Genomic DNA, 47,238 nt, shown 5'->3' with positions numbered 1-47,238 from the left:
ACTGCTGGAGCTCAACCAGCGCGTGGTGGCGCGCCTGAAAATGCTCGAATCGATGCAGGCGCACATGGAGATGATGCGCTTTACGCCCGGCCAGCGTGTCAGCTTTGCCTGCCGGGGCGGACGCTTGCTGGGCAGGGTGGTCAAATACAATCGCAAGACCGTCACCGTGGTCAGCGACAACGGCCAGAGCTGGAATGTCCCACCCCATCTCCTCTCGCCAGTGAGGGACGCTGGGCCCGTCCAGCCCCAACCGCCAGCTGCCGACAAAAAAAGACTCAGATAACCGCAATTGGGGCAATAACGGCATGGTTTGGACGATTACGCTGAGATAGGTGAAGGGCTCGACGCCATTGAGTTTGCAGGTCTCGATGAGGGTGTAGAAGGCGGCTGCCCGTTCACCACCGGCGTCATTGCCGGCAAAGAGATAATTCTTGCGCCCGATGGCCACGCCCCGCAGGGCTCTTTCCACGGCGTTGTTGTCGATACTGAGTCGTCCTTCCTGAAGATACAGGATCAACGACGGCCAACGTCGCAGTGCATAGTTGATGGCCTTAGCAATGGCACTCTTGGGGGCCACCTGCATCTGCACTTCGGTCAACCAGGTATGGAAGGACTCCAGCAAGGGGCCGGCGCGTTGTCGTCGGATCTGGGCTTTTCGTTCCGGGGGGTCATCTTTGATCTCGGCCTCAATCTCATAGAGCTTGCGGATGCGAAGTAATGCATTCTGCGCCACCGGGCTGGGAGCCCCTTCGTTGATGTCGTAAAAATGTCTCCTGACGTGTGGCCAGCATCCCGCTTCGACGATGCCGCCCTTCCGGGGACGTAAATGACCGCTTTCAGTCTAGAGCTGAAATGACTTTCCAAAGTGGAGAGTGCACGCCTGAGAGTACCTAGCCGATCTACGCTTGACATTAAAGTTGACACCAGTGTTACCCTGAACGAAATTTTAAGGTTGCTGAAGGTTCGCCGAACAGGAGTTGCATCTGAGCCATGTTTCTAGATAGCACACGGGAATCGTGATGTCGCCGCGCCAGCACAGCCCACGAGCTGGTGAGCTGAAGGGTTTGGCGAAGCTATTTTTTGGCTACCTCCTGATTTTCTTACTCCTGTCCAATGCCCTTTTCCTGGACTGGTGTCGCTGCAGCATGATGGTTGGAATGCCCATGCGCTCGATGAGCGGGATGATGCAGGCTGGATCTTCTTCCATGATAGGTATGGATGGTCACTGTCCCATGGCCGGGATGAGCACGCACTCTTGTTCGGCGCTTTGCGCCTTGGCTCATGCCCCCAAGGGTACGACCTTCGGGCATCTTGTCTATCCGGCCATCCTCACCGTAGTACTGGCTTGGTTCGCCTTGCTACTGCAGGGCTTTGTCCGACTCCCTTTTGCGAATCTATTGGTTGTTTGGACGCATCCCCCGCCACTTTCTCGAGTCCGCCTCCTGATTTGAATTGCCCTGAGAACTAGCGCCTCCCGTCCGCTGGACGAGCTTTCTCGCGTTATTTTCAGGAGCATTCCATGAAACTCAACAACCGAGCATTCGAAAATCGGCCTCCACAGCTGCGCACCCTTCTACTCGTCGCAGTCAGTGCCACGCTGAGTGTTTTGCCCTTTGCAGTTGCAGAGGGCTCCACAACCCTTACCCTGGACACTGCAGAACGCCTACTTTCCCAAAACCCGAGTTTGGCCGCCTATCAGCAAAAAATTCTGGCCCTGCGTCATCAGGCCATTGCTGCGGCACAGCTGCCAGATCCGCATTTCAGTTTAGGTGCGGTCAATCTTCCTACCAACAACTTTTCCATGAATCAGCAGAAAATGAGCATGCTGAGTGTAGGGCTGAGCCAGACATTTCCTCCTTTTGGCCAGCTCGCGCTACGCAGCCGTCAGTTTCGCATGGAAGCCCGCGCGGCTTCTGCCAGCAAAGCGGAGCGATTGGCTGAACTGCGCTGGCTCTTACAGCAAAGCTGGATTCAGGCCCAGGTGGGGCACAACGAAATACGGATCCTCGTTCGCCAAGAGCAATTGGCACGGCTGACGGAGCAGGCGGCGATGGCCGCCTATCGCGCTGGTAGAATCGAGGAAGCCGAGGTACTGCGTGCCCGTCTGGAACGCCTCGCTCTTGCAAACGAAAAAGATCGGATTCGCTCTCAGCAAACAGGCGCCGAAGCACGTATCACCGAACTTTTGGGGCTTTCCGCTCCTCCGCGATTGGAGTGGCAGTGGCCACATGCATCTCCGCCGCCCACCTTGTCGCTTTTGGTCGCGAGGATTCCTGGTCAGCCGACATTACAGGCAGCTGCGGCAAGCGAGCGTGCCGCGCAAGTGGCTGTGCGGGTGGCGAATCGCAGTCTGCTGCCTTCGATTACCGTCAGCACGTCCTATGGACAAGACTTCATGCCCGGTAGTCCGAACTGGCTTTCCGTGGGTGTCAACCTCAGCCTGCCGATTTTCCCCGCCAATCGTCAGGACCAGACCATTGCCGCCGCGCAAGAACAGCGGATGGCTGCAGCCGATGACTATGACGAACAGCGCCTGCGCATCGCGCGAGAGCTGCGAAGCGCTTATGCCCAATACCAGGCTGCGGCTGCCGAATATGAGCGCGACCAGCAGGATTTACGCCCCTTGGCGAAGCAGACCTATGCCGCCGAACTCGCGGATTTCCGAAGCGGACGAGGGCGATTGCAATCGGTATTGCGCGCCCAGAATACCGTACTCGCCACTGCGCTGAACACCCTTGCTGCCCGCCGGGATCGAGCTCTGGCGATCGCGCAGTTGGACTTTTTGGCAACGCAATATCGCGGGGTGCAACCATGAACAAGCGTCTCTGGGGATTTTCTCTCGCCTCTCTCCTGCTCGGTGCCGGGATCGGTGCCACGCTGGTACTGTGCTTGCCTGCGCAATCACCGAGCAAATCGCCTCTCCTGAAATCGCCATCCGCGCCGGTCCAGACCAAAACCGCCAAGCCACGTATCTTGTATTGGGCCAATCCCATGAACCCGAAAATCCATGCAACCCATCCTATGAAAGACAATATGGGCATGGCCTATATCCCGGTATATGCCCATGCACCTGCGGCTTCTGCAACTGGGCTCACGGTGGATTCGCGGATGGTGCAACAACTCGGTGTACGCGTGGTTGCTGTGCAACGTCGACGGATTGGCCGTGTCCTCACCACTGTGGGCACGGTGGCCGAGGACGAAAACCGCGTGTACACCGTCACCCCACGATTTTCTGGTTGGATCACCAACCTCGCGGTTCGTGCGGTGGGTGACCCGGTTGCGGCTGGGAGCGTTTTAGCTCGGGTATATTCGCCGGAAGTTTATAGTGCCGAGCAAGAATATTTACTTGTCCAAGCGAGTGGTCCAGAAAAAGATGCGACAAGCGAAGAGCTGCGTGCGGCGGCAACAGAACGCTTGCGCCTTCTGGGGTTGTCGTCGACGGAGATTGCCGCACTGCGCCGCAATGGGGTGGCACAGCGGCAAGTCACCATTTATGCCCCCATTTCTGGTGTGGTGCAGAAGTTGCCGATCCACCAGGGCGGATATCTCTCCTCGCAAAGTAATATGATGGAGATTGCAAATCTCGATCGAGTTTGGGTGCAGGTCGCACTCTATGGCTACCAACTGCCTTGGGTACATATAGGGGATCGCGTAGAACTACGCTCCGAGGAGTTCCCTGGAAAAACCTGGAAAGGCCGACTCAGCTTTCTGTATCCCACGCAAAATCCTCAAAGCCGCACGGTCACGGCGCGTTTGTCCTTCGCTAATCCCGAGAGGACGTTGCGACCAGGAATGTACGTCACGGCACAGGTGTGGACCCAGGCGCACAAAGTCCTGGCCGTGCCCGATAGCGCCATTCTTCGCACCGTGCAAGGGAATTTTGTGATGCTTTACCAAGCCGACGGACATTTTCTCCCTGCGCAAGTCCAAGTTGGAGCCACGGCCGATGGTTGGACCGCAATCCCACAAGGTCTACATACCGGTGAGCGAGTGGTGAACAATGTCCAGTTCCTGCTCTATTCCGAGTCGCAGTTCCAATCTGTAAGAGCCCGTATGTTGGGCGGGAACCTAAGCTCGAAGCACACTGCGCAGATCCCAAGGGAAACCCCCTCTCCTGCCGCAGCGACGCGCAAGACTTCCTCAGCGTCGGGATCCATGTCGGGCACGCACATGGGAGGCGACGGGCATGATTAAAGCCATCGTTCGGGCATCCCTCAATAATCGACTCCTGGTCATTCTGGTTACCCTGATTGTGACCGTGGCTGGTATTCTCGCGGTGCGCGCCATTCCCCTGGAAGCGATCCCCGATATTTCTCCTACCCAGGTCATCGTCAAGACCAGTTATCCGGGACAGGCCCCCCAAGTCGTGCAAGATCAGGTCACCTATCCCCTGGAAACTACCTTGCAGGAAGTCCCCGGCGCGCAGGCGGTACGGGGGTATTCGATGTTTGGGGATTCCTATGTCTATGTCTTGTTCAAAGATGGTACCTCCATCTTTCAGGCACGCAATCTGGTTCTCCAGTATCTTGAACAGGCGCAGGGTGAATTGCCGAGGGGTGTGATACCTGCACTGGGTCCGAACAGTTCGGGCGTCGACTGGATCTACGAATATGCCCTGACCGATCCAAAAGGGACGCTGAACCTAGCACAATTGACCACCCTGCAAAACTGGTTTTTGAAGTTTGCCCTGCAGGGGATACCAGGGGTGGCCCAGGTGGCTACCGTAGGGGGAATGGAGCAGGAGTATCAAGTTGTCGTCCATCCGCAGCGCATGATTGCCGAGGATGTCTCATTGCCCCAGGTAGAAGCAGCCATTCGCGCGGCGAATGGAGAAACCAGCGGGTCCGTCATTGATCTAGGCGAGTCTCGCTATATCGTGCGCACTTCTGGGTACATTCATTCCCTGCAGGATCTTCGCCAGGTTTCCGTGGCGGTGCGGGATGGGATACCCATTACCCTGGAGCAAATTGCCCGGGTGCAGTTGGGCCCGGTATTGCCGAGCGGCATCGCCGAGTTGAACGGACAAGGGCAGGTAGTCGGGGGAATCGTCATGATGAATCAGGGCGGGAATGCCAACGCGCTGATTCGGCGGGTAGAGCAGAAGCTGCATAGTCTGCAATCTTCCCTCCCCACGGGTGTAAAGATCGTCACCACATACAGCCAGCGGCCACTTATCCAACGCAGTATTGCCACCCTGAGTGGCAAACTGTTGGAGGAGTGTATTGCAGTACTCCTGGTAACTTTTCTATTTTTGCTGCGTGCCCGCTCCGCGCTGGTGGTGCTGATCACGTTGCCGGTCGGCATTCTGACCGCATTTGCAGTCATGTATGGCCTAGGAATTTCGGCCAACATCATGTCTCTCGGCGGAATCGCGATCGCCGTGGGGGTCATGGTCGACGCTCCCGTGGTCATGATCGAGAATATGCATAAACGGATGGAGGAGGGTAGAGAGACAAACCCTTGGATCGCAGCGCGCGAGGCGGCGCTCGAAGTCGGACCAGCATTGTTCTTTTCTCTGCTGATCATTACAGTGTCGTTTCTGCCAATTTTTGTCCTCGGTGGTCAGGAAGGCAAACTCTTTTCTCCTCTTGCCTTCACCAAAACCTTCGCCATTGCGGCAGCGGCTCTGCTATCCATTTCCTTGGTACCGCTCCTCATGGCCTGGTTGATCCGAGGGCGAATTCCCGCCGAGCGCAAGAACCCGATCAATCGCCTACTGGCTTCGCTGTACCGCCCGATTATCCATGGTGTGTTGCGGGCACCCTGGGTGATCCTGATACTGGCTGGGTTGCTATCGTTGACCATGATCTACCCGTGGCAGCGACTAGGTACCCAGCTCATGCCCCCCCTCGACGAAGGTACCTTGCTCTATATGCCGGTTGCTCAGAACCCAGCGATCTCTTATGGCGAGGCGGGCAGCCTGCTGCAGTTGACAGATCGCATCCTCAAAAGCTTTCCCGAAGTCAAAACCGTGTTTGGTGAAGCTGGACGGGCGCAAACGGCGACAGATCAGTCGCCCATTTCCATGTTTGATACGGTCGTCACCCTGCGCAAGAGGCAGCATTGGCCAATCGGGATGACCCTTGATCGGTTACGGAGTCGTCTCAATCAAGCACTGCAAATACCGGGGCTGAGTAACGACTGGACGCAGCCTATCAAAGGACGCGTAGATATGCTGACGACGGGTTTACAGACCCCGCTGGGCATCAAAATCACCGGGGCGAATTTGACTACCTTGAACCAGCTCGGTCAGAAAATACAGCAAGCCTTGGCGTCTGTCCCCGGTACCGAGTCGGTATACGCTGCGCATGCCCTGGGTGGACGCTATATTGTCATCCATACAGAGCGTCAGGCGGCGGCACGCTATGGTATCTCAGTGGCTGATGTCAATCGGGTCGTGGAAACGGCGATTGGTGGCAAGGTCCTGACCACCGCAGTAGAGGGGGTGCAGCGTTTTCCCGTCGATCTTCGGTATCCGCGCGCCGAACGACAGTCTCTAAGCGCTTTGAGGAACGCTTATATCACGGCACCCAGTGGTGCCCAGATTCCGCTCGCGCAGGTAGCGCGTGTCCGCTTTGAAAAAGGCCCGGCGATGCTGACTAGCGATAACAGTCAGCTGAACTCCTGGGTGACGATCGACCTCAAGCCCGGCACCAGTATCGGCGGCTATGTCGCGGCTGCCAAGCAGGCACTCGCCCAACATGTCCAGTTACCTGCTGGATATACTATCGATTGGGTCGGAGAATATAAAAGCATGGAGCGTGCTGACCACCGCCTGTTGTTGGTGGTCCCTGCCGTCTTGTTATTGATCACGATACTGCTCTATTTCAATTTCCGTAACGTGGTGGAGGTCGGGATCGTGCTGGTGACGCTTCCTTTTTCTCTGCTCGGGGGGCTTTGGCTGGTCTATCTGCTGCACTACAAGCTATCGATAGCCGTAGTCGTTGGATTTATTGCACTCGCTGGCGTCGCAGCGGAATTCGGTGTGGTCATGCTTTTGTATCTCGATGAGGCAGTCTACCGCCGGAGAGCACGCAACGCTCTGGAGAATTGGCATGACCTGCAACTAGCGGTGGTGGAGGGCAGCATGCTGCGACTGCGGCCACTGGCTATGACCCTTACGTTGGTCGTTGTGGGTCTTCTGCCGATTATGTTCAGCCACGGAACGGGAGCGGACATGATGCGCCGCATCGCAGCTCCGGTGGTTGGGGGAATGTTCAGCGCGGCATTGTTGGCGCTATTGGTGATTCCGGCGCTGTATGCGTTGTGGCAAAAACGACGGTGGAAACTGAGATAGTCCTATACAGGAGAGATGACGATGAATCGTAGGCAAATGATGAAGTCGATTTTTTCGGCCCTGGCACTGCTGGGGTATGTTCGTCTCTGTGCCGCCAGTGCTTCGGGTATGGGTATAGTGGACCCCGGATTCGAGACAACGGTTTAAGCTATCGTCTGGCAAGGAGAGGACGATGAGCGTAGGCAAGAGGAACGTATATGGGTCGGCATTCAAGGCCAAGGTCGGATTGGAAGCGATCCAGCTGGTTTCCGGCGCGGATGATCTCGCGAATCATGCCCACGGCGATTGATCTCCGTGGCTCATTTGCGCTGCTGACTTTTGGGATCAGGGAAGTCCCGCTGATGCCGCAGGCAGTAGGCGCGGCCACCAAATCGTTCTTTCCGCTGGAAACAAAAGTCTGCCACGTTCTTCTCAATGGGTTGCTTACAGGAAAAGCAGTAGTAGCTCTGGTCTTTTTCGCCTGCTGGAATTTCCACCGCAGTCGGAATTGCAGCCGGAGCTGGCCGGATCTCCTCTGGCGTGATGCCAAACCTTTTTCGGTAATCTGGTCGCTCTGCCCGGTGGAGCTGGAGTATGGCTTTGCCGATCTCCTGCAACGTTTCCGTATTTATCACCGAGGATACCCGCGCGAAGTTGTGAAAAAAGCTGGAGAAGGCGTCCTGGTTCTTGAGCCGCTCGATTTCCTGGTAAAAAAGATCAGACTTGTAGACGTTTTGGGTATCAAACTTTTTGGGGTTGGGTCGCTCTATGTGGGTGTCAGGATGGATCAAGACGTAGTTGTGAAAGACCGGCGGAAACATCTTCTTGGGCAAGATCTGATGGGCGTCCAGAATCCGTTTGAGAATGGTGATGTGCCGATCATTCTGCGCAATGGGCGAGGCAATGGAGCGCCGCTGTCCTTTCTCCTCCACCAGGAATTCGCCATTGTCGGTGATCCGTAGGGTCTTGCCAACGAAGCGCTTGGTTTCGAGAACAAAAAGCTCCATTAGCCGGTTGATCAGCAGATGGTCAATTTGAGCGACATCCTCGCCATCGACAAGATGCAGATCGTGAAGAACAATCCAGTTGGGAGTCTCACGAAAACGCACGTCGAGATAATAGGCGGTATCCTGCTCCCCCTTGTCGCCAGAGTTGAACTTTCGTTGCTCGTCTTGCACCAGCTTCTTGTGCTCGGCGGTCAACTGACAACCCAGCAGCAGTTGCAGCTCTTGTTGCGCCCAAGACCGCCAGGCCCGATCGCGCGCTTTGAGGATCATCGGAATCTCCGTAGCCCAGGGTATACCGAGCGGTACTGCGAGTCTTCCATGACATAGCGTTGCATTGCGGACTCTCTGTTCTTCCTGCTCACCTTGGATGTAAATAGAAGCTTTCTGGCATTTCGGCAAGGACCGAGAGTCGTGTGTAGCAGCAAGCAATCGCCTACGCCAGACCCGTGCTTTTGTGATACAACGACAACCCGCACCGCCCTCCCGGCGCCCACTGGTGATCGCTCATGTCTCGGCATTCCATTATCCCCCTTCCCCATTCTGGCGTGCGTCGCGCTTTGGGCGCGGCAATGCTGGGCATGCTTCTGGATGGCTACGATCTCAGCATCATGGCCGTCGTGCTCCTACCGCTGCACAGTGCCTGGCATCTTCATGCCGCGGAAACCGGCCTGCTCATGGGCATGGCCCTGATCGGCTCGCTGCTCGGAGGACTGTTTGGCGGGATCTTCACGGATCGCTTTGGTAGACAGCGGCTTCTTATCCCCAACATGCTGTTGTATATTGGCGGGGCCTTGCTCAGCGCCTTGAGTCCCAACCTGACTGTGCTCTTCGCGGGGCGCCTACTGACCGGACTCGCCGTCGGCCTGGACTACCCATTGGTCGCCACCATCGTCGCCGAATATACCCCGACAGCCCTACGCGGAAACCGCTTTGCGCGGGTCAATATGGCTTGGTACATCGGGGCGTTGCTGTCCACTGCCGTTGGCTGGTCGCTGCTGTTTACCGGCCCCGAATCCTGGCGTTGGATGTTGGCAAGCGCGGCCCTTCCCGCATTTGCCTTGCTCTGGCTGCGCCGGGGGCTACCGGAGTCGCCACGCTGGTTGGTGCGCCACGGCAGAAGGGCAGAAGCCGACCTGGCGCTGGTTCAATTACATCCCGAAAGCAGCGTCGCAGAACGACGAGCAATGCTGCAGGACTTTGCTGCGGCGGCCCGGTCCTGGCGCACTCTCCTGCAAAAGCCCTGGTTGCGCCGCCTGTTTCTGAGCATCTTCCCGTGGTTTTGTCTGGATGTGGTCGGACTGGGGATTGCGCTGTATTTTCCTCTGGTACTGCGCAGCAACGGCTTTGCGCCAAGCGATGCAGCAGCTGCAGCGATCAACGCTGGCATCCTCTGCATCTCGGTCGTGGGCATCGGCTATATGATGACCCGGATCGACCGTTGGGGCCGCATCCCCCTGCAGAGTGCCGGATTTTTCCTCATGGCTGCCGGTCTGCTGCTGTTTGCCCTGGCCGCCGCGCAAAACTGGGTGACCGGTATCTACGCCGCTTCCGCCCTCTATGCCCTGGGTGTCGGCATCGGTCCCGGGGTCACGGTCTTTGCATTTGCGACAGAACTTTTCCCGACCGAATTGCGTGCCAGTGCAGCGGGGCTGGCTACGGGGCTGTCCCGCGCCGGCGCCCTCCTCTCTGCCCTCCTCTTTCCCATCCTGGAAAAAAGTTGGGGCATCCCCCGCCTGCTGGTGCTGCTGGCGGCCATTTCTCTGCTCGCGGTTTGGGTGACCTGGCGCTACGGTATCGAACCCCGGCAGAAAAGCCTCGAAGATCTGGAAAAGGTATAGTGCCGGTTTCCCCCAACCGGACTATCGCTTGGCGCCGGGTAGCAGCACTTCGGCATCCAACCCGCCCGCCGTTGCGGCGGCATAGTGCAGGCTCCCCCCCTGCTGGGCCAGCAAGCGGTGGCAGAGCCGAATGCCCATGCCTGATCCATGACCAGTCTGGCGGGGCAGCGAACCTTCATTCATGGCGAGAATCATGGCGGCACTGACCGGTTCCCCGCCTAGGTCGACCAGGCGAAAACGACAGAAGCCTTCCCCACATCGGGCCTCCAGACGGATGGCACCGCTGCCGTAGCGCCGACTGTTATCGAACAGGTTGCGAAAGACCCGCTCCAAAGCGATGGGACGACACAAAAAAGATCCGCCGGCCACCGGATTTTCTGCCACCTCCAATCCGTAGCGCTCCCTGGCGATGGCCGCCATCTCCTGGAACCATTGCGCAACGGGAATGGTGATTTGTTTTTCCCTTTCCCCGCCCTGCACCCAAGCCAGAAAATTGCCCAGCACCTCTTCCATTTCTTCGACATCGGCGAGCATGGCGGGTTGTTCCCGCGCCCATTCATCGGCTGGCAGATGCAGGCTCAAGAGAAGGCGGGACAATGGGGTACGCAGTTCGTGGGAAATTCCAGTGAGGAGCAGAGTGCGCTCCTCGTGCAGACGATGCAGGTCCGCAGCCATACCCGCCAGAGTTCGTTCCAATTCCTGAATGTCTTCGGGCGCGTGTCGACTGACGGGATAGCCGTCTGGATACTCCCCGCGCAGAATGTGCGGGGCAGAGCGCGCCAGGCGAGCCAGAGGCCGGTTGACCTGCCAGACGATCAGCCAGGCCCCCAGCAGGATCAGGAAGAGCATGACGAGCAGCCGAACGAATGTGAACGGGTTGCCGATCAGGGTCATTCCCTGAATCGGAACACCCAACCAGTCCTGCCCCTGCTTGCCCCGCAACCAAAGCCACAGCGTCCCCCCCTGCTCCTGTACCCGCAGTTGCGCGCCCTTGTCGATTTTGGCAAATGACTGTGCTACCTCTCGCCAGAAATAGGACTGCGGCACCGATCCCAGCGGGTGCGAAGACCTACTCCAGCCCAATTCCGTTGGCGGCCTGGCGACCAGGGTCTGATCCACCTGCCAGAGCAGTTGCGCGAAACGTTGCGCCGCTGGATTGAAGACATAATTGTGGAACAGTAGATAGATGGTCCCCTGACCGATCAGCAGGAGCAGACTGAGGAGCAGGAGGCTACGGCCGAGGGTATTTCGCGGCCAGAGTCGATGTATTTTCACGGCTCTGCAACGAAGAGATAGCCCCTTCCCCATACGGTTCGGATGTGGCGCTGCTCCCGTTGATCATCGCCAAGCAGCCGTCGTAAGCGCGAGACTTGCATATCGACGCTGCGATCTTCCGGGTCGAGACTGCGTTGCCTGGTAAGCCAGAGAAGTTTTTCCCGGCTCAAGACCTGTCCTTCATGTTCGATCAGCACGGCCAAGGTAAGATATTCGCTGGTGGAAAGCTCCAGCTGTTCGCCATTCCGAAAAATTTCCTGTCGAGCACGATCGACGCGAAAGGGGCCGACGATTAGCTCTCCGGATTTCTCCAGAGTGATCACCGATGAGCCACGCGTGCGTCGCAGGATCGCCTGGATTCTGGCGACCAGCTCGCGCGGATGAAAGGGTTTGGTGAGGTAATCATCCGCCCCCATTTCCAGACCGAGGATACGGTCCAGCTCATCATTGCGAGCGGTGAGAATAAGGATGGGGATCTGGGAGTCGCGGCGGATGCGCTGGCAGATCTGCAGCCCGTCCTCCTTGGGCAAACCGAGATCAAGAACCAGTAGATCCGTTGCCCCCTCTTGCAGAATCCGCTCCAGTCCTTGCCCGTCTGGCCGGCTCTGCACGGCAAAACCAAAGGCGCACAAATGCGACTCCAGCAAGCTTCGTAGCCGAAGGTCATCTTCTACTACCAGAATCTGGGCTTTGCCGTTTTCCATGACGCAACGATACCCCCACCGCAGCGCTCTCTCCAAGGGAAATTGTAACAAAAGATCACCAGAGACCGCCGTGTGTCCGTTTGTTACAAATTCATCCCGCTGCCGCTCAGGATTGTTACAGGAGCGCTGGATACACTGAGCCCATACTTTTCGTGCGGGAGCTGCGATGGATAGGAAGTACCGTTGGTCCTTGCCATTTTTGTTACCCATACTGTTGAGCGCTTGCGCTCCCGGACCCAAACTTCCGCTGCCCAAGATGCAGGAGCCGAAGCATTATCTTGCCGATCACAAGACCTGGGCTGGCAGCAGTCAGAAACTGCGGTGGCAGGATAGCGCCGCAACGGATGACTGGTGGCATCTTTTCGGCTCGCCTGTCCTGAATCAGGACGTGCAGACCGCGCTGCGCGCCAATCCCAGTATCCATCAAGCACAACTGGCTCTGCTGCGCGCGCATCAGATCGAAAAGGTTGCGGCCGCAGGGTTTGCCCCGCAGATCACTGGTAACGCTCAGTTGGCACGCAGCCGTGCGCTGCGCACCGGGGCCAACGGCGGAACCACTTATCGCATTCCGGGCAATCTGTACTCCCTGCTCCTGGGGTCCGTGGCGGTCAGTTATAGCCCAGACCTTTTCGGCAGGACGACGGATCGTCTCCAGGATGCGCAGGCCCAAAAAAAGATCTCTCAGGCACAGCTCTCTGCTACCCAGCAGATCGTGGCAGCGTCTGTAGCGAAGGCATTGATCAGCGCGGCGGCGGCGCAAGACCAGTGGCGCTCGGCCCAGCAAATCGCCGGGGCTGATGAGCGCCTGCTGCATCTGATCCAGCAGGAATACCATCTCGGAGCGAGCAACCTGCAGATCGTGCGTCAACAGGAGGCATTGACCGCCTCGGCCAAGGCTGCGGTCGTCCCTCTCCGGGTGGAGATGTCCCGCCAGCAGCACGCCCTGGCGACGTTACTCGGCCGCTACCCCGCGCAGGGTGCGCCTGCCCCGTCTCTCCAAGACATCCACTTACCCAAAGACATCCCTGCCGTGGTGCCTTCACGTTTGCTGATGCAACGACCGGATATCGTCGCCGCCCGAGCAGCGGTACAGGCAGCGGCAGCCGAAGCGCATCTCGCGGCAGCCGATCGCTACCCACAGATCGACATCAGCGCGGATTTGGGCAAAGCGGCACAGTCCGGGGCGCTGTTTTTCAGTCCCGTCTCTACCCTTTGGGGCCTGGCGGGCAGCGTGATCGCACCAATCTATGAGGGTGGAGCCCTGCAGGCCCAGGAAAAGGCCGCGGTGGATACCTACAAGATCGCGGTCTCGCAATACCATCAGGTTGTACTCACCGCGTTTCGCCAGGTCGCCGACGCATTGCGTGCCGTGCAGGGGGCTGATCAGAGATACAGCCAGAGCCGGATGGCTGCTCAGGCTGCAGAGCAAGCACTGCACTTGGCGCAGGCACGTTATCGAGACGGGATAAGCAATTACGCTACGGTTCTCGACGCGGAAATCGCCAACGAAAAGGACCAACAGGCCTATTTGCAGGCAAAAAGTGAGCGGTACCTGGATACCGCCGCATTGTTTCTGGCCATGGGCGAGGGTCCTTCGACTTCGTCCAACGATCTCCCACAGGATAGCCACTCATGAAAAAATCCATTCCGATCGCGGTCTTCGGGATTCTCCTGCTTTTCGGTACCGTCTTCGCCCTACATGCCTGGCGCGAAGAGCGACTGGCGCAGGCACGCAAAGGGAATGCCCATCCCGTGGTTACGGTTTCCGCTGCCAAGGCAGCCTGGGCAATGATTACACCGCAAAGTACTGCGGTTGGTCAGATCCGCGCGCAACAAGGAGCAGCGCTGAGTCTGCAAACAGCCGGGGTCATTCGTAGCTTGCTGTTTCATTCTGGCGAAACGGTGCAGCAGGGACAGGTCCTGCTACGTCTGGATCCCGGCCCACTGCCAGGAGAGCTGAAAGAAGCGCAGGCACAGGCCAAGCTAGCCACCGTAAATGCCCAGCGGGCAGCGCAGGTCTATGCCATACACGGGATCTCGACGGCCGAACTGGACAAGGCAAAGTACGGGGCGGAGATGGCGAATGCCAAGGTGCGGTCCTTGCAGGAGAAACTCGCCAATACCGTGCTGCGAGCGCCGTTCTCCGGGGTGCTGGGCTTGCGCCAGGTCGAGCTCGGGGAATATTTGTCGGCGGGCAAGGCAGCGGTTCGCCTGGAATCTCCACAAAATCTGCAGGTCGACTTCGCCGTTCCCCAAAATCTCTCCCCGTCTGTACGGGTAGGGGAGTCATTGCGGCTGCAGTCCCGTCAGGGGGAAAAGGGTCGGCAATTCGTCGCCCAGGTCATCGCTGTCGACAATCATGTGGATCACGCAAATCGACTCTGACGGTACGCGCGCAGATTCGCAAGCCCGGCTTTCTGCGACCGGGGATGTTCGTTCTGGTGAAGCTACCGACTATATCGCCACAGCGGCAACTGACGATTCCCCAGGTAGCTGTCGCCTATCACAGCTATGGGGATTTCGTGTATGTCCTCAAGCGTCAGGGGCAGAACTGGATCGCCCAAGCCACCCCCGTACAGCTGGGAGCGGTGGAGGGGCAAAACGTGGTCGTGCGCAATGGCCTGCAAGTGGGCGATGTGGTGGTCACCGCAGGCCAGGTCAAATTGCACAACGGTGATCAGGTGCGCATCAACAACGCCGTTTCTCTTAACTAAGCTGCCGGGTGCTCCATGCGATTTTTGTCTGCCTTCATTCATCGTCCCGTTCTTGCCGTTACCCTGATGGCGGCCCTGTTTTTGCTGGGGCTGCGCTCCTTGGGAATGCTACCGGTAACCGAATTTCCGCCAGTCAAAAGTGGCCTGATCACGATCACCACCCATTACTTTGGTGCGACTCCCAAAACCGTGAATGCCTTTATCACAGCGCCGCTGGAGAAGGCCGTCGCCCAGGTACCAGGCATCGACTACATGACCGCGGTCAGCGAAAATGGAATCTCCATCATCTCCTTGTATATGCAGATGGGGGTCAATCCCAACGCCGCCCTGTCGCAGGCACAGATCAAGGTCAACAGCATCTTGAATCAATTGCCCAAAGGTGTCATGCAACCCGTGGTGGTGGAGATGCCGGGCTCCGGCGCGTATTTGATGTATCTCACGTTTTCGGGAAAGGGGCTGAATCAACAACAGATTACGGATTATCTGACCCGTGTGGTGCAGCCGGCCATCCAGTCCGTCCCCGGGGTGGGTGTCACCTCCATTCTGCCGCCGGGTACGGGGCCAAACGGCAATACCTTCGCCATGCGAATCTGGTTGAATCCACAGAAAATGGCCGTCCTGGGCATCACCCCGGCAGAGGTGCGCGCGGCGCTCCAAGCCAATGACTTCGTCAGTGCCGCGGGACGGCTGCGCGATACCAATACCGCGATCTCGATCACGGCCAACACCGCCCTGCATAGCCCAAAGCAGTTTCGCGAATTGGTGGTGAAGACGGTGCATGGGGTACCGATCACCCTGGGGCAAATCGCGACGGTTTCCTTGGGCGCGCAGACCTATGACTCCTCGGTGTTGGTGAACGGGCAGCCTGCCGTGAACCTGGGCGTCATGCAGGCACCGGGAAGCAACGCCCTGCAAATGGCCACCGGCGTGAAGAAGACCTTGCTGCAACTGGACAAGAGTATGCCGGCGGGAATGCAAGCCAAGCTACTCTACAATGGAGCGCAATTCGTCCGCAGTTCCATCCAGGAAGTATTGACCGATATTGGTCTGGCGCTGTTGATCGTCATCGTGGTGGTGTACCTGTTTCTCGGTTCCTGGCGGGCGCTGGTGGTTCCGGCCCTGGCCATTCCGCTGGCCTTGGTCAGCGCCATGACCCTGCTGCACGCGCTTGGCTTTACCCTCAATCTTCTCACCCTGCTGGCGATGGTTCTTGCTATTGGGCTGGTGGTGGACGATGCCATCATCATCGTCGAAAACGTGCACCGCCATCTGGAACACGGTGCGACCCCGATCCATGCTGCCCTGCAGAGCGTGCGGGAGCTCAGCAGCCCCATCCTGGTCATGGCGAGTACCGTTATTGCGGTGTTCCTTCCCATGGTGCTATTGGGCGGCCTGGTAGGTCAGCTCTTCAGTGAATTTGCCCTCACCATCGTCGCCACCGTTCTCATGTCGATGGTCAACGCCCTCGTTCTGGCGCCAATGTTGGCCTCCCGAGTGTTGCGGGGAGGTCAGCAGGGGCGTTTTGCAAGCTTGGTCGAGCGCGTGTTCGATCGCCTGCGCGCGGCCTACGGCAGTGGATTGGCACGAAGTTTTACCCATCGCCCCGCTGTACTCACCGCAGCCGCTTTGTTGGCCGTGGGGGTCGTGGGACTATTCTGGCTGAGTCCGCAGGAGCTGGCTCCTCCGGCCAATCAAGGGATCGTCTATGTGAGTGGGCTCGCCCAAGCAACGGCGACCCTGGAGTATATGGACAAATACGATCGCTATCTGACCAAGACGGTTTTTGACCAGATTCCGCAGCGAAGCGACAGTTTTGTGGTGAACGGGGTCGGTATCGGCGGCTTCCTGCTCAATAATGAGATGATGTCTGGGTTGGTACTGAAACCCAAGCGGGACGTGACCACGCAGGAGGTTCGCAGCCGCGTACAGAAGCTCTCGGCGCAGGTGCCGGGAATGCAACTGGCGGCCTTCGGTCTGCCACCTCTCCCCGGTTCGGCCGTGGGCCTGCCGGTGCAGTTCGTGGTCAGCAGCACCTCCGGCAATTATCAGGAACTCAACCGCGTAGGCGAAGCACTCGTCGAAAAGGCGCGTGCCAGCGGCCTGTTCAGCTTTGTCGCGAGCAATCTCGAGTACAACGACGTCGTACTGAAGATCCAGATTCACAAAAAAATGTTGGCCAATTTTGGACTGACCCTGGCCGCTGTCGGAAAAAGCCTGGCGACCCTCCTGGGTGGCAACTACGTCAATTACTTCAGTATGGATGGGCTTAGCTATCGGGTGGTTCCGCAGGTTCCCGTGGCCTTGCGCGCCAATCCGAATCTATTGCAGAACTACCAGATCCAGACGCCTTCGGGTGCAGAGCTACCCTTATCCACCTTCGTCACACTTACGCAGGAGGTTGTCCCTACCTATCTGCCGCAATTCCAGAACCTGCCCGCAGTCACCATCGAGGCCAATCCGGCGCCAGGGGTGTCTTTGGCACAGGCGCTCGATTTTTTGCATCAGCAGGCCACAGGTCTGATGTCTAGTAGCGATCAGATCCATTACGCCGGCGTTTCCCGGCAGTACGAGAAGCAGGGCAGCTCCCTGGCGATTACCTTTGCCTTTGCCTTGATCTTTGTATTGCTCCTGCTCGCGGCCCAGTTCAATGGATTTCGGGATTCTTTGGTCGTTCTTGCCGGGGTGCCACTTGCCGCCTTCGGGGCCTTGCTGCCGATTGCCCTGGGGCTATCGAGTATCAACATCTATTCCGAAGTGGGAATGGTCATGCTGATTGGTCTGACCGCAAAGCAGGGGATTCTCATCGTTCAGTTCGCACGACAGTTGCAGGTCGAACGAGGATGGGAGCGGGCGTTGGCGGTACGCGAAGCGGCAGCACTGCGTCTGCGGCCCATTCTCATGACGGTAGCCGCAATGATTGCCGGCGCCGTGCCGCTGCTCTTCGCTACGGGAGGCAATGCCGAGGCAAGGTTTTCGATGGGGCTGGTAATCATTGCCGGGCTCAGTTTTGGTTCGCTGGTTTCCCTTTTTGTTATTCCCGCAATCTATAGCCTCTGGGGTGCAGAACTGAAACCGGCATCGCGGGAGAAAGAGAGTAATGGCCTGTTGACGAAAGACGCAAACCCCGAGTCTACGGCTCTTCCGTAACGATGGGAGTGCTGCAAGCTGGGGTTGACTTCTTTTGTTGTCTTGATAATTATTCGCGTTATCATTTTTACGACAGAAAAGGTCCGCGGAACATGGCAGCCGCACAGAGCGGTCTAGACTTCCCGAAAAGACACCGATTGGGCACCTTTCTCGCGGTGCTAGGCCCAGGACTGGTGGTCATGCTGGCGGACACCGATGTCGGCAGCGTCATCACCGCGGCCCAGAGTGGCGCGCAATGGGGCTACCGCCTGCTGCTCTTGCAGTTGATATTGATGCCCATCCTCTATGTGGTGCAGGAACTCACAGTACGACTCGGCATCTTCACCGGCAAGGGTCATGGAGAACTGATCAGCGAAACCTTTGGCAAGCACTGGGCTTACGTTTCCGTAACCGGACTGAGCATTGCCAGCGCTGGCGCCCTACTCACGGAATTTTCCGGTCTGGCGGGAGTGAGTGAACTGTTCGGCCTGCCGCGGGCATTGGGAGTGGTTCTGGGTGCCAGCGCACTGTGGTTGATCGTGATTACCGGCTCGTACCGTCGGGTGGAACGAATTGCGCTGATTTTTGGGACCTTTGAAGTGGTCTTTTTTGGCATCGCCTGGGCCGCCCGTCCGGATATGGGGAGCCTGCTGCACGGTCTGACCCAGGTTGAGCTCGGTAACCACAATTACATGATGCTGGTGGCGGCGAACATCGGCGCCGTCATCATGCCCTGGATGATCTTCTACCAGCAGTCGGCGGTTGCCGACAAGGGATTGCGTCCGGCGGACTACCCCCATGCCCGCTGGGATACCGCCATCGGTTCAGTGATTACGCAGTTGATCATGGCCGCGGTACTGATCGCCACCGCCGCCACCATCGGTCTGTCCAACCCCAACGCTCCGCTAAATACCGTACAGCAGCTGTCAGAAGCGATTACGCCCTTCCTCGGGACGGTTTGGGGGCACATTGTCTTTTCTCTGGGCATCATTGGCGCCGGCATGATTGCCGCCATCGTTGCCACCCTGGCGGCGGCCTGGGGCTGGGGCGAAGTCACCGGCTTCAAGCATTCCCTGGAGTATCATCCCAAGGATGCGCCGTGGTTCTATGGTGTCTATACCCTGGTCTTGCTGGCGGGAGCCGTCGCCGTCATCTTCATTCCCAACCTTGTCAGCCTGGATATTGCAGTGGAGGTCATGAATGCCCTCTTACTCCCGCTGGTACTGGGCTTCCTGATTGCTCTGGCAGTCAAGGCGCTCCCCGACGAGCATCGCCTGCGCGGCTGGTACTTCTGGGTGGTTTTGGCCTTGGGCGGCGTCAGTGCCGGACTCGGGGTCTACGGCGGCATCACCAGCATTCCCGGCCTCTAGTCCCGCATTGCCGACGAGGGGAGTGCGCCGTATGCTCCCCTCATGATGAAAGAAGAGCGCGCCATTGCCAAAGTCGATCCACACCATCAGGCCATGGTCGGGATCCTCGATCAGGCCCGCCTGTCACCGCGACATTATCGCCTGTGGCTGCTGGCGACCGCCGGTCCCTTGTTGAGTGGTGTGAGCATGATGGTGCTCGGCATCAGCCTGCCCCTATTACGTGCCCCCTTTCATCTCAGTCCGAGCAGCACGGGTCTGGCAGCGGCGAGCCTGATGGGGGGCACGATCATCGGCGCCCTGCTCAGCGGGCATCTGGCCGATCGCTTTGGCCGCCGCCCCTTGCTCATCGCCAATGCCCTCGGCCTTCTGCTTGCGGGGATCTGGCTCAGCCTCACGACCAACACTATCCTTTTGATTCTGGGTGAGCTCGTTCTCGGGATTGCGGTGGGCGGCGATTTTCCGGTGGGTAGCAGCTATATTTCCGAGTTCATGCCGCAAAACCATCGCGGACGCATGCTGGCGGCATCAATGGCCCTGCAACCCTTGGGTATGCTGCTCAGTGCCGGCGTCGCACTGCTCCTGATACACGGCAGCGGTACGGCCTGGCGTTGGCTCATGGCCTGGCAGGCGGTACTCGCCCTCCCCTACTTTTTGGGCCGATGGCGACTGCCAGAGAGCATACGTTGGCTGATGGCGCACGGCCGCAATCAGATTGCCGCTGCGGAGCTCGCCCGCTTTGCGCCGCAACGCAGCACAGAATTACAGCGCATGGGCAGGGAGTTGGGCCATCGTACCCATGCGGTGAGCAAGATTCCAATCACGCCCAAGACCGCCTGGCGGGTATTGTTCACCAACGAATATCGTCGGCGCACTTGGCTGGTTACCCTGCCCTGGTTTTTGATGGATATGGCTACCTATGGGATCGGCCTGTTCACGCCGATCCTGTTGGCTTCCATGAGCGTTTTGCCGGAGCGTCTGCCCACTTGGCAAAAGGACTGGATCAACACCCTGCACACAGCGGAGGTGGATTTTCTTCTGCTCGCTGGTGCCTTGACTGCCCTCTGGCTCGTCCCCCGTTTTGGGCGGATGCAGATGCAGATTCAGGGCTTTTTGGGTATGACCCTGGGTTTACTGCTGCTCTGGCGGGCCACGACGGCGCACTGGTCGTTTTTCGTGCTGTTTCTGGGCTTCGCCCTCTACAATTTCGCCATGACCGTCGGACCCAATGCGACCACGTTCATTCTCCCCACCGAGATGTACCCCACCCAAGTCCGCGCGCTCGGTTCGGGCTTTGCCGCTGCCTTTGCCAAAATCGGGGCGACCCTGGCAGTGTTCCTGCTGCCCATACTGCAACGCGACCTGGGCGTTGGGCTGCTCTTGCTCGGGATGGCACTGCTCAGTCTGCTGGGCGGAATTTTGACCTATACTTTCCGCGTGGAAGGCCACGGTCTGACTTTGGAGGAGCACCATGGACGCCTGCCATTGCGCTCGCGTCAGCTGGAAGGCTGAAATGCTCAAATCGGAGGAATTTGTTGGTGGATACATCGGAGAATCGCATGCCGTTTTCTCATTTTGACGCGATCTTGCAGCAGGTAGCGCCGCTCGACGACATTCCCGTGGCAGTCGTGGATGCAGGACAAAAGGAGGTGCTGGAAGCGGCCTGTGCTGCCCGCGCACAGAGTATCGTCGAACCCATCCTGCTGGGTAACGCGCAAAAGATCCGGGCGTTACTGGCGAATCTGCAGCAAGAGACCGGCAACTGTCCGTCGTTTCGGATTGTCGACGTGCCGAGCAGTGAGGCGGCAGCGGCAGAGGCGGTGCAGATGGTCGAACGCGGCGAGGCGGCGGCCATTATGAAGGGCCACATTCACAGCGATGCCTTTCTGCATCCCATCCTCGCCAAACTGCGCACGGATCGCCGTTTGTCGCACATCTTTGTCGCTGAACTAGAAAGCTACCACAAACCCTTGCTCATCACCGATGCAGCGATCAACATCAGCCCGGACCTGCTCAGCAAGGCGGCGATTCTGCAAAACGCCGTCGATCTCGCCCGGATTCTCGGCGTCGAGCAGCCCAAGGCAGCGGCGTTATCGGCAGTGGAGACGGTGAATCCCGCCATCGCTTCCACCGTCGATGCCGCCTGCCTGGCCAAAATGGCTGAGCGCGGGCAGATCCAGCATGCCATTGTCGATGGGCCCTTGGCCTTCGATAATGCCATCTCCGCGCACTCCGCTGAGGTCAAGGGAATCCATAGCCCGGTTGCTGGCGACGTGGATATCCTGCTCGTGCCGGATCTGGTTTCCGGCAACATCCTCGCCAAGGATCTGGAATATCTGGCCCATGCCAGCCTGGCGGGTATCGTCATGGGAGCCAAGGTGCCGATCATCCTCACCTCACGTGCCGACCCCCCGCGCGCACGCCTGGTTTCCGCCGCTCTGGCCGCCCTCCTGCATTATGCCGAGAAATCCAAATGAATCCGGAAAGCGCTCCCTGCCATCCCTGCGCCAAGATCGTCACCCTGACCCTGAATCCGGCGGTGGACGTCAGCTATGAATTTGCGCAGCTGCTCCCCGACCAAAAGACCCACGCCAGCAGCACCCGCTTCGATCCCGGTGGCAACGGTATCAATGTTGCGCGTGCCCTGAAGGAGCTTTTCGTCTGTGCCCATAGTTGCTGCGTGGTCGCCGGGCATGTGGGCCGTCTCCTGCAAACGCTTTTGCGCCACAGTCTGGATGATCCCCATTGTGTGGAAGTAATGGGCGAAACGCGCATCAATGCTACCCTGCTGCAACAAGACCCAACAGTGCAGTACGAGGTGACGGGACAGGGCCCGCTGCTTTCTCCCCTGGTTCTCGAGGAGGTGCACAGCAAGATTTGCAGCCTGGCCGACAACGGCTTCGCCGTGCTCACCGGCTCCCTGCCCCCGGGCGTACCAACAGATTTTTATGCGCAGCTGATCGAAGAGCTGCGGCAGCAAGGGGCCAGGGTCGTCCTCGACGCCCATGGCGAGGCCTTACGCCGGGGTATCGCCGCCAAACCGTTTCTGATCAAGCCGAACGCCTACGAGCTGCGACAACTCAGCGGCAAGAGCCTGAGCACTCGCGAGGAGCTGATCGCCGCCGCCCGCCAGGTACAACAGCAGGGCATCGATTGGGTCTGCGTCTCCCTTGGTGGCGAGGGCGCTCTACTGATTGGATCCGAGCAAAACTTTTTCGCCAATGCCCCAAGTATCGCAGTACGCTCCACCGTTGGCGCTGGCGACTCGATGGTGGCCGGTCTGGTCGCTGCCTTTGCCCAGGGGCAACGTCCGGAGGAGGCCCTGCGCCTTGCCGTCGCCTGCGGCAGCGCCACGGCCGCGCAACCGGGCACTGGTATTTTCACCCACAACGATCTCGACCCACTTCTGCGGCAGATTGAGGTGGAGAATCTCGCACCCTGAAAAGGAGAACGCCATGCAAGCGCAACGCAAAGCTCCCATTGGTATCAGCAAGGAGGCCAGCCGACGCTGGCAGGAAAACTACGAACGGGTTACCCAAGGTTCTGGCCGCCTGTTCCTGATGGCTGGTGATCAGAAGGTCGAACATCTGAATGATGATTTCGTGGGCAGTACCGTCGCGGCCGCAGACGCCGACCCGGAACATCTTTTTCGCATTGCCAGCCAGGCGCCTATCGGCTGCTTCGCCACCCAGCTGGGACTGGTGGCGCAGTATGGTGGCGACTACCCGGAAATTCCCTACCTGCTCAAGCTCAATAGCAAAACCCATCTGCTTCCCGGAGCCGAGCACGACCCCCGCAGTCGGCAGTGGCAAAGCATGGCGCAGGTCCAGGAGTTCATGCAGCACGCCGGCGTTCCCATCGTCGGCGTCGGTTACACCATCTATCCTGGTTCGGAATTCGAAGCGGAAATGCTCACAGAAGCGGCACAACTCATCCACGACGCCCATCAGCTTGGACTGTTGGCAGTGATCTGGGCCTATCCGCGCGGAAGAGCGGTGGGTAAACGCGAACACGATCCCCATCTGATTGCCGGGGCCGCAGGACTAGTCGCCTGCCTGGGCGCAGATTTCGTCAAGGTCAACCCACCGCTGAATCTCCAAGGTGCGGCAGAGGCCAAGCTATTGGGCGAAGCAGTTGCCGCTGCCGGACGCACGCAGCTGGTCTGTGCCGGGGGGGCCGAAGTCAGCAGTGCGGACTTCGTCCGTCGTCTGGACGCACAACTGCGCGAAGGACACAGCGCTGGCTGCGCCACCGGTCGCAACGTCCACCAACGCAGCTTAGAGGAGGCTGTCGCCCTGTGTCGGGCCATTCACAGCCTGGTGGTCGAGGATCGCGGCCTGGACCACGCCCTGGCATTGTTGCAGGAGGGCTGAGCGCCCATGGCTCGTCTGCCGCGCCAGAAAAGCAAGATCGTCTGCACCATCGGCCCCGCCTCCGACCGGATAGGGGTCCTCGAGGCCATGCTGCGGGCCGGCATGGATGTGGCTCGGATCAACCTCGCCCACGGCAGCATCCCGGAGCACGCCGAACGCATCCAGCGCATTCGCAGCGCCAGTGCACGGGCAGGGAAACGGGTGGCCATTCTCGCAGATTTGCCGGGCCCCAAGATCCGCATCGGTACCCTGCCGCAGCCCCTCCAGCTCAAAAAAGGTGAACGTCTGCGCCTGGGACCAGGGCCCTATCGCCAAGAACAGGGGCGACATCATTTACCGCTGGAACTGCCGGAACTGGCGCGCCCTTTGCGCAAGGGGGATGACGCCTTTCTGGCCGACGGCTTCCTGCATTTGCGCGTCGATGCTGAAGAACAGGGGATTCTACACTGTCGCGTTGTGGTGGGTGGCGAGTTGCGCTCTCACAAGGGCGTCAATCTGCCCGGCTTGCTGCTCGCCGGCACTGCGCTCACGGCGCAAGATCAAGACTTGTTGCGCGCCATTCTACCGCTGGGGGTGGATGGGATCAGCGTTTCTTTTGTCGAGTCGGCAGCCGACCTGGACCAGGCCCGTACGCTTGCCGCGCAACAGGGTTATGAGCCATTTCTGGTGGCCAAAATCGAGCGCCAGCGAGCCCTGCGCAACCTGCCCGAAATTCTCGCGGCTTGTGATGGGATCATGGTGGCGCGCGGCGACCTGGGTGTGGAGATCCCGATCCAGAGCATTGCCCGACAGCAGAAGGAGCTCATTCACCGCGCCCGCGCTGCCGGCAAGGCGGTCATCACCGCGACCCAGATGCTGGAGTCGATGGTCAACAACCCTCGTCCCACCCGCGCCGAAGTGAATGATGTCGCCAACGCCATCCTCGATGGCAGCGACGCGGTGATGCTCTCGGAAGAATCGGCCATGGGTAACTATCCGCTCGAAAGCGTGCGCATGATGGCGCGCATCGCAGCCGACATCGAAGGCTCGGGATTCAGCGCCCGCGAACTGATTTGCCGCAAGAGCAAGAAGGCGGCCGTGGAAGCGGTAATTGCCTGCGATGTGCGTTCGGCAACGGCGATGCTCAAGCCCCTGTTCATCGTCACGCCGACCGAGACCGGCGCCACGGCGGCGCGTATTGCAGGCCTGCGACCACAGGCCTGGGTCCTTGCCCCCAGCCGCCACGCCGCAACCTGCCAGCGTCTGTGCTTTTACTCGGGGGTCTACCCGATCTTCCTCGACCCCGGCTCCGGTAGTTGGGAAAGTGCCATACGCTATTGGCTCAGCGACAATGGCTGGCAACAGGGGCACATCATTCTCACCCAGGGTCCAAGCCTAGGCCATCCGGGTGGCACCAATAGATTGGAGATCATCGATCTCGCCGTATCCGAACCGCAAATGCACCAGCAAGGAGACAGCTATGGATAGCCTGATTGAAGATATCATCGCCCGTGAAATTCTCGACTCCCGCGGCAACCCCACCGTCGAAGCCGAGGTCTTGCTGACCGATGGTAGCCGTGGACGGGCCGCGGTGCCCTCCGGCGCCTCTACCGGCAGCCGCGAGGCCCTGGAGCTGCGTGACCAGGACCCCAACCGCTTCGGTGGCAAGGGGGTGCGGAAGGTCATCGAGCACATCGAAGAAGAGATCGCTCCCAATCTGATCGATCTGGACGCGAGCGCCCAAAAGATGATTGACGACACCCTGCTCGGCCTGGACGGTACCAACAACAAGTCGCGCCTCGGGGCCAATGCCCTGCTCGCCGTGTCCCTGGCCTGCGCCCGCGCCGCCGCCGAAAGCAAGGACCTCCCCCTCTATGCCTATCTCGGCGGCCCCGCGGCCTCCCGCCTGCCGGTGCCCTGCCTCAACGTCCTCAATGGCGGCGTCCATGCCCATTGGCAGGGGGCAGATTTTCAGGAGACCATGCTGGTGCCTTTTGGTGCCGACTCCTTCCGCGAAGCCATCCGCTGGGGGGCAGAGATCTATCACGCCCTGCAGGGCCTGCTGCTCGAAAAACATCTGAGCGTTGGCGTGGGTGACGAGGGTGGCTTTGCCCCGGCGGTGCGCTCCAACCAGGAGACTCTGGACCTGCTCCTCGCTGCCATCGAAAAGGCCGGCTTCGTGCCGGGCAAGGATTGCGGCATTGCCATCGACCCCGCCTCTTCGGAATTCTATCGGGACGGCAAGTACCAGCTACACACCGAAAAACGCGCCATCGGCAGCGAGGAAATGATCGAGTACTACGCGAAGCTGGTGGATGACTATCCCATCGTGCTGCTGGAAGATGGTTTGGCCGAGGATGACTGGGAATCGTGGAAACAGCTCAACGCGCGCCTAGGCGGCCGCATCGAGCTGGTGGGCGATGACATCTTCTGCACCAACCCAGAGATCATCGCCCGCGGCATCAAAGACGACATCGCCAATTCCGTGCTCATCAAACTCAATCAGATCGGCACCGTCAGCGAGACCTTTGCCGCCGCCCGCCTGGCGCAGTTCCACGGCTGGGGGGCGTTTGTCTCGCATCGTTCCGGGGAAACCACCGACGATTTCATTGCCGATCTCACCGTGGCACTGGACACTGGTCACCTCAAATCCGGTGCGCCCTGCCGCGGCGAGCGTGTCGCCAAGTACAACCAGCTCCTACGCATCGAAGAAGAACTGGGCACTGCCGCCACGTACGCCGGTGCCCAAGCCTTCGTCCGCCCCCCCACCCGCTGAGAGCGGAGCCGCTCAGCGCCTCAGAAGAGGCTGCGGGCGGCCTTGCCGATGCCCTCGGCCGACATCGGGTGCTGGTCGGCAAAACGGGCGAGATCATAGGCCGTCGCCCCCAAGCTCAGCGCCGTCCCGATCTGCCCGATCAAGGCACCGGCATCGATGCCGACGATCCACCCCCCCAACAGGCGCAGGGAGGAAGGCTCGAAGAACAGGCGAATCTCCCCCTCCAAGCGCTCAAGAATCTGCGCCCGGGAGTCTTCGGCAAAATCATAGCGACCCACCGCCAGTTCGCGCCCCTCAGCCTTGGCCGGGGTCATGCCGATATAGGCCGCGGCCGGGAGGGTGAAGATCGTCGTCGGCACATTGTGGAAATCCGCGTAATCCAGGGGTTGATTGCCACCCAGGATATTGTGAGCCGCGACTAACGATTGCCGTACCGCTGCATGAAAGAGGGGCACCCGACCATTAACATCACCGGCAGCGTAGATATGCGGGTAGCGGGTCTGCAGGGATGGCCCCACCTGAATGCCATGTCGGTCAAATTCGATACCAACCGCATCGCAGCCCTCGGGAATCACCGGGGAGCGTCCGACTGCGAGCAGCACCACCTCCGCCTCTCCGCTCTCCTCCTGCCCGGCGCGTTGCCAGACCACCCGGCGCAACGCACCCTGGGCCTCGATGCGCTGCACATCGACGTCGGTCAGGATCCGCATGCCTGCCGGCAACAAGGGCTGGAGCAGGGCCACCATGCCTGGGTCCATGCCGTTCAAAATCTGTCCCCCCCTCTGCAGGAGCGTCACCTGACTGCCGAGTTGGGCAAAAAAGGACGCCGTTTCCAGGCCAATGTATCCGCCACCGACCACGATCAAGCGCTTGGGCAAAGCGCGCAGGGCGGAGTCCGGTTTATAGAGATCATGACTGGTCAGACAATGTTCGGCACCAGGAATGGGAGGCACAAAGACGTCAGAGCCGCTGGCAATAAGGAGATGATGGCAGTGGATTTTCTCACTGCCCTGATCATCGTCGATCTGCACGGTGTGAGGATCAAGAATATGCGCCACCCCCTTGCGCAGCTCAATACCGGGTTGTGCAGCAAGCTCCTGCGCATGCTGCGCATAACGCCGCTCCTGTACCTGATCCTTGTGCTGCACGATGGCTGCATAGTCCGCCCGTGGTTCTTCCAGACCAAGCTGGGCGTTGAAGCGCCGCGTTGCGCCAGCCAAAGATGCCATCTCCCGCACCGCCTTGGATGGCACACAGCCCTCATAGAGGCAGTTGCCACTCATCACTCCTTTGGGATCTACCATGAGTACCTGGTGTCCCGCCCGCGCCAGTCGAAAGGCCGCCGGATACGCCGCGCCGCCGGCCCCGATACAGAGCAGATCCACTACCTTTTCAGCCATATTTGACCTCCTGATCCAATTATAGACTATCCCAGTGTAGCGAAAGGAGTCATGCTCAGCCAGCTAATGGCACGCGCGTGCCGTACAAGCGCTCACAACGAGCAAATGATATTCTGCGAATCGTCGACGCATTTTTCGTGCAACCAGAGTTCGGCCGCAAGCTCAACTCATAACGCATTAAAACGCATTAAATCGACCAGCACCGAGAAACCAATGGGGTCGAACCGATCTGCAAGACATTGCAGATCGCCCCATCGGCCTATCGATGCCAAGTAACCCGACGTCGCCACCTAAGACTGCGCGGTCGTAGGGAGCGGCGCGATATGTTGCCGTTGCCGAAGATCTAACCTGTCCTAAATGCTGACTGGCATGATTACGGCCTGGGAACAGCCTCAGCACGAAGATGTGAGCCAATATCCATAAAGGACTATCACTGTAGCTTAAGCGGCCTCTGGTGTACACAGAAGATAACTTCCGTTGTATTTATATCTCCTCATCATTGATGATTTCCAAAAATTTTGAAAGCACGGCAGATCTCCTACTGATATGTGGAGCAGACATAAAATTTACAGAAATTATTTCATGCTTCTCCAATGGAATTTTCTTTATACCCCATTCAGGGTGTTGATCCAGTACTCGGGTGTCAAAAAATCCCACCCCAAGCCCTGACTTAACCATAATTCCGACTGATTGTATATCAGCTACCTCTATGAAATGCCGGCTCTCTACACCGCGATTCCGAAACTCTCTTTCTATCGCTCTCCTAATTGCGGAGCCAGGCTCCCGCCAAACTATTGGCACATTCTGGAGATCTTTGAACATAACCAGGTCGTTCCGGGCTAACGGGTGGCCGTCTGGCACTCCCAATACAATCCCGTTATCGTTCTTCCATCGGACTGTCTCAAAATAATATGGTAGATCAGGAGGGGCTACTTCACCCTCATAAAAAAACACATCTACACTTCCGATAGAAACATTATCCCAATACCTTTCTCCGCTTTTTATATACAAATTAATATTTGGATATACAGCCCTGAATTTCTCCAAATAAGGCGGCAGATAATAATTTGCGAGAAGGCTTGTTGCCACAATACAGAGGTCACCTAGTTGCCCACTTTGACGTCTCCTTATAATACTCTCTATATCCCTAAGTGCGTGTTCCAACCTTTTTATATCTGGTAATATAAGCTCTCCGGCCTCGGTGAACACCAAGCCATTTCCTTTCCGGAAATACAATGGTTCACCGACATACTCTACTAGTTTTTTTAACCGTTCAGAAATTGCCGATTGTCCGCGACACAAATGCTCTGCTGCGGCGCTTACACTTCCCCGTTCGACGACCTCCAAAAGCGTTATCAGCTGCTCAGCATCCACCATCGGTTTCTCCGTTATCTACTCCAATAAAAATGATTTGCCAGCCACCTTCTTAGTAACTAACATAGATTAGTAGATACTTTTCGTGCCATAAAGTCACGCGGAGAATTTATGTTGCGGTCAGAACTCCAGTTGCAAGGCAGCCCATGGATCCCTCACCAAGCTCGCTGTGCTCTGAAGTCACTGCTGCGAGATGAATCAAACCTGATTTCCACGACCTCATCGTGTGGCACGATCCTCTTTCGGAGTGTGGGTGCAGAGTTCCGCTCTGGTGTCTATACTGATATTCGGATGGCCTAATACGGTAAAGGAGTGAGTCATGCCAGACCTTGGGGATACGTCGCGCGACTTCCCATCGGAGAAGAAGCACGCCGCAGGCGTCAGCGCTGAAATCACTCTGCCCGATGGCCGCGATTTCTGCCTTCTGGTTCCCCCATCTCTTTTCGATCTGCTCTGTGAGTCGCTTGGGAATGCCAACAAAGCACGCTCTTGGCTGGAGGGGCGCATCATGGAAGTCGCGAACCTCTCTCACGAAGCGATAGGGCAGTATCTCAACTTGATGATCCGACAACGGATCAGCGCATCGGCTGATCGCAAGACTCGATTGGAAGGGCTACAGATGCCCCGAGTCGAACTACACCTGAACGGCAGTGTTGCAAGGGTTACGCCCAACGGCGTAGCAGGAAGCGAATAGCAATGTACCTTGGCATAGGGTTTTCTGTAGTCTATACCTACAGTCGCCCATAAAGATTATGGAGCATTGTTCATGATCAAAACGGGGAAGTCTGAGCTTGCCGTTATCCGCACCCATGTATTCAGTAGCGATCGTCTGTTCCTGGAAGCAGATCTATACGAGGGCGGATGCGATTGGCTGATATTGATTCATGGTAAGGCCTACGACAAAGAGGTTTGGAAACACAGTCTCATCCTCCATCCGATCGTTCAGGCTGGCTGGTCCGTTCTTGCCCCCAATCTCCGTGGCTATGGTGCTTCAGAATCTGGTGACAGTTTCTATGAGAAGGATGTTTTGGGGGCAATACAGTTTGCAGAAACCCATAAGGCAGAAAGGGTCGTCATCTTAGGTGCTTCCATGGGGGGCACCGCTGCACTGAAGGCACTCGCCCAACTAGAGCAACCACTTGCTGGTGTTATCCTGGTTTCGCCCGCTGGCCATCCCGACAGCTTCTCCCAACTAACCAACAAAGCAAAACGTGCTTTACTGCTGTACAGCGATGATGAGGCGTACGCAGACAATTGTCGTCTAGTGCGTGAACAGCTTCCCTTACCTCTAGCTACCCATACTTGGCCGGGACGCTTACACGCCCATCAGCTCCTGGACGATCCTGGCTACGGTCCCGAGGTGACGAACTGGATAGTACGCTTTCTTGCCAGCATCGCGGCTTCTTCGCAACCTGATGATAATCAATCATACACTAACACCCAAGGATGAGGCATATGGATACGCAAACAAACACCGATCAATTTGCCAAACTTTCCGTTGACGATTCATATAAGCTATTAGATAGCAGTGAAAAGGGGTTAACCAGCAGCACAGCCAAAGAGCGTCTCAACTCATTTGGATCAAACCTGTTGGAAGAACATGAAACTCCTCTTTGGAAAAGGCTTTTTACCTATTTCTGGGGACCCATCCCCTGGATGATCGAAGTGGCTGCAGCGCTCTCCGCAATCAATGGCGACTGGAAAAGTTTCGGCGTTATCTTTGCCATGCTTCTCATCAATGGTGGCATCGGATTCTGGGAAGAGAAAGGCGCCAATGATGCATTGCGGGCACTAAAACAACAATTGGCACTAAAAGCCCGGGTCTTACGTGATGGCAAATGGCAGGAAATCGATGCCGCAGACCTCGTACCCGGAGACGTAGTACGCCTTCGCCTCGGTGATGTTCTCCCAGCGGACATCAAGCTCATTTCGGGAGACTATCTTTCTGTCGACCAGTCGGCCCTGACGGGAGAATCGCTGCCGGTCAACAAAAAGGTAGGTGACGTTGCTTACTCAGGAACGATTGCGAAACAGGGCGAGATGGTCGGAGTCATTTATGCTACTGGCTCACGAACCTTCTTTGGGAAAACTGCAAACCTGGTCGCGCACGCCGCTCCCGTCTCACATTTTCAACGTGCCGTCTTACAAATCGGTAACTTCTTGATCGCACTTGCAATATTCCTCTCGCTTTTGCTGATCATCGTCGAACTATCGCGGGGACTGCCTTTTCTTACGCTCATCGCCTTTGTCTTGGTCGTAGTCGTGGCTTCCATCCCGGTAGCCATGCCTGCGGTACTCTCTGTAACCATGGCTTTGGGTGCTCTTGCGCTGTCCCGGATGAAGGCCATTGTCTCACGATTGACCTCCATTGAAGAAATGGCTGGCGTCGATATCCTCTGTTCAGACAAGACCGGCACTCTTACGCAAAACAAAATCACTCTCGGACAAACGGTTCTCTTTCAGGCAAAAGATGAGCAAGAAGTCATTCTCGCAGCGGCCTTAGCCTCTAAAGCTGAAGACAGTGACGCTATTGATACCGCCGTACTCAATGGGTTAAAGAACCGTGACAGCCTTCTGACCACCTTTCAGCAAGACAAGTTCACCCCATTCGATCCTGTCTCCAAACGGACAGAAGCTGCCATTCACGATTCACACGGACAAGCATTTCGCGTTACCAAGGGTGCTCCACAAATCATCATGGGGCTGGCAAATCTCGCAGGGGAAGAACAGGAGAAGGCAGAAAAGGCCGTCACTGATTTCGCGGCAAAAGGTTTCCGTACATTGGGCGTGGCTCGCTCGTCTGCCAATGGTGACGCATGGACATTTTTGGGAATCCTGTCTCTCTTTGATCCCCCCCGAGAGGATTCCAAAGCGACCATTATGGACGCTCAAAACCATGGAATAGAAGTAAAGATGGTTACCGGAGACCATCAGGCCATCGCCAGTGAGATTGCCGGGCAACTGCATTTGGGCACCCATATCCTTACCGTCGATGACCGGCTTTCCAAGTATGCCGAGGGCGGTGCGCTCCCGCAAAATCTAGGAGACGAGATAGAGCACGCAGACGGCTTTGCGCAGGTATTTCCTGAGCATAAGTATGCCATCGTAAAGGCATTGCAGCAGCGCGGGCACATTGTCGCCATGACAGGCGACGGAGTGAATGACGCGCCGGCACTCAAACAAGCGGATGTGGGGATTGCAGTTTCGGGTGCCACCGATGCTGCCCGAGGCGCCGCGGCCCTGATCCTGACAGCGCCAGGGCTGAATGTCATCGTCAAGGCAGTTGAGGAAGCTCGCCGAATCTTCGAGCGAATGACAAGTTATACGGTGTACCGGATCGCCATGACGCTCGATATTCTTTTCTTTGTCGTAGTGGCGATGTTAATTTTCAACTCCTATCCGCTAACAGCCATAATGGTCGTTCTATTATCCCTTCTCGATGACATCCCCATCATGACCATCGCGTGGGATAATACTGCGATACAAAAATCACCTGTCCACTGGGAAATGGGCCGTGTTATCGCGCTGAGTTCTGCCATGGGCCTACTCGCATTTGCTGGAACCTTTGGTCTTTACCTGATCGCGCGTTACTTCTCGGGTCTCCCGATGGACGAAGTCCGCACAATCATGTTCTTACAACTCATCGCAGGTGGCCATCTTATGCTGTTTCTCACGCGCGTACGTGGGCCGTTTTGGCGGTCTCCGTATCCTGCCCGCCCTTTGCTGTTTGCGATTCTCGGCACGCAGGTAGTCGGCGTCTGCATGGCGGGATTCGGCTGGCTGATGCCTGCCATCCCCTGGATCGCGGTTGGTCTTGTATGGGCCTATAACCTTATCTGGATGATTGTTGCCGATTTTTGCAAGCTCGGCATTCATCGCCTCGCCGACAGCAACGCCGCACATCAGTCTCGTTTCCTGATGGCCATTAACCGGGATCTTCGTCCGGCATTTGCTGAAATAGAGAAAGCCGATCTTGCCACGCATCGGGTGATTCGCCAGGCCTTTCACAAAGCTACACATACTGATCGGCAACAATAACGAGAGGACGTAGAGATGAAGACAGTGAGAATATCCGCCGCCCCTTACCCGGACCAACGGCCTGGCACTTCTGGTCTCCGCAAAAAGGTAACCATATTTCAGCAGCCGGCCTATCTGGAGTTATTTATCGAGGCCATATTTCAAACCATTCCCAATCGACAAGGTGGCATCTTAATACTTGGTGGTGATGGTCGCTATTTCAACGACCACGCCATCCAGATTATCCTGCGCATGGCCTCTGCCCATTGCTTCGATCGCGTCATAGTCGGGCAAAATGGTATCCTATCAACGCCAGCTATATCTCACTTGATCAGAAAACGAAAGGCCTTGGGTGGCATCATCCTGACGGCTTCTCATAATCCTGGCGGTCCCGAACATGATTTTGGGGTTAAATTTAATGTAAGTAATGGTGGGCCAGCGCCGGAGCCAATAACAGAGCAGATCTGGTCGGTTAGCAAGCAGCTATCGGGCTACGAAATACTAGCAGATACGGAAGCTATGGATATCGACCTGTCCAAAACCGGGATCTTTTCCCTTGGGGAGATGGCGGTAGAGGTTTGCAGCTCGACCTCCGATTACATTCAACTCATGGAAACGATCTTCGACTTTGACAAGATTTCTCTCTTGTTCAAAAGACCAGAATTTTCCATTCGCTACGATGGTCTGCACGCTGTAACCGGACCGTATGCGAAAGCGCTTTTTGAAGATTGTCTAGGTGCGCCTTCGGGCTCAGTAGTCAATTTCCAGCCTCTCCCAAATTTTGGTGGAGGACATCCAGATCCAAATCTCGTCTATGGAAAATCTTTGGTCGACTCCATGTTCGCTGCAGGAGCGCCGGCCTTCGGCGCAGCCTCTGATGGTGATGGCGATCGTCATATGATCCTGGGATCGCATTTCTTTGTTAGCCCTTGTGATTCATTGGCGATCCTATTACTGCACGCCAACCGAATTCCGCACTACAGAAATGAAGTTCAAGGAGTTGCGCGGTCCATGCCCACAAGCCAGGCAGTAGATGACATCGCCAGGGACACCCATATTCCGCTATTCGAGACACCAACGGGATGGAAGTTTTTTGGTGACTTGATGGACGCCGGCAAAGTAACCTTCTGCGGTGAAGAGAGTTTTGGAGCTGGATCCACTCACATTCGCGAAAAGGACGGCTTGTGGGCCGTGTTGTTCTGGCTGTCCATCATCGCCGACACCGGCAAAAGTGTAAAAGACTTGGTGCAGGATATGTGGCATCAGTATGGGCGCCATTATTTTACTCGACATGACTTTGAAAACCTGGATAGCATGACCGGGTCGGCAATACTCGCAGACCTGCGCGAGGATGTATCCAAACTTGTTGGTCAGCAGATCGCTAACAACCGTATCGTTGCTGCAGATGACTTTTCCTATAACGATCCCATAGATGGATCCATCATAAGTCATCAGGGAATTCGCATTGTTTTTTCCGATCACTCGCGGATCGTCATTCGCATTTCTGGAACAGGTACCGAGGGAGCCACGTTGCGTTTTTACTTTGAGCGTGTGGAACATCAGAAGAATAAACTGAATGAAGATGTACAACAATATTTACAACCATTCATTCAGTATGCCTATGCCTTAACTGGAATACTACCCCGCAGTGGGAGGTCACGGCCAAATGTCATCACCTAACGCGATTTGTAACGTGTGGAGATATTGTTGTTTACACGCCTTGTTGTTTTCAAGAGGAGCCGCGTATGTCAGATGTCAACAGTAATGAGCCGACGCCAGTTTCCCAGACAGCCATCTGGAAAGAGTTGCAGGCTCATGCACAAGCGATGTCCCAAGTGACTTTCAGCACCTTGTTTCGGGATGCACAGCGCGGCAGTCAGTTTCGCGCAGAAGGAGCAAGCATTGTCTTTGATTATTCACGACAACACCTTACCCAGCATACGCTGCGTCTCCTGGAAGAACTGGCGCAAGAATGCTTCATTTCTCAACAGAGAGACGCTCTCTTCTCCGGGGCTCCTATCAATCGAAGTGAGAATCGGCCCGCTTTGCATACCGCGTTACGCATGCCGCAGGGAGATTCTCTGTTCGTCGATGGTAAAAATATCGTTGCCGATGTCCAGGCGGTTCTGCAGCACATGGGAGATTTTGTCGAAGCTCTCTGGCGAGGAGCGATCTGTGGATCTACCGGCTCTCCATTACGAAATGTTGTTAATATTGGCATCGGAGGCTCCTACCTCGGTCCGGAGTTGCTGTACCAGGCCATGCGTCGTTATAGAAATCCGCAGATACGGGTCCGATTTCTCGCTAACATCGATAGCGCCGCCTTCGCCGATGCGACCGATGGCCTGGACCCTACAGAAACTCTGTTTATCGTATCTTCCAAAACCTTCACCACTGGGGAGACCATAGAAAACTTCAAAAAGGCGCAATCCTGGTTGCGTTCCTCTCTTGGCGTGGAAGACGTCTCCACACATTTTGTGGCAGTTACCGCAAATCTCAACGAAGCGCTCCAGCATGAATTTGTTCCAGATCGTATCTTTGCCTTTTGGGACTGGGTCGGAGGGCGCTACTCGGTTTCTTCGGCGATCGGCTTGTCAGTGATGGCAGCGATTGGCAGTCAGCATTTTCGCGATTTTCTCCACGGATTCCACCGTATGGATGAAAACTTTCGTACCGCGTCCCTTAGCGAGAACCTTCCGCTGCTACATGGCCTGATTGCGGTATGGAATAATAATTTTCTCGGCAATGAAACGCTGGCGGTCTTGCCTTATGCTCACGATCTCCGTCGCTTTCCTGCTTATCTTCAACAGTTGTTCATGGAAAGCAATGGAAAAAGAGTTGACCAGAACGGGCACCCTGTGAGTACAGATACTTGTCCCATTCTTTGGGGTGAGCCAGGAACCTGTGGCCAACACTCCTTTTTTCAATTGCTGCATCAGGGAACCCGGTCGGTTGCGTCGGATTTTATCGGATTTCTGGATCCTCTGGATGCTGATCCACAATCTCATGATTATCTCATGGCAAGTCTCTTTGCCCAGTGCGAAGCACTCGCATTTGGCAAGGACGCGGATGCGCTTGCCGCAGAGGGAGTGCCTGCTGAACAGATTCCGCATCGCGTCTGTCCGGGTAACCGACCGGCCAATATCCTGCTTGCACCGGCTCTATCACCGGAATATCTGGGTGCATTGATTGCGCTCTATGAACATAGTGTATTTGTTCAGGGAATTATTTGGGGAATTAATAGTTTTGACCAATGGGGGGTAGAGCTAGGGAAGCAGTTGGCACATCGCAGTTTAACGGAACTAAGCACACGGTCTATCGATCGGCAGGCGCACGATAGTGCAACCGTAGCGGACATGGAGTTGTATCTGCAACATCGAAAGTAAGGCGAATCACGTTTCTACCTTGAAGATAGGAGATCATCATGACATTACGTGTTGGAATTAATGGTTTTGGTCGTATCGGACGGATGATTATGCGGGCCATCTATGAAAGCCAGCGCACCGATCAAATACAGGTTGTGGCTGTAAACGATCTGGGGAGTCCAGAAACTAATGCGCATTTACTGCAATACGATTCTGTGCACGGACGTTTTCCTTTTGCGGTACATGCGGATGGAGACAAAATCTGGATTGACAAAGACAGTATCCAGGTACTGGCTGAACGAGATCCCAGCAAGCTCCCCTGGGGAACGCTCGGCGTAGACCTAGTCATCGAATCGACCGGGCTATTTACCACTCGTGAGAAGGCTGCACTACACCTGCAGGGCGGGGCCAAGAAAGTCCTGATCTCTGCTCCGGCCAAAGACCCGGTGGATCTCACCGTCGTCTATGGCGTCAATCATCACCTGCTCGATCCCGACAAACACGTGATTGTCTCCAATGGATCGTGCACAACGAATTGTCTCGCACCCCTGGCAAAGACGCTTCACGACTTTGCCAATATAGAACATGGCACCATGAATACCGTCCACGCGATGACCAACGATCAACGGATTACCGACGTCTATCATAAAGACCTGCATCGGGCTCGTGCTGCCGGTATGAGCATGATCCCGACCACGACAGGATCGGCAAAGGCTATTGGGCTCGTGATTCCCGAGTTGAATGGCAAACTGGACGGCTTCGCCATTCGGGTTCCGGTCCATAATGTCTCCATCGTTGATTTGACATGCGTCGTCTCCAAAACGGTTACAGAAGACGACATCCACCAAGTCATGAAGGCGCAAGCCGAGGGCCCGCTCAAAGGGGTCATGGCGGTGAATAGCAATCCGCTGGTTTCTATCGATTTTAATCACGATCCTCATTCTTGCACCTATGAACAATCGCTAACCAAAGTGAAAGGAAATCTTGTCAAGGTTTGCGGATGGTATGATAACGAATGGGGATTTTCGAACCGAATGGTGGATACCAGTCTCGCCATGATGGGATTGGCAAGGCCATAACGGAGGATCAGACATGACCTGGATTACTATGGCAGAACTTCCCCTCCAGGGGAAAAGGGTGTTAATTCGTGAAGATCTAAACGTACCGCTGAATGCTAACGGCAGCATTGCAGATGATACCCGGATACGGGCCAGTGTAGAGACCCTGCAGATGGCCCTGCAGCACGGCGCCAAAGTCCAGGTCCTGTCCCACTTGGGGCGGCCACAGGAGGGCACCTTCGATCCTGGATTCAGTTTACAGGTAGTAGCTACGCGGCTTGCGCAACTTTTGGATAAGCCCGTTCCCCTGGTACGCGACTGGCTTCCTGGTCAGGAGAACCACAACGTCTTGACAAGCCAAGGCGATGGCGAGATCTATCTGCTGGAAAATGTACGCTTTAACGTTGGCGAAAAAGCGGATGATCCGACATTAGCCAGGCAAATGGCATCGCTCTGTGATATTTTCGTCATGGACGCTTTTGCCACGGCACACCGAGCGCAGGCCAGCACCCATGGTGTTGCACAATTTGCCCCCATCGCTTGTGCCGGACCACTCCTGTGTAGGGAGATTGCTGCTCTGGACAAGGCTATCAAGGATCCCAAGCGTCCGCTCGTCACCTTGATCGGTGGCGCCAAGATCCATACCAAATTGCAGTTGTTGCGTCATCTCGTGGAATTTTCGGATCACGTTTTAGTGGGTGGAGGCATCGCCAACACCCTCCTTCTTGCGCGAGGCATCCAAATCGGCGAGTCCCTGGCCGAACCAGACTTTTTGCCACAGGCAAAAGAGCTCCTGCAATTTGCCGAAAACTTACATCGACCGATTCCGTTGCCCGTAGATGTTGTGATCGCAGAGGAGTTGCGGGGGCAGGTTTCTTCGCGGGTCAGTTCGATTTCGCAAATCGGTCCAAAAGACCGCATCGGTGATATTGGGCCACTCACTATAGCCTCCTATCAAAACATTCTTCGTTCGGCGAATACGATCGTCTGGAATGGTCCTTTTGGCGTAGCTGAAGTTCCTGCCTTTGCCACAGGCACGAACTCTCTCATACAAACTGTTACACAAAGTGAAGCCTATTCACTGCTTGGTGGAGGAGATACCGTAGCAGCACTCAATCGTAGCGGACTCGCTCACAAAATCTCCTATATCAGCACCGGTGGCGGCGCCTTTCTTACTTATTTAGAAGGAAAAGAGCTGCCGGGGATACAGATATTACAACAAAAGGGGGAAAATATGACAGGGGGTCTGTCGTGACAATGGACTCTAAAACCTACAAACACTTACTCAGGAAGCTGCAGATCGAGCTGGTGAAATACCAAAAGCATCTGATCAAGCATGGTAATAAGATCCTGATCCTTTTCGAGGGTAGAGACTCCTCGGGAAAAGACGGCACGATCAAAAGGATTACTGCTCATCTCAGCCCACGGGAAACCCGCGTTGTTGCCCTCGGTGTCCCGTCGGACCGCGAAAAAAGTGAATGGTATTTTCAACGTTATGTCTCCCATCTTCCGGCAGCTGGCGAATTCGTTCTCTTTAACCGTAGCTGGTATAACCGCGCCGGGGTGGAAATCGTGATGGGATTTTGTACCCAAGATGAGTATGAAGAATTTTTTCTTGAAGTCAATGAGTTCGAAAGCATGCTCTCCAGATCTGGGATTCAGGTTATGAAAATCTACCTGGACATATCCCAAGATGAGCAAACGAAAAGGATGGAGGCAAGGAAAACAGATCCGCTCAAGCAGTGGAAGGTGAGCCCCGTTGACAAACTCGCCATACAACATTGGGAAGATTACTCAAGGGCTAGAAATGTCATGTTTGAGCGCTCTCACACAGAATTTGCTCCTTGGTACGTTGTGCACAGTAATGATAAGAAAACTGCTCGCCTCAATGTAATCCGCGGGATTCTGAGCCATCTTTCGTATGCACACAAAGACGCGGATCTAGTCGCTCCCGACCCAAAGGTATTTTTTTCCTATGACCCTTCCTACCTCAAGAACGGGATGATTGCACCATGAAAACAATCTCACCTGTACTCCTCGTGATTTTTGACGGTTTTGGCCTAAATCCTAATCGAGTCTTCAATGGTTGGGCGCAGGCCAAAACGCCGCATCTTGACCATTATTTTGCCAGTTTTCCGCATACGGCTTTGCAAGCTTCCGGGCGCGCTTGCGGCCTTCCCGATGGACAGTTCGGAAACTCCGAAGTTGGCCACCTGACCCTCGGTTCTGGCCGCATTCTTCTGCAAGATTTACAGCGCATCAGTGAAAGCCTCGAGAGTGGTAATTTCAGCAAGATTCCGGCATGGACAAAATTCCTGCAAGGACGTACACGCTTGCATCTGGTCGGCATGGTATCTGATGGCGGTGTGCACTCGCATATCGACCATCTGCTGGGTATTCTCCCACTCCTCGTGAACGCCGGTATTGAGCCTATTGTTCACATGATCACCGATGGCCGGGATACGCCCCCCCGTTCAGCAGACGGCTTCGCCAAAACGCTCGAAGATCAACTCCAAAAGCTCGGCAAGGGTCGCATCGCCACCATTTGTGGACGGTACACTGCCATGGACCGGGCGCAATATTGGGAACGCACGCAACAGGCGTGGCAAGCCTTGATAGAAGGGAAGGCGCTCTCCGCTCCAGACAGCATTTCGGCGATTCATGCCGCTTGGAAACGAGGGGAAACCGACGAGTTCATTCAGCCGACGATCATTGGCGATCCACAGCAATACCGCATCCAAAAAGAGGATGCCGTGTTCTTCTTTAATTTCCGTTCCGACCGCATGCGGCAACTTGCTGCTGCGGTTGGAATGCCTGCGTTTCACGGTTTCGATCGCGGACAGGAGGGCCCTCGTGCAGTTCTCTGCATGACGTCCTACAACGACGAGTATCCCTTCCCGGTGCTCTTTCCCCCCGAAATTCCCAGGCATGTTCTCGCGGAAACCATTAGTGACGCCGGACTGCGTCAGTTTCACTGTGCAGAAACGGAAAAATATGCCCATGTCACCTATTTTTTCAATGGCGGGAGAGAAGATCCTTTTCCAGGAGAGGATCGGGAAATCATCCCCTCTCCCAAGGTAGCGACCTACGATTTACAACCAGAAATGAGTGCGGAAGCAGTGGCGGAGCGAATCATTCAAGCCATTGAAAGTTCCAATTATGACTTTATTCTGGTCAATTTTGCCAATGGTGACATGGTTGGCCATACTGCCAAAATTCCTGCTATTCTCCGTGCGGTAGAAACGCTCGATTTACAGTTTCACCGGGTCGTCCAGGTAGCGCGCAATGCGGGGTACACGGTGCTACTCACTGCCGACCATGGTAATTGTGATGAAATGGTCGATCCGCAAAGTGGTGCACCGCATACCCAGCACACGGTTTATCCTGTGCCCTTTTTGATGATTTCCCATAAGCAAGTGCAGTTGGGGATCGGACGGGGTATTTCCGACGTCGCGCCAACCGTCTTACAACTTCTCGGCTTGGGGCAACCTGCAGAGATGACGGGGCAATCCATTGTGCTTGCGCCCGATCATCCAATGCCAACGAAATAAGTCAGGAGGATTTATTATGACTGCAAACACTCGGCTACAAGAGATTCACGGCTTACTAGCTCGCCTTAAGGAAAGCTATCCCGCAGAAACCGATGCGTTTTTGGGTTTCATGCAGAAAACGGAAGGTAATCCTGCGCTCAGTGCGGCGCAAAAGGAGCTCATCAATGTAGCGCTTTCCGTGGCGGGACAATGCCAGTGGTGTATCGCCTTACACTGCAAAGGAGCGATGGAGGCTGGCGCCAGTCGTGATGAAATCATGAGCGCCGCGTTCCAGGCGGTATTGATGCACGGCGGCCCAGCATTGATGTACTTGCTGCCGGTCACCCAGACCCTGGACGAACTTTTTGTGGAGAATCCTCGTCATGGATAGCAATCTGATGCAAGCGATGTTGCGGGATATGCTGCGTGCTCGCGCCTTTGAAGAGGCCGCCGCGCAAAGTTACGCCCAAGGGCAGATTGCCGGCTTCCTTCATCTGTATCCAGGCGAAGAAGCAGTTGCCGTGGGCGCTTTGCACGCGGCAGAGCCCGGAGACTATGTCGTATCCACCTACCGGGAACATGTTCATGCCCTGGTGCGCGGAATTTCCGCCCGTTCCATCATGGCCGAACTCCATGGCAAGAAAACGGGGGTTAGTTCTGGTATGGGGGGCTCTATGCACCTCTTCGATCGAGAAAGGCGCTTTTTAGGTGGCTATGCCATTGTCGGCGAAACCTTTCCCATTGCCTTGGGAGCAGGTTACGCTGTAGGGTATCGTAAGCTTCCCGAAGCCGTAATTTGCTTCTTTGGCGATGGGGCCGTCAATCAAGGGACGTTCCATGAGACCTTGAACATGGCCGCACTCTGGAAGCTCCCAATCCTGTTCATTTGTGAAAATAATCACTACCAAATCGGCACAGAGATTCACCGTCATTCCGCCATCGTTGATGTTTATCGGCGGGCTTGTGCTTATGGAATTCCCGCCGAGCAGGAAGACGGAATGGATGTATTGGCGGTTTATGCCGCGGCCCAAAGAGCCTTGCATCGCGTGCGGAGCGGAGATGGTCCACAGTTCTTGGAGTTAACCACCTATCGCTACCGTGGCCACTCCATGTCAGATCCCGGGAGCTATCGACCCGAAGCAGAAGTAAAAGCCTATGAGGCAGCCGATCCCATCGCTGCCGCAATCCATGAGGTGAGCCTCAAATATCCTTCGCAATCAGAGTTGGCGGCAGCCGGCCCCGACTGCATACGGCAGTTTTTTGATCGTTGTTGCCAAGATGGGCATATTGATGACGCAGCGTTACAGCGGCTGCAAAGCGAGGTGCAATCCGAAATAGACGACGCCGTGCAGTTCGCCATACAGAGTCCACAACCCACGATGGAAGATGCCCAAGCAGCGTTCACGCAAAACCGCCGATTTGAAACATTACTATAGAGGATCATCACAATGACTGACTTACTCTATTGGCAAGCGCTAAATCGCGCCATGGACATCGAACTGGCGGAGGATGATTCGGTTTTCACTCTCGGCGAAGATGTGGCGCTTTATGGTGGCACCTATCGCGTCACCGAGGGTCTGCTCGCCAAGTATGGAGAATGGCGGGTACGGGATACTCCCATTTCAGAAAACACTTTTACCGGGCTTGGCGTTGGCGCAGCCATGCTTGGCCTGCGTCCCGTAGTAGAAATCATGACCATCAATTTTGCGCTATTGGCTATGGATGCCATCGTCAATATGGCGGCAAAAATTCCATTTATGTCTGGCGGGCAATTCCCCATGCCGCTCACCATCCGTATGCCAGGGGGAATTGCACGACAATTAGGGGCACAACATTCCCAACGGCTAGAAGTGATGTTCATGAATATCCCGGGACTGCGTATCGTCGTACCCTCTACTCCGCAGGATGCCTATTGGCAGTTGCGCCAAGCCATCCGCAGCGACGACCCCATTCTCGTCTTGGAACACGAGCTGCTCTATTTTCAAAAGGGTGCCGTTGACGAAACGGCTATCGCCCCACCCCTGCACCAGGCCCAAATACGCCGAGCGGGACGGGATCTTACCTGTATTACCTACTCTCGTATGAGCACTGTGGCACAGGAAGCAGCAGCCGAGTTGGCCAGCGAGGGGATTGAGATGGAAGTTATTGATCTTCGGAGTCTCTCCCCCATCGATTGGGAAAGTTGCGTACAATCCGTATCCCGCACGCATCACTGCTTGATCGTCGAAGAGGACTGTCGTTTCGCTGGGACTGGGGCAGAATTCTGCGCCACCCTTCAGGAATTCTGCTTTTATCAGCTCGATGCACCTATTCAGAGAGTCGCTGCTCTTGATCTCCCGACCCCGTTCAATGGAGCTCTGGAGGCCGCAACGATACCTGCCAAGGAAAACGTCGTTCAAGCTGCCCGAAAGCTGATGGGCCTAAACCAAGGAGTCTCTCAATGAAAGAACCAATTCTTATGCCCGTGTTGTCGGACACCATGCAAACCGGTCGATTGACCCGGTGGAACAAATCTGTAGGTGACCCTGTGCATAAGGGGGACGCCTTGGCGGAGGTAGAAACCGACAAAGCGGTAATGGACGTAGAGGCCTTTGCCGACGGCTATCTCGCTGGCCCTCTGGCACCAGTGGACCAAGATATTCCGGTACGGCAAACGATTGGCTATCTGGTTGACAGCCCGGCGCTGACAAAGGCGCAGCCCTCCGCAGCGGACGATGGAAAAGAAACTACAGAGATCTCCCAGCCCCCGTCCACCAACGGCGCTGGCTCCAACGCTTCGCCGTTGGCAAAGGAGAGTAAAGATCACTCCGGCGCTGCCTCTCCAGCTCCACCAGCGGCGAGTGTAGTGCCAACCAGTGAAGTCACGCCATCCGCTGTTTCCGCACCCAGCGAAGGCGCCGATCTTTCTGGTAGTTCGCCCTATGCCCGGGCTTTGGCCGCAGATCTGGGAATCGACATCTCACATGTGCCAGCTGGACCCGACGGGAAGATCCATGCCAGCCAGGTGATTGCAGCGGCAGCACAGCCGCAAGATGCCGATCTTCGGCTGGGACCTCCTTTCCTAATCCGCAAGCCCAGTAGCTTACGTGCCGCAGTTGCACGAAACATGGTGGCGTCGCTAAGCATTCCCTCCTTTCAAATCAGCGCAGATTTTGCTTTACAACCGCTTCAGGCGCGCAGTAAGGCGCAAAAACGCAGCTTTACCCTTGCCCTCGCTCGTGCTTGCGCTTTAACGGTTGCAGAAGACCCTTATTTCAATACTGTGTGGACAGCCAAAGGATTAGCCGTTCGCAGCCGCGTGGATATCGGCATTGCAGTCGACACAGGAGCTGGCCTGATTACTCCCGTCTTGCGCGATGCCGCAGAAAGACCCATCGCGGAATTGGCCGAAGACTGGCGGATTCTCCTGGATAAGGTAAAAACCGGACGGCTTGTTCCCGAAGATTATCAGGGTGCGAGTTTCTATGTATCGAACCTCGGAATTTTTCCCGAGATAACACAATTTGATGCCATCGTACCCGTGGGTGCATCTGCCATTCTGGCAGTATCAGCTCCGAGTGATAACGGCAAGACCGTCTTGACACTGAGTTGCGACCACCGGGTCATCTTCGGGGCAGACGCCGCTCGCTTTTTGCAGCGTCTCGGCCAGCGCTTACAGGATCCATCATGGCTATCATAAAACAGGTGCTTGCACTCAATAGCGGATCCTCTTCTCTGAAATTTGCCCTATATCGCTGTACCGAAGATGAGGAAACGCTACTCCTGACTGGCGCCGCAGAGCGCATTGGTCAAAGTGTGGGGCGTTGGTGGCTCGATCAACAAGGACATCGGGTCCAGGACCGAACGCAGGCATTACCCACAACGAAAGTAGCGCTGGAGACACTTTTGCAGGAGCTTGGCGCTTTGGCGCTGGCGCACCCGGACATCATCGGACATCGCATCGTGTCCGGCGGGCCTCGTCATCGGCAGCATTGCCGGATTGATGCCTCCGTTCTCCAAGATCTGCGTCTTGCTCTCGCCTTCGCCCCCTTACATCTCCCGGCAGAGCTAACTGGGATTGAGGCAGTTTCACAACTTTGGCCAGAAAAACCGCAAATCGCCTGTTTTGATACGGCCTTTCATCAGACTCTCCCGGAACATGCCGCTCGCTTCCCCTTGCCGCGTCATCTTTGGCACGAAGGCATACGCAAATATGGTTTTCACGGTCTCTCTTATGAATACATTCTCACGCAACTGCCGGATCGTGGACAATCACCTACCATTGTTGCGCACCTGGGGAATGGGGCCAGTCTTGCTGCCGTTCGCCAAGGGAAGTGTCTAGAAACTACCATGGGTCTGACCCCAACCGGTGGCCTCATGATGGGAACCCGTTCTGGAGACCTGGATCCCGGAGTTCTCCTGTATCTGATGAGTGAGAAAGGATATGGAGGCAAAGAACTGGAACATCTGCTCAACCATCAATCAGGTCTCTTGGGCGTCTCATCCTTGAGCGCTGACATGGCCGTCTTATTACAGGAGCAAGGGCGCAACCCGCACGCGCAGGAGGCCATTGCACTCTTCACCTATCTGGTGCGCAAGAATATAGGCGCTTTTATCGCAGTGCTTGGCGGGCTCCATCGCATTGTGTTTACTGGGGGGATTGGCGAACATGCCGCGCCCGTGCGTTGGGCTATTTGTCGACCTCTAGAACATTTTGGTATTCGTCTGGATCCCCATGCAAATGCGGCCAATGCTACGCAAAGCCGTCGAATCTCGCTACCCAACAGTGCCGTCGAAGTGTGGGTGATACCTACCGATGAGGATCGCATGATTGCGCGCCATAGCTATCAGCTAGCGCTACAGAGCGAACCCTCGGGAACAAATTCTGTGCAATAGCAAGGTGCAAGATATGTCGTATAGCCATTTTGATCAATTACTCAATGCCGCAAAAGGCATGCCACCGATTTCCATGGCAGTCATCGATGCTGCGGAAGAACATGTCTTGCGAGGTGCGTGTGACGCCCACATCCAGGGACTGATTCGACCCATTTTTGTAGGAGATCCTGACAGGATTCGGTAGATGCTGTCGACCTTCGGGAGCAGCTATGCCGGCTGTGCCGAAGCCGAGATTGTCGCGGCTGCTTCCGATGAAGAAGCTGCTACTCTCGGAGTGGAGCTGGTTGTCCAACAAAAAGCGCAGGCCCTGATGAAAGGGCATTTACACAGCGACACCTTTTTACATCCAATTCTTGCCAAACTACGTACCCGACAGCGCCTTTCCCATGTTTTTCTTGCAGAACTGCCAGACTATCCCAAACTTCTTTCCATTACTGACGCAGCCATCAACATTGCTCCAGATTTACCTACCAAAGCGGCCATACTGCGCAACGCGGCACAGCTCAGCAGGACCCTTGGGGTACAAAATCCAAAGGTGGCGGTCCTTTCCGCCGTGGAGGTCGTGAATCCTGCTATTCCCTCTACCGTTGATGCGGCGTGTCTCGCCAAGATGGCCGACCGGGGCCAGTTAGAACAGGTCATTGTCGATGGTCCCTTGGCCTTCGACAACGCGATTTCCAGGGAAGCTGCCAAAATCAAAGGGATTCACAGTGAGGTTGCCGGAGATGCCGATATCCTGGTCGTTCCGGATTTGGTTTCCGGTAATATTCTTGCCAAGGATCTGGAATATCTGGCCAATGCCAGCCTTGCCGGCATCGTTCTGGGTGGACAGGTACCCATTATTCTCAATTCTCGCGCGGACCCTGCCCGCGCACGCCTTGTCTCTGCTGCCTTGGCCGTTTTACTGCACGCCGCAACAGGAAATGCCGTATGATCCAGTCACCGCCACATTGTCAAGACATTGCAGCATTGACCCTGAACCCCAGCGTGGATATTTCCTATGAGGTTGACCAGCTGGTTCCCGATCAAAAAACATCGGCTACCGCTACCCGCTATGATCCCGGGGGAAATGGAATCAATGTTGCACGCGTACTCAAAAAATTGCTGGTCTGTGCCCACAGCTGCTGCGTTGTTGCAGGAAATGTTGGAGAACTGTTACAGCAGCTGCTTTTGCACCAACTGGA

The 47,238-nt window shown here is 56.3% G+C and carries 38 protein-coding genes, 1 pseudogene and 1 other annotated feature; of the genes and pseudogenes, 33 read left to right on the top strand and 6 right to left on the bottom strand.

The genetic code is table 11. The features are described 5' to 3' along the window. Nucleotides 1-274: 274 nt before the first annotated feature. Nucleotides 275-817, bottom strand: a pseudogene (gene tnpC / locus AC2VNM_RS08950) (IS66 family transposase); the annotation flags it as partial. A 702-nt stretch (nucleotides 818-1,519) separates the two neighbouring features. Here tnpC and AC2VNM_RS08945 point away from each other — a divergent pair. The 4 genes from AC2VNM_RS08945 to AC2VNM_RS08930 are packed head-to-tail and all read left to right on the top strand — an operon-like array spanning nucleotide 1,520 to nucleotide 7,444. Beyond that, on the top strand, nucleotides 1,520-2,815 hold the full coding sequence (locus tag AC2VNM_RS08945) for a TolC family protein (RefSeq protein ID WP_486913174.1): 1,296 nt from the start codon (nucleotides 1,520-1,522) through the stop codon (nucleotides 2,813-2,815). Further along, on the top strand, nucleotides 2,812-4,194 hold the full coding sequence (locus AC2VNM_RS08940; protein ID WP_483166270.1) for an efflux RND transporter periplasmic adaptor subunit: 1,383 nt from the start codon (nucleotides 2,812-2,814) through the stop codon (nucleotides 4,192-4,194). The genes AC2VNM_RS08945 and AC2VNM_RS08940 overlap by 4 nt, the downstream gene beginning before the upstream one ends. Further along, nucleotides 4,187-7,297 (top strand): efflux RND transporter permease subunit, encoded by a 3,111-nt coding sequence (locus AC2VNM_RS08935; RefSeq protein WP_486913173.1) that lies wholly within the window; start codon nucleotides 4,187-4,189, stop codon nucleotides 7,295-7,297. The genes AC2VNM_RS08940 and AC2VNM_RS08935 overlap by 8 nt, the downstream gene beginning before the upstream one ends. Before the next feature lie 21 nt (nucleotides 7,298-7,318). Next, nucleotides 7,319-7,444, top strand: coding sequence for a hypothetical protein (locus AC2VNM_RS08930; RefSeq protein WP_483166268.1), 126 nt, complete (start codon nucleotides 7,319-7,321; stop codon nucleotides 7,442-7,444). A gap of 152 nt (nucleotides 7,445-7,596) precedes the next feature. On the opposite strand, the gene AC2VNM_RS08925 is transcribed toward AC2VNM_RS08930, so the two are convergent. Continuing rightward, complete coding sequence (locus tag AC2VNM_RS08925) at nucleotides 7,597-8,553, bottom strand: nuclease-related domain-containing protein (protein ID WP_483166267.1); 957 nt, start codon at nucleotides 8,551-8,553, stop codon at nucleotides 7,597-7,599. Nucleotides 8,554-8,789: 236 nt separating this feature from the next. On the opposite strand from AC2VNM_RS08925, the gene AC2VNM_RS08920 reads away from it, so the two are divergent. Continuing rightward, complete coding sequence (locus AC2VNM_RS08920; protein ID WP_486913172.1) at nucleotides 8,790-10,121, top strand: MFS transporter; 1,332 nt, start codon at nucleotides 8,790-8,792, stop codon at nucleotides 10,119-10,121. Nucleotides 10,122-10,142: 21 nt separating this feature from the next. Here the strand turns inward: AC2VNM_RS08920 and AC2VNM_RS08915 are convergent, their stop codons facing one another. Both AC2VNM_RS08915 and AC2VNM_RS08910 read right to left on the bottom strand, forming a co-directional pair. After that, nucleotides 10,143-11,396, bottom strand: a complete 1,254-nt coding sequence (locus tag AC2VNM_RS08915; protein ID WP_486913171.1) for an ATP-binding protein — start codon at nucleotides 11,394-11,396, stop codon at nucleotides 10,143-10,145. Further along, nucleotides 11,393-12,100, bottom strand: a complete 708-nt coding sequence (locus AC2VNM_RS08910; RefSeq protein ID WP_483166264.1) for a response regulator — start codon at nucleotides 12,098-12,100, stop codon at nucleotides 11,393-11,395. The genes AC2VNM_RS08915 and AC2VNM_RS08910 overlap by 4 nt, the downstream gene beginning before the upstream one ends. A gap of 166 nt (nucleotides 12,101-12,266) precedes the next feature. Here AC2VNM_RS08910 and AC2VNM_RS08905 point away from each other — a divergent pair, with 166 nt between their 5' ends. The 11 genes from AC2VNM_RS08905 to eno all read left to right on the top strand — a co-directional run bounded on the left by AC2VNM_RS08905 (nucleotide 12,267) and on the right by eno (nucleotide 26,435). Beyond that, complete coding sequence (locus AC2VNM_RS08905) at nucleotides 12,267-13,736, top strand: efflux transporter outer membrane subunit (RefSeq protein ID WP_486913170.1); 1,470 nt, start codon at nucleotides 12,267-12,269, stop codon at nucleotides 13,734-13,736. Then, a complete protein-coding gene (locus tag AC2VNM_RS08900; protein ID WP_486913169.1) occupies nucleotides 13,733-14,485 on the top strand; it encodes an efflux RND transporter periplasmic adaptor subunit in 753 nt (250 codons plus the stop codon). The genes AC2VNM_RS08905 and AC2VNM_RS08900 overlap by 4 nt, the downstream gene beginning before the upstream one ends. A 56-nt stretch (nucleotides 14,486-14,541) precedes the next feature. Continuing rightward, nucleotides 14,542-14,814, top strand: coding sequence for a permuted SH3 domain-containing protein (locus AC2VNM_RS08895; protein WP_486913168.1), 273 nt, complete (start codon nucleotides 14,542-14,544; stop codon nucleotides 14,812-14,814). Between the two features lie 15 nt (nucleotides 14,815-14,829). After that, nucleotides 14,830-17,961: an efflux RND transporter permease subunit gene (locus tag AC2VNM_RS08890; protein ID WP_483166261.1), complete on the top strand. Its 3,132-nt coding sequence runs from the start codon at nucleotides 14,830-14,832 to the stop codon at nucleotides 17,959-17,961. 92 nt (nucleotides 17,962-18,053) lie between these two features. Next, nucleotides 18,054-19,310, top strand: coding sequence for an NRAMP family divalent metal transporter (locus AC2VNM_RS08885; RefSeq protein ID WP_483166260.1), 1,257 nt, complete (start codon nucleotides 18,054-18,056; stop codon nucleotides 19,308-19,310). Nucleotides 19,311-19,352: 42 nt separating this feature from the next. Further along, a complete protein-coding gene (locus AC2VNM_RS08880; protein ID WP_483166259.1) occupies nucleotides 19,353-20,819 on the top strand; it encodes an MFS transporter in 1,467 nt (488 codons plus the stop codon). Between the two features lie 47 nt (nucleotides 20,820-20,866). Next, on the top strand, nucleotides 20,867-21,784 hold the full coding sequence (locus AC2VNM_RS08875) for a bifunctional enoyl-CoA hydratase/phosphate acetyltransferase (RefSeq protein WP_483166258.1): 918 nt from the start codon (nucleotides 20,867-20,869) through the stop codon (nucleotides 21,782-21,784). Further along, on the top strand, nucleotides 21,781-22,749 hold the full coding sequence (gene pfkB / locus AC2VNM_RS08870; protein ID WP_483166257.1) for a 1-phosphofructokinase: 969 nt from the start codon (nucleotides 21,781-21,783) through the stop codon (nucleotides 22,747-22,749). Before AC2VNM_RS08875 ends, pfkB begins: the two co-directional genes overlap by 4 nt. Nucleotides 22,750-22,762: 13 nt before the next feature. Further along, nucleotides 22,763-23,680, top strand: coding sequence for a beta/alpha barrel domain-containing protein (locus AC2VNM_RS08865; protein ID WP_483166256.1), 918 nt, complete (start codon nucleotides 22,763-22,765; stop codon nucleotides 23,678-23,680). A 6-nt stretch (nucleotides 23,681-23,686) separates the two neighbouring features. Beyond that, nucleotides 23,687-25,147, top strand: coding sequence for a pyruvate kinase (pyk, locus tag AC2VNM_RS08860; RefSeq protein ID WP_483166255.1), 1,461 nt, complete (start codon nucleotides 23,687-23,689; stop codon nucleotides 25,145-25,147). Beyond that, a complete protein-coding gene (eno, locus tag AC2VNM_RS08855) occupies nucleotides 25,140-26,435 on the top strand; it encodes a phosphopyruvate hydratase (RefSeq protein ID WP_483166254.1) in 1,296 nt (431 codons plus the stop codon). Before pyk ends, eno begins: the two co-directional genes overlap by 8 nt. Nucleotides 26,436-26,455: 20 nt before the next feature. On the opposite strand, the gene AC2VNM_RS08850 is transcribed toward eno, so the two are convergent. Next, on the bottom strand, nucleotides 26,456-27,835 hold the full coding sequence (locus AC2VNM_RS08850) for a dihydrolipoyl dehydrogenase (protein WP_483166253.1): 1,380 nt from the start codon (nucleotides 27,833-27,835) through the stop codon (nucleotides 26,456-26,458). Between the two features lie 127 nt (nucleotides 27,836-27,962). Then, nucleotides 27,963-28,089 (top strand) — a sequence feature (AL1L pseudoknot). A 229-nt stretch (nucleotides 28,090-28,318) separates the two neighbouring features. Next, the gene (locus AC2VNM_RS08845; RefSeq protein ID WP_483166252.1) at nucleotides 28,319-29,212 is read right to left on the bottom strand and encodes a LysR family transcriptional regulator; all 894 of its coding nucleotides are present in this window, start codon (nucleotides 29,210-29,212) and stop codon (nucleotides 28,319-28,321) included. 316 nt (nucleotides 29,213-29,528) lie between these two features. On the opposite strand from AC2VNM_RS08845, the gene AC2VNM_RS08840 reads away from it, so the two are divergent. From AC2VNM_RS08840 to AC2VNM_RS08760, 17 genes are all read left to right on the top strand, one after another. Then, entirely contained in the window at nucleotides 29,529-29,903 is a 375-nt protein-coding gene (locus tag AC2VNM_RS08840) for a hypothetical protein (protein ID WP_483166251.1), read from the top strand. Between the two features lie 72 nt (nucleotides 29,904-29,975). Then, on the top strand, nucleotides 29,976-30,659 hold the full coding sequence (locus AC2VNM_RS08835) for an alpha/beta hydrolase (RefSeq protein WP_483166250.1): 684 nt from the start codon (nucleotides 29,976-29,978) through the stop codon (nucleotides 30,657-30,659). Between the two features lie 5 nt (nucleotides 30,660-30,664). Then, on the top strand, nucleotides 30,665-33,247 hold the full coding sequence (locus AC2VNM_RS08830) for a plasma-membrane proton-efflux P-type ATPase (protein WP_483166249.1): 2,583 nt from the start codon (nucleotides 30,665-30,667) through the stop codon (nucleotides 33,245-33,247). 15 nt (nucleotides 33,248-33,262) lie between these two features. Further along, the gene (locus tag AC2VNM_RS08825; RefSeq protein ID WP_483166248.1) at nucleotides 33,263-34,906 is read left to right on the top strand and encodes an alpha-D-glucose phosphate-specific phosphoglucomutase; all 1,644 of its coding nucleotides are present in this window, start codon (nucleotides 33,263-33,265) and stop codon (nucleotides 34,904-34,906) included. A gap of 65 nt (nucleotides 34,907-34,971) precedes the next feature. Further along, on the top strand, nucleotides 34,972-36,612 hold the full coding sequence (pgi, locus tag AC2VNM_RS08820; protein WP_483166247.1) for a glucose-6-phosphate isomerase: 1,641 nt from the start codon (nucleotides 34,972-34,974) through the stop codon (nucleotides 36,610-36,612). A 38-nt stretch (nucleotides 36,613-36,650) separates the two neighbouring features. Beyond that, on the top strand, nucleotides 36,651-37,670 hold the full coding sequence (gene gap / locus AC2VNM_RS08815; protein WP_483166246.1) for a type I glyceraldehyde-3-phosphate dehydrogenase: 1,020 nt from the start codon (nucleotides 36,651-36,653) through the stop codon (nucleotides 37,668-37,670). A 13-nt stretch (nucleotides 37,671-37,683) separates the two neighbouring features. Next, entirely contained in the window at nucleotides 37,684-38,904 is a 1,221-nt protein-coding gene (locus tag AC2VNM_RS08810) for a phosphoglycerate kinase (protein WP_486913167.1), read from the top strand. Between the two features lie 2 nt (nucleotides 38,905-38,906). Then, complete coding sequence (gene ppk2 / locus AC2VNM_RS08805) at nucleotides 38,907-39,665, top strand: polyphosphate kinase 2 (protein ID WP_483166273.1); 759 nt, start codon at nucleotides 38,907-38,909, stop codon at nucleotides 39,663-39,665. Beyond that, complete coding sequence (gene gpmI, locus AC2VNM_RS08800; RefSeq protein WP_483166244.1) at nucleotides 39,662-41,200, top strand: 2,3-bisphosphoglycerate-independent phosphoglycerate mutase; 1,539 nt, start codon at nucleotides 39,662-39,664, stop codon at nucleotides 41,198-41,200. Before ppk2 ends, gpmI begins: the two co-directional genes overlap by 4 nt. Before the next feature lie 16 nt (nucleotides 41,201-41,216). Beyond that, entirely contained in the window at nucleotides 41,217-41,570 is a 354-nt protein-coding gene (locus AC2VNM_RS08795) for a carboxymuconolactone decarboxylase family protein (RefSeq protein WP_483166243.1), read from the top strand. Beyond that, complete coding sequence (locus AC2VNM_RS08790) at nucleotides 41,563-42,615, top strand: thiamine pyrophosphate-dependent enzyme (RefSeq protein ID WP_483166242.1); 1,053 nt, start codon at nucleotides 41,563-41,565, stop codon at nucleotides 42,613-42,615. The genes AC2VNM_RS08795 and AC2VNM_RS08790 overlap by 8 nt, the downstream gene beginning before the upstream one ends. 12 nt (nucleotides 42,616-42,627) lie before the next feature. Beyond that, entirely contained in the window at nucleotides 42,628-43,623 is a 996-nt protein-coding gene (locus AC2VNM_RS08785; protein ID WP_483166241.1) for an alpha-ketoacid dehydrogenase subunit beta, read from the top strand. Continuing rightward, a complete protein-coding gene (locus AC2VNM_RS08780; protein WP_483166240.1) occupies nucleotides 43,620-44,858 on the top strand; it encodes a dihydrolipoamide acetyltransferase family protein in 1,239 nt (412 codons plus the stop codon). Before AC2VNM_RS08785 ends, AC2VNM_RS08780 begins: the two co-directional genes overlap by 4 nt. Further along, complete coding sequence (locus AC2VNM_RS08775) at nucleotides 44,846-46,054, top strand: acetate/propionate family kinase (RefSeq protein ID WP_483166239.1); 1,209 nt, start codon at nucleotides 44,846-44,848, stop codon at nucleotides 46,052-46,054. Before AC2VNM_RS08780 ends, AC2VNM_RS08775 begins: the two co-directional genes overlap by 13 nt. A gap of 13 nt (nucleotides 46,055-46,067) precedes the next feature. Next, a complete protein-coding gene (locus tag AC2VNM_RS08770; protein ID WP_486913165.1) occupies nucleotides 46,068-46,238 on the top strand; it encodes a hypothetical protein in 171 nt (56 codons plus the stop codon). Continuing rightward, nucleotides 46,239-46,988: a bifunctional enoyl-CoA hydratase/phosphate acetyltransferase gene (locus AC2VNM_RS08765; RefSeq protein WP_486913164.1), complete on the top strand. Its 750-nt coding sequence runs from the start codon at nucleotides 46,239-46,241 to the stop codon at nucleotides 46,986-46,988. Next, nucleotides 46,985-47,238, top strand: a 254-nt coding sequence (locus AC2VNM_RS08760; RefSeq protein WP_486913163.1) for a PfkB family carbohydrate kinase, incomplete at its 3' end; no start/stop codon positions are given. The genes AC2VNM_RS08765 and AC2VNM_RS08760, both read left to right, overlap by 4 nt.

It is taken from the genome of Acidithiobacillus sp. TH-A67, from assembly GCF_057473545.1.
This window is presented reverse-complemented; position numbering and strand designations above follow the sequence as displayed.

Coding starts and splice junctions, on each gene's coding strand:
- AC2VNM_RS08945 (WP_486913174.1), top strand. CDS start 1,520: ATGAAACTCAACAACCGAGCATTCGAAAATCGGCCTCCACAGCTGCGC.
- AC2VNM_RS08940 (WP_483166270.1), top strand. CDS start 2,812: ATGAACAAGCGTCTCTGGGGATTTTCTCTCGCCTCTCTCCTGCTCGGT.
- AC2VNM_RS08935 (WP_486913173.1), top strand. CDS start 4,187: ATGATTAAAGCCATCGTTCGGGCATCCCTCAATAATCGACTCCTGGTC.
- AC2VNM_RS08930 (WP_483166268.1), top strand. CDS start 7,319: ATGAATCGTAGGCAAATGATGAAGTCGATTTTTTCGGCCCTGGCACTG.
- AC2VNM_RS08925 (WP_483166267.1), bottom strand. CDS start 8,553: ATGATCCTCAAAGCGCGCGATCGGGCCTGGCGGTCTTGGGCGCAACAA.
- AC2VNM_RS08920 (WP_486913172.1), top strand. CDS start 8,790: ATGTCTCGGCATTCCATTATCCCCCTTCCCCATTCTGGCGTGCGTCGC.
- AC2VNM_RS08910 (WP_483166264.1), bottom strand. CDS start 12,100: ATGGAAAACGGCAAAGCCCAGATTCTGGTAGTAGAAGATGACCTTCGG.
- AC2VNM_RS08905 (WP_486913170.1), top strand. CDS start 12,267: ATGGATAGGAAGTACCGTTGGTCCTTGCCATTTTTGTTACCCATACTG.
- AC2VNM_RS08900 (WP_486913169.1), top strand. CDS start 13,733: ATGAAAAAATCCATTCCGATCGCGGTCTTCGGGATTCTCCTGCTTTTC.
- AC2VNM_RS08890 (WP_483166261.1), top strand. CDS start 14,830: ATGCGATTTTTGTCTGCCTTCATTCATCGTCCCGTTCTTGCCGTTACC.
- AC2VNM_RS08885 (WP_483166260.1), top strand. CDS start 18,054: ATGGCAGCCGCACAGAGCGGTCTAGACTTCCCGAAAAGACACCGATTG.
- AC2VNM_RS08880 (WP_483166259.1), top strand. CDS start 19,353: ATGATGAAAGAAGAGCGCGCCATTGCCAAAGTCGATCCACACCATCAG.
- AC2VNM_RS08875 (WP_483166258.1), top strand. CDS start 20,867: ATGCCGTTTTCTCATTTTGACGCGATCTTGCAGCAGGTAGCGCCGCTC.
- pfkB (WP_483166257.1), top strand. CDS start 21,781: ATGAATCCGGAAAGCGCTCCCTGCCATCCCTGCGCCAAGATCGTCACC.
- AC2VNM_RS08865 (WP_483166256.1), top strand. CDS start 22,763: ATGCAAGCGCAACGCAAAGCTCCCATTGGTATCAGCAAGGAGGCCAGC.
- pyk (WP_483166255.1), top strand. CDS start 23,687: ATGGCTCGTCTGCCGCGCCAGAAAAGCAAGATCGTCTGCACCATCGGC.
- eno (WP_483166254.1), top strand. CDS start 25,140: ATGGATAGCCTGATTGAAGATATCATCGCCCGTGAAATTCTCGACTCC.
- AC2VNM_RS08850 (WP_483166253.1), bottom strand. CDS start 27,835: ATGGCTGAAAAGGTAGTGGATCTGCTCTGTATCGGGGCCGGCGGCGCG.
- AC2VNM_RS08845 (WP_483166252.1), bottom strand. CDS start 29,212: ATGGTGGATGCTGAGCAGCTGATAACGCTTTTGGAGGTCGTCGAACGG.
- AC2VNM_RS08840 (WP_483166251.1), top strand. CDS start 29,529: ATGCCAGACCTTGGGGATACGTCGCGCGACTTCCCATCGGAGAAGAAG.
- AC2VNM_RS08835 (WP_483166250.1), top strand. CDS start 29,976: ATGATCAAAACGGGGAAGTCTGAGCTTGCCGTTATCCGCACCCATGTA.
- AC2VNM_RS08830 (WP_483166249.1), top strand. CDS start 30,665: ATGGATACGCAAACAAACACCGATCAATTTGCCAAACTTTCCGTTGAC.
- AC2VNM_RS08825 (WP_483166248.1), top strand. CDS start 33,263: ATGAAGACAGTGAGAATATCCGCCGCCCCTTACCCGGACCAACGGCCT.
- pgi (WP_483166247.1), top strand. CDS start 34,972: ATGTCAGATGTCAACAGTAATGAGCCGACGCCAGTTTCCCAGACAGCC.
- gap (WP_483166246.1), top strand. CDS start 36,651: ATGACATTACGTGTTGGAATTAATGGTTTTGGTCGTATCGGACGGATG.
- AC2VNM_RS08810 (WP_486913167.1), top strand. CDS start 37,684: ATGACCTGGATTACTATGGCAGAACTTCCCCTCCAGGGGAAAAGGGTG.
- ppk2 (WP_483166273.1), top strand. CDS start 38,907: ATGGACTCTAAAACCTACAAACACTTACTCAGGAAGCTGCAGATCGAG.
- gpmI (WP_483166244.1), top strand. CDS start 39,662: ATGAAAACAATCTCACCTGTACTCCTCGTGATTTTTGACGGTTTTGGC.
- AC2VNM_RS08795 (WP_483166243.1), top strand. CDS start 41,217: ATGACTGCAAACACTCGGCTACAAGAGATTCACGGCTTACTAGCTCGC.
- AC2VNM_RS08790 (WP_483166242.1), top strand. CDS start 41,563: ATGGATAGCAATCTGATGCAAGCGATGTTGCGGGATATGCTGCGTGCT.
- AC2VNM_RS08785 (WP_483166241.1), top strand. CDS start 42,628: ATGACTGACTTACTCTATTGGCAAGCGCTAAATCGCGCCATGGACATC.
- AC2VNM_RS08780 (WP_483166240.1), top strand. CDS start 43,620: ATGAAAGAACCAATTCTTATGCCCGTGTTGTCGGACACCATGCAAACC.
- AC2VNM_RS08775 (WP_483166239.1), top strand. CDS start 44,846: ATGGCTATCATAAAACAGGTGCTTGCACTCAATAGCGGATCCTCTTCT.
- AC2VNM_RS08770 (WP_486913165.1), top strand. CDS start 46,068: ATGTCGTATAGCCATTTTGATCAATTACTCAATGCCGCAAAAGGCATG.
- AC2VNM_RS08765 (WP_486913164.1), top strand. CDS start 46,239: ATGCTGTCGACCTTCGGGAGCAGCTATGCCGGCTGTGCCGAAGCCGAG.